Annotated in this window: 51 protein-coding genes, 2 pseudogenes and 1 riboswitch (2 of these 54 running past the window's edge); of the genes and pseudogenes, 22 read left to right on the forward strand and 31 right to left on the reverse strand. The window is 58.9% G+C overall.

What is annotated here, in order from left to right; translation table 11 throughout:
• On the forward strand, positions 1–1,160 hold the 3' portion of the coding sequence (locus tag ACZ1HJ_RS18100) for a hypothetical protein (RefSeq protein WP_472720027.1). The gene continues 199 nt to the left of window position 1, outside the view; the window shows 1,160 of its 1,359 coding nt (coding positions 200–1,359); its start codon lies off the left edge, out of view; its stop codon occupies positions 1,158–1,160.
• 257 nt (positions 1,161–1,417) lie between these two features.
• Positions 1,418–1,624: a cold-shock protein gene (locus ACZ1HJ_RS18105; protein WP_472720028.1), complete on the forward strand. Its 207-nt coding sequence runs from the start codon at positions 1,418–1,420 to the stop codon at positions 1,622–1,624.
• A gap of 90 nt (positions 1,625–1,714) precedes the next feature.
• On the opposite strand, the gene ACZ1HJ_RS18110 is transcribed toward ACZ1HJ_RS18105, so the two are convergent.
• The 3 genes from ACZ1HJ_RS18110 to ACZ1HJ_RS18120 form a co-directional block, all read right to left on the reverse strand.
• Positions 1,715–2,239, reverse strand: coding sequence for a hypothetical protein (locus tag ACZ1HJ_RS18110; protein WP_472720029.1), 525 nt, complete (start codon positions 2,237–2,239; stop codon positions 1,715–1,717).
• Between the two features lie 34 nt (positions 2,240–2,273).
• Positions 2,274–2,780: a thioredoxin family protein gene (locus ACZ1HJ_RS18115; RefSeq protein WP_472720030.1), complete on the reverse strand. Its 507-nt coding sequence runs from the start codon at positions 2,778–2,780 to the stop codon at positions 2,274–2,276.
• 127 nt (positions 2,781–2,907) lie between these two features.
• Positions 2,908–3,582, reverse strand: a complete 675-nt coding sequence (locus ACZ1HJ_RS18120; protein ID WP_472722235.1) for an arylesterase — start codon at positions 3,580–3,582, stop codon at positions 2,908–2,910.
• Here ACZ1HJ_RS18120 and ACZ1HJ_RS18125 point away from each other — a divergent pair.
• The 3 genes from ACZ1HJ_RS18125 (at position 3,581) to ACZ1HJ_RS18135 (ending at position 7,376) form a co-directional block, all read left to right on the forward strand.
• Positions 3,581–4,279 carry an ABC transporter ATP-binding protein gene (locus tag ACZ1HJ_RS18125; RefSeq protein ID WP_472720031.1) on the forward strand — a complete coding sequence of 233 codons (699 nt, stop codon included), beginning with the start codon at positions 3,581–3,583 and terminating at the stop codon, positions 4,277–4,279. The two genes, ACZ1HJ_RS18120 and ACZ1HJ_RS18125, sit on opposite strands and share 2 nt — an antisense overlap.
• Positions 4,276–6,795, forward strand: a complete 2,520-nt coding sequence (locus tag ACZ1HJ_RS18130) for an ABC transporter permease (RefSeq protein ID WP_472720032.1) — start codon at positions 4,276–4,278, stop codon at positions 6,793–6,795. The genes ACZ1HJ_RS18125 and ACZ1HJ_RS18130 overlap by 4 nt, the downstream gene beginning before the upstream one ends.
• Before the next feature lie 227 nt (positions 6,796–7,022).
• A complete protein-coding gene (locus ACZ1HJ_RS18135) occupies positions 7,023–7,376 on the forward strand; it encodes a CBU_0592 family membrane protein (protein ID WP_472722236.1) in 354 nt (117 codons plus the stop codon).
• A 93-nt stretch (positions 7,377–7,469) separates the two neighbouring features.
• Here ACZ1HJ_RS18135 and gcvP read toward each other — a convergent pair whose 3' ends face one another.
• The 4 genes and pseudogenes from gcvP to ACZ1HJ_RS18155 all read right to left on the reverse strand — a co-directional run bounded on the left by gcvP (position 7,470) and on the right by ACZ1HJ_RS18155 (position 13,051).
• Complete coding sequence (gene gcvP, locus ACZ1HJ_RS18140; protein ID WP_472720033.1) at positions 7,470–10,319, reverse strand: aminomethyl-transferring glycine dehydrogenase; 2,850 nt, start codon at positions 10,317–10,319, stop codon at positions 7,470–7,472.
• A gap of 101 nt (positions 10,320–10,420) precedes the next feature.
• Positions 10,421–10,780 carry a glycine cleavage system protein GcvH gene (gene gcvH / locus ACZ1HJ_RS18145; protein ID WP_472720034.1) on the reverse strand — a complete coding sequence of 120 codons (360 nt, stop codon included), beginning with the start codon at positions 10,778–10,780 and terminating at the stop codon, positions 10,421–10,423.
• Between the two features lie 20 nt (positions 10,781–10,800).
• A pseudogene (gene gcvT / locus ACZ1HJ_RS18150) lies at positions 10,801–11,924 on the reverse strand (glycine cleavage system aminomethyltransferase GcvT).
• A 156-nt stretch (positions 11,925–12,080) separates the two neighbouring features.
• A riboswitch (glycine riboswitch) is annotated at positions 12,081–12,168 on the reverse strand.
• A gap of 85 nt (positions 12,169–12,253) precedes the next feature.
• A complete protein-coding gene (locus ACZ1HJ_RS18155; protein ID WP_472720035.1) occupies positions 12,254–13,051 on the reverse strand; it encodes a helix-turn-helix domain-containing protein in 798 nt (265 codons plus the stop codon).
• 77 nt (positions 13,052–13,128) lie between these two features.
• Between ACZ1HJ_RS18155 and ACZ1HJ_RS18160 the strand changes: the two genes are divergently transcribed.
• Positions 13,129–13,503 (forward strand): hypothetical protein, encoded by a 375-nt coding sequence (locus ACZ1HJ_RS18160; protein ID WP_472720036.1) that lies wholly within the window; start codon positions 13,129–13,131, stop codon positions 13,501–13,503.
• A gap of 49 nt (positions 13,504–13,552) precedes the next feature.
• Here ACZ1HJ_RS18160 and ACZ1HJ_RS18165 read toward each other — a convergent pair whose 3' ends face one another.
• Together ACZ1HJ_RS18165 and ACZ1HJ_RS18170 are read right to left on the reverse strand one after the other, a co-directional pair.
• On the reverse strand, positions 13,553–14,254 hold the full coding sequence (locus tag ACZ1HJ_RS18165; protein WP_472720037.1) for a M50 family metallopeptidase: 702 nt from the start codon (positions 14,252–14,254) through the stop codon (positions 13,553–13,555).
• Between the two features lie 91 nt (positions 14,255–14,345).
• Positions 14,346–15,194, reverse strand: coding sequence for an MBL fold metallo-hydrolase (locus ACZ1HJ_RS18170; protein WP_472720038.1), 849 nt, complete (start codon positions 15,192–15,194; stop codon positions 14,346–14,348).
• Positions 15,195–15,365: 171 nt separating this feature from the next.
• Here ACZ1HJ_RS18170 and ACZ1HJ_RS18175 point away from each other — a divergent pair, with 171 nt between their 5' ends.
• Positions 15,366–15,950, forward strand: coding sequence for a gamma-glutamylcyclotransferase family protein (locus ACZ1HJ_RS18175; protein WP_472722237.1), 585 nt, complete (start codon positions 15,366–15,368; stop codon positions 15,948–15,950).
• Positions 15,951–15,988: 38 nt separating this feature from the next.
• On the opposite strand, the gene gltX is transcribed toward ACZ1HJ_RS18175, so the two are convergent.
• Positions 15,989–17,314 carry a glutamate--tRNA ligase gene (gene gltX / locus ACZ1HJ_RS18180; protein ID WP_472720039.1) on the reverse strand — a complete coding sequence of 442 codons (1,326 nt, stop codon included), beginning with the start codon at positions 17,312–17,314 and terminating at the stop codon, positions 15,989–15,991.
• A 149-nt stretch (positions 17,315–17,463) separates the two neighbouring features.
• Here gltX and ACZ1HJ_RS18185 point away from each other — a divergent pair, with 149 nt between their 5' ends.
• Positions 17,464–18,690, forward strand: a complete 1,227-nt coding sequence (locus ACZ1HJ_RS18185; protein WP_472720040.1) for a helix-turn-helix transcriptional regulator — start codon at positions 17,464–17,466, stop codon at positions 18,688–18,690.
• 35 nt (positions 18,691–18,725) lie between these two features.
• Here the strand turns inward: ACZ1HJ_RS18185 and ACZ1HJ_RS18190 are convergent, their stop codons facing one another.
• Complete coding sequence (locus ACZ1HJ_RS18190) at positions 18,726–19,202, reverse strand: hypothetical protein (RefSeq protein WP_472720041.1); 477 nt, start codon at positions 19,200–19,202, stop codon at positions 18,726–18,728.
• Between the two features lie 220 nt (positions 19,203–19,422).
• Entirely contained in the window at positions 19,423–19,851 is a 429-nt protein-coding gene (locus tag ACZ1HJ_RS18195; RefSeq protein WP_472720042.1) for a DUF1801 domain-containing protein, read from the reverse strand.
• Between the two features lie 100 nt (positions 19,852–19,951).
• On the opposite strand from ACZ1HJ_RS18195, the gene ACZ1HJ_RS18200 reads away from it, so the two are divergent.
• Both ACZ1HJ_RS18200 and ACZ1HJ_RS18205 read left to right on the forward strand, forming a co-directional pair.
• Complete coding sequence (locus tag ACZ1HJ_RS18200; RefSeq protein WP_472720043.1) at positions 19,952–20,872, forward strand: MBL fold metallo-hydrolase; 921 nt, start codon at positions 19,952–19,954, stop codon at positions 20,870–20,872.
• Positions 20,873–20,941: 69 nt separating this feature from the next.
• Positions 20,942–22,468 (forward strand): diguanylate cyclase, encoded by a 1,527-nt coding sequence (locus ACZ1HJ_RS18205; RefSeq protein WP_472720044.1) that lies wholly within the window; start codon positions 20,942–20,944, stop codon positions 22,466–22,468.
• Between the two features lie 42 nt (positions 22,469–22,510).
• On the opposite strand, the gene ACZ1HJ_RS18210 is transcribed toward ACZ1HJ_RS18205, so the two are convergent.
• Together ACZ1HJ_RS18210 and ACZ1HJ_RS18215 are read right to left on the reverse strand one after the other, a co-directional pair.
• Entirely contained in the window at positions 22,511–22,951 is a 441-nt protein-coding gene (locus ACZ1HJ_RS18210; protein WP_472720045.1) for a phage tail protein, read from the reverse strand.
• 2 nt (positions 22,952–22,953) lie between these two features.
• Positions 22,954–24,612, reverse strand: a complete 1,659-nt coding sequence (locus tag ACZ1HJ_RS18215; protein ID WP_472720046.1) for an NAD+ synthase — start codon at positions 24,610–24,612, stop codon at positions 22,954–22,956.
• A 198-nt stretch (positions 24,613–24,810) separates the two neighbouring features.
• Here ACZ1HJ_RS18215 and ACZ1HJ_RS18220 point away from each other — a divergent pair, with 198 nt between their 5' ends.
• Positions 24,811–26,175: a 2-isopropylmalate synthase gene (locus tag ACZ1HJ_RS18220; protein WP_472720047.1), complete on the forward strand. Its 1,365-nt coding sequence runs from the start codon at positions 24,811–24,813 to the stop codon at positions 26,173–26,175.
• A 20-nt stretch (positions 26,176–26,195) separates the two neighbouring features.
• Here the strand turns inward: ACZ1HJ_RS18220 and ACZ1HJ_RS18225 are convergent, their stop codons facing one another.
• Both ACZ1HJ_RS18225 and ACZ1HJ_RS18230 read right to left on the reverse strand, forming a co-directional pair.
• Complete coding sequence (locus tag ACZ1HJ_RS18225; RefSeq protein ID WP_472720048.1) at positions 26,196–27,725, reverse strand: cryptochrome/photolyase family protein; 1,530 nt, start codon at positions 27,723–27,725, stop codon at positions 26,196–26,198.
• The gene (locus ACZ1HJ_RS18230) at positions 27,719–28,384 is read right to left on the reverse strand and encodes an SDR family NAD(P)-dependent oxidoreductase (RefSeq protein ID WP_472720049.1); all 666 of its coding nucleotides are present in this window, start codon (positions 28,382–28,384) and stop codon (positions 27,719–27,721) included. Before ACZ1HJ_RS18230 ends, ACZ1HJ_RS18225 begins: the two co-directional genes overlap by 7 nt.
• A 250-nt stretch (positions 28,385–28,634) precedes the next feature.
• Between ACZ1HJ_RS18230 and ACZ1HJ_RS18235 the strand changes: the two genes are divergently transcribed.
• On the forward strand, positions 28,635–30,200 hold the full coding sequence (locus ACZ1HJ_RS18235; protein ID WP_472720050.1) for a 2-isopropylmalate synthase: 1,566 nt from the start codon (positions 28,635–28,637) through the stop codon (positions 30,198–30,200).
• 380 nt (positions 30,201–30,580) lie between these two features.
• Here ACZ1HJ_RS18235 and ACZ1HJ_RS18240 read toward each other — a convergent pair whose 3' ends face one another.
• From ACZ1HJ_RS18240 to ACZ1HJ_RS18250, 3 genes are all read right to left on the reverse strand, one after another.
• Complete coding sequence (locus ACZ1HJ_RS18240) at positions 30,581–30,937, reverse strand: cupin domain-containing protein (RefSeq protein ID WP_472720051.1); 357 nt, start codon at positions 30,935–30,937, stop codon at positions 30,581–30,583.
• A gap of 8 nt (positions 30,938–30,945) precedes the next feature.
• Entirely contained in the window at positions 30,946–32,829 is a 1,884-nt protein-coding gene (locus ACZ1HJ_RS18245) for an acyl-CoA synthetase (protein ID WP_472720052.1), read from the reverse strand.
• A 135-nt stretch (positions 32,830–32,964) separates the two neighbouring features.
• Positions 32,965–33,987 carry a zinc ABC transporter substrate-binding protein gene (locus ACZ1HJ_RS18250; RefSeq protein WP_472720053.1) on the reverse strand — a complete coding sequence of 341 codons (1,023 nt, stop codon included), beginning with the start codon at positions 33,985–33,987 and terminating at the stop codon, positions 32,965–32,967.
• Between the two features lie 93 nt (positions 33,988–34,080).
• On the opposite strand from ACZ1HJ_RS18250, the gene ACZ1HJ_RS18255 reads away from it, so the two are divergent.
• The 4 genes and pseudogenes from ACZ1HJ_RS18255 (at position 34,081) to ACZ1HJ_RS18270 (ending at position 37,230) form a co-directional block, all read left to right on the forward strand.
• The gene (locus ACZ1HJ_RS18255) at positions 34,081–34,560 is read left to right on the forward strand and encodes a Fur family transcriptional regulator (RefSeq protein ID WP_472720054.1); all 480 of its coding nucleotides are present in this window, start codon (positions 34,081–34,083) and stop codon (positions 34,558–34,560) included.
• A complete protein-coding gene (locus ACZ1HJ_RS18260) occupies positions 34,557–35,306 on the forward strand; it encodes an ATP-binding cassette domain-containing protein (protein ID WP_472720055.1) in 750 nt (249 codons plus the stop codon). Before ACZ1HJ_RS18255 ends, ACZ1HJ_RS18260 begins: the two co-directional genes overlap by 4 nt.
• Positions 35,306–36,102, forward strand: a pseudogene (locus ACZ1HJ_RS18265) (iron chelate uptake ABC transporter family permease subunit). The gene ACZ1HJ_RS18260 and the pseudogene ACZ1HJ_RS18265 overlap by 1 nt, the downstream one beginning before the upstream one ends.
• Positions 36,103–36,222: 120 nt before the next feature.
• Positions 36,223–37,230 carry an extracellular solute-binding protein gene (locus tag ACZ1HJ_RS18270; RefSeq protein WP_472720056.1) on the forward strand — a complete coding sequence of 336 codons (1,008 nt, stop codon included), beginning with the start codon at positions 36,223–36,225 and terminating at the stop codon, positions 37,228–37,230.
• Positions 37,231–37,299: 69 nt separating this feature from the next.
• On the opposite strand, the gene ACZ1HJ_RS18275 is transcribed toward ACZ1HJ_RS18270, so the two are convergent.
• Positions 37,300–38,079, reverse strand: a complete 780-nt coding sequence (locus ACZ1HJ_RS18275; protein ID WP_472720057.1) for a DeoR/GlpR family DNA-binding transcription regulator — start codon at positions 38,077–38,079, stop codon at positions 37,300–37,302.
• A 208-nt stretch (positions 38,080–38,287) separates the two neighbouring features.
• Between ACZ1HJ_RS18275 and ACZ1HJ_RS18280 the strand changes: the two genes are divergently transcribed.
• From ACZ1HJ_RS18280 to ACZ1HJ_RS18300, 5 genes are all read left to right on the forward strand, one after another.
• Positions 38,288–39,229: an ABC transporter substrate-binding protein gene (locus ACZ1HJ_RS18280; protein ID WP_472720058.1), complete on the forward strand. Its 942-nt coding sequence runs from the start codon at positions 38,288–38,290 to the stop codon at positions 39,227–39,229.
• A 99-nt stretch (positions 39,230–39,328) separates the two neighbouring features.
• The gene (locus ACZ1HJ_RS18285; protein WP_472720059.1) at positions 39,329–40,351 is read left to right on the forward strand and encodes a quaternary amine ABC transporter ATP-binding protein; all 1,023 of its coding nucleotides are present in this window, start codon (positions 39,329–39,331) and stop codon (positions 40,349–40,351) included.
• Entirely contained in the window at positions 40,348–42,345 is a 1,998-nt protein-coding gene (locus ACZ1HJ_RS18290) for an ABC transporter permease (protein ID WP_472720060.1), read from the forward strand. The genes ACZ1HJ_RS18285 and ACZ1HJ_RS18290 overlap by 4 nt, the downstream gene beginning before the upstream one ends.
• Positions 42,346–42,348: 3 nt before the next feature.
• The gene (locus tag ACZ1HJ_RS18295) at positions 42,349–43,218 is read left to right on the forward strand and encodes a phosphotransferase (protein ID WP_472720061.1); all 870 of its coding nucleotides are present in this window, start codon (positions 42,349–42,351) and stop codon (positions 43,216–43,218) included.
• Positions 43,187–45,664 carry a GcvT family protein gene (locus ACZ1HJ_RS18300; protein WP_472722238.1) on the forward strand — a complete coding sequence of 826 codons (2,478 nt, stop codon included), beginning with the start codon at positions 43,187–43,189 and terminating at the stop codon, positions 45,662–45,664. The genes ACZ1HJ_RS18295 and ACZ1HJ_RS18300 overlap by 32 nt, the downstream gene beginning before the upstream one ends.
• Positions 45,665–45,683: 19 nt before the next feature.
• Here the strand turns inward: ACZ1HJ_RS18300 and ACZ1HJ_RS18305 are convergent, their stop codons facing one another.
• The 5 genes from ACZ1HJ_RS18305 to ACZ1HJ_RS18325 all read right to left on the reverse strand — a co-directional run bounded on the left by ACZ1HJ_RS18305 (position 45,684) and on the right by ACZ1HJ_RS18325 (position 50,308).
• Positions 45,684–46,481 carry an ABC transporter substrate-binding protein gene (locus tag ACZ1HJ_RS18305; protein WP_472720062.1) on the reverse strand — a complete coding sequence of 266 codons (798 nt, stop codon included), beginning with the start codon at positions 46,479–46,481 and terminating at the stop codon, positions 45,684–45,686.
• 14 nt (positions 46,482–46,495) lie between these two features.
• Positions 46,496–47,209: an ATP-binding cassette domain-containing protein gene (locus ACZ1HJ_RS18310; RefSeq protein WP_472720063.1), complete on the reverse strand. Its 714-nt coding sequence runs from the start codon at positions 47,207–47,209 to the stop codon at positions 46,496–46,498.
• Positions 47,206–47,910 carry an ABC transporter permease gene (locus tag ACZ1HJ_RS18315; RefSeq protein ID WP_472720064.1) on the reverse strand — a complete coding sequence of 235 codons (705 nt, stop codon included), beginning with the start codon at positions 47,908–47,910 and terminating at the stop codon, positions 47,206–47,208. The genes ACZ1HJ_RS18310 and ACZ1HJ_RS18315 overlap by 4 nt, the downstream gene beginning before the upstream one ends.
• A gap of 90 nt (positions 47,911–48,000) precedes the next feature.
• The gene (locus ACZ1HJ_RS18320) at positions 48,001–49,425 is read right to left on the reverse strand and encodes an FAD-binding oxidoreductase (protein ID WP_472720065.1); all 1,425 of its coding nucleotides are present in this window, start codon (positions 49,423–49,425) and stop codon (positions 48,001–48,003) included.
• Between the two features lie 43 nt (positions 49,426–49,468).
• Positions 49,469–50,308 carry an MBL fold metallo-hydrolase gene (locus ACZ1HJ_RS18325; RefSeq protein ID WP_472720066.1) on the reverse strand — a complete coding sequence of 280 codons (840 nt, stop codon included), beginning with the start codon at positions 50,306–50,308 and terminating at the stop codon, positions 49,469–49,471.
• 151 nt (positions 50,309–50,459) lie between these two features.
• On the opposite strand from ACZ1HJ_RS18325, the gene ACZ1HJ_RS18330 reads away from it, so the two are divergent.
• The gene (locus ACZ1HJ_RS18330) at positions 50,460–50,873 is read left to right on the forward strand and encodes a hypothetical protein (protein WP_472720067.1); all 414 of its coding nucleotides are present in this window, start codon (positions 50,460–50,462) and stop codon (positions 50,871–50,873) included.
• Between the two features lie 88 nt (positions 50,874–50,961).
• On the opposite strand, the gene ACZ1HJ_RS18335 is transcribed toward ACZ1HJ_RS18330, so the two are convergent.
• The 6 genes from ACZ1HJ_RS18335 to ACZ1HJ_RS18360 all read right to left on the reverse strand — a co-directional run.
• A complete protein-coding gene (locus tag ACZ1HJ_RS18335) occupies positions 50,962–51,546 on the reverse strand; it encodes a GNAT family N-acetyltransferase (protein ID WP_472720068.1) in 585 nt (194 codons plus the stop codon).
• Positions 51,546–52,808: a M16 family metallopeptidase gene (locus ACZ1HJ_RS18340; RefSeq protein WP_472720069.1), complete on the reverse strand. Its 1,263-nt coding sequence runs from the start codon at positions 52,806–52,808 to the stop codon at positions 51,546–51,548. Before ACZ1HJ_RS18340 ends, ACZ1HJ_RS18335 begins: the two co-directional genes overlap by 1 nt.
• On the reverse strand, positions 52,805–54,193 hold the full coding sequence (gene thrC, locus ACZ1HJ_RS18345; protein WP_472720070.1) for a threonine synthase: 1,389 nt from the start codon (positions 54,191–54,193) through the stop codon (positions 52,805–52,807). Before thrC ends, ACZ1HJ_RS18340 begins: the two co-directional genes overlap by 4 nt.
• Positions 54,190–54,873 (reverse strand): SURF1 family protein, encoded by a 684-nt coding sequence (locus ACZ1HJ_RS18350; protein WP_472720071.1) that lies wholly within the window; start codon positions 54,871–54,873, stop codon positions 54,190–54,192. Before ACZ1HJ_RS18350 ends, thrC begins: the two co-directional genes overlap by 4 nt.
• 88 nt (positions 54,874–54,961) lie before the next feature.
• A complete protein-coding gene (locus tag ACZ1HJ_RS18355) occupies positions 54,962–55,774 on the reverse strand; it encodes a cytochrome c oxidase subunit 3 (RefSeq protein ID WP_472720072.1) in 813 nt (270 codons plus the stop codon).
• A gap of 23 nt (positions 55,775–55,797) precedes the next feature.
• Positions 55,798–56,183 carry the 3' portion of a cytochrome c oxidase assembly protein gene (locus tag ACZ1HJ_RS18360; RefSeq protein ID WP_472720073.1) on the reverse strand. The gene runs 196 nt beyond the window's last position, so the window shows 386 of its 582 coding nt (coding positions 197–582); the start codon falls outside the window, past its right edge; its stop codon occupies positions 55,798–55,800.

The raw sequence follows: 56,183 nt of genomic DNA on the forward strand, positions 1-56,183 counted from the left end.
CCCTTCTGCCCGGTGAACGCGTACGTCTCTACACGTCCAACCGCAACAACCGCTTTACCTATGATCAAGAGAACGAGGTCAGCTACCGGCACGAACAAACGTCCGAAGAAACCTTCTACATGAAGACGATGGACCGCTATATGTCGGACCTTACGGTAACGGACAGCGGATCAGCCCAATCGGAATCGCATTCGGATTTTGAGACGGATGTTGATGGCTCTTACGCGTCCATCGGATTTGCAGGTGGCGGCAGTGTCAACGTTGAAGGCGATTTCAACGCCAACAGTTCCGCCTCCTTCATGCGAGAGCTGTCGCGTCACGCGGAGGGCTCACATGATCGGTCGGTTCAGGCGACCCGCGCGGCCAATTCCACGCAAATCGGCGAGGTCGAAAGCCGCACCCATGCGGAAGGCGAAAGCGAAAGCGCGTATGAGGCGGCGACGCGAAGCATTCAAAACAAGAATGAATGCCATGCGGTCACCTATTTCGCGTACCAACTGGTCAAACGCCAGATTCTGCGCTTTCGCGTCAAGGCGGTGTTGCGCCGCGTTGTGGACACGGCCGCCGGTTCGGTTGTCGATGCGCGCCCCGTGCGCCCGGCCACCGGGATCAAGGTGCTTCCAAATGGTGTTTTGGCAACGCAGACCGCGCGCAACGACGTGCAAAGCACAGGTCGGGTGGCGGCCACGGCACAACGTGCCAATCTGACGCCAAGTCTGGGCAATGTCGGCATCGGCGGTGCTGCCAGCTTTGGCAGGGATTTACGCACAAATGCCATTCCAGCCCAGGTGGTGGCCAACACCAAGCCGCTGAGCCCTCAGGTCCATGACCGCGTGCTGAAACAGGTCGACGAAGATCTGGTCAAGCAAGGCGTATTGTCCGAGGTCGGTTCCAGTGCCGTGGGTGCAAAACTCGCCGCGGAGCTGGAATTTGAGCGGGTCTATTGCCTGCCGACGCAAGGCATCGTGGTCAAAGGGTGTCTGGACGCGTGCAACACATGCGAAGAGACCCGGCTGGAGGGTATTAAGCTGGATCTTGTCCGCAAGGATCTCGAAAATAAACTGCTGGCGCGGAAAATCGAAATTCTTGAGCAAAGTCAGGAGTATCGGTGCTGTCCTTCAGGTGAAACGGAAACCGAAGGCGGCGACATGACCGAATAAACCTTCGGTGAGGCGAAACACGCTCACAACGGCCCGGCGCATCGCTTTTGCCCGGGCCGTTTTTCCATATTCAAAAATCCGCCGATTCCACCCTAAATTGATCCCTGCCCTTGATTTATTCCAATGTTTTCATCATATCAGCCGTGCGACGTTACCACTATCGACCATCTGCTCCTCTACGGCTCAGTCACTCGATCTTGCACTGACTAGCCGGGCTGCCGCACCAACGCGGGCAGCAATAAGTAGGAGAAAACGGTATGGCTAATGGCACCGTTAAATGGTTCAACTCAACCAAAGGCTACGGCTTCATCGCACCTGAGGGTGGCGGCAAAGACGTGTTCGTTCACATCTCAGCTGTTGAGCGCGCCGGTCTGACCGGTCTGGCCGACGACCAGAAAGTGACATTCGACATCGAAGCCGGCCGCGACGGCCGCGAATCCGCGTCGAACATCGCGCTGGCTTAAATCAGCTGCGGGGCTTAAGCCCCTGATAGGAAATTTAAATCGGGCTCCTGCATCAGGGGCCCTTTTTTGTGCCTGAACGCCGAAACGATATCAAACCTGCGATGACGGTGGTGTGTCAGCACGCACAGAGGACAGCGCCCGCGGCCCTGTCTGGGGCGCGTCACCCAATACCCGGTCCAACGCAATCTTGTCACGCGGGCGGAATGCAATCAGCACCAGACAGGCGGCAAAGGTGATGATGGTGGGATAAAACACATGGGAATTGAAGACGATACGGTCCACACCTGAGACATACCACCGATACGGATCCACAATGGCCCACCAGACGCTGGCGGCCGTAAAGCCATGGATCAAGGCCTGCAACGGCAGGGCATAGCGCCGCCAAAGCCCGATCACACACAGAACGCCAATGATCAGTTGCGCGGCCCCGGAGGCATATCCCACCACGGCGCTCATTGTATCGCTCAGCTCGAAATTGCGACCGACGGCCAAAGGAACCTTTGCGGTCACCAATTTGTTCAGCCCGCCCCAAACCAGCAGAAAGCCCGTCGCCACGCGCAACACGAAGAGGCACAGCGTTTGCGCCAGATCTGAGGTCAAAAACCTGTCAAACATCCTGTTCCCTTTGTCGGGCGCCGCCCCTTTTGGTCTATCCGTGCGCTTCCAAATGCGCCCCGATGATGGTGCGCAGCGTATCCGTGTCGCTTGGGCCGCGCACCACCTGAACCATCTCTCCCTCGGGATCGAACAGCAACAGCGTCACATGCGGCACGCCGTACCGGGCCGCAAGCGCCCCGCCGTCCAGCGTATTGACGTTGGCCACCAGATACGTGATTGCGCCATCGTCAAATGATTTCAATGCCTTACGCGTCTGGCGCTGCAAGGTCTGACACAAGGTGCAATTGGGATCGTGGATTTGCACAACCGATGGCTTGCCTTGACCGATCTTTGTCAGATTTGCCTCACACATCGTGGCCTGAACCGATTTCACGGAAAGGAATGTGCCGCCGATCAAAACCGGCAGGGCAATAGCCCCGTTCCGGGCCAACCGCAGAAACTTGCGCCGGCTTTCGGTTTTCGCTTTCTCAGCAGCGACCGTAGGATCAGGCTGCGAGTGTGCCCGCTTAACCTGTTGTTTTTTTCGTTGTTTCTTCAATGTCCTTAACCTTTTAGCGGATGTCGCGTGAATAGGCGCAGTATCCGTCACGCGCGCGGAATGCCCCAATCACATTCTGTTGATGACCGCCAATTACAGACCACGGGCGCTCAGGGCGTTTCGAATATCAGTCCGCATCAATCACCGCCAACACATCCGGTCCCAACGCCTCGACCAGCCGCGCAACCCCATCCGCATTGGGGTGGATACCATCGGGTTGAAAGAAACTTGCCCAATCGGCGGGGTCTTCATTTTCAAGGCCCGCAAAAAAGCTCTCGGCAAATGCCACCTCGAATGACTGGGCCAGATCGGGGAAAATGGCGTCGAACTCTGCCTTGAAATCCGGGCCAAAATTCTCCGGTGCGCGCAATCCAACCAGCAAAACATCGATCTTCTGGTCGCGCGCCACCTGTAAAATCCGGGAGAGATTTTCGCGACTGACCGCCGGATCGATGCCCCGCAGCATGTCATTTGCCCCCAGGGCGACAATCATGGCATCAACCTCGGGTGTCAGGCTCCACGCCACCCGCGCGGCCCCGCCCGCAGTGGTATCGCCCGACACACCCGCGTTGATCACGGACACTTCCGCGCCCTGCCCGCGCAGCCGGTCTTGCAGTTGCGGCACGAACCCCTGTTCCACCGGCAGGCCGAACCCTTGGGTCAGGCTGTCACCCAGTGCCAGAACCGTGATCTCCTCCGCCGTGACAGGCGAGGCCAGCAAAAGAAAGACCGCTGCAACCTTGCCCCGTGCGCGGCGCACCCCATATGTCAGAAACTCCTTTGCAATCAGGCGCAAACCCATGAGCGATCCCATCCTGTCTCTATCCGGTGCCACATTGTCCCTGACGGGAAATGCCGGTCTGGTTGAGATACTTAAAGGGATCACGCTCGATGTCCACCGGGGCGAAAGCCTTGGATTGATCGGGCCCTCGGGGTCAGGCAAATCATCGCTGCTGATGCTGATGGGCGGGCTGGAGCGCGCCACCTCTGGGCGTGTCACTGCACTTGGGCATGATCTGTCGGCCATGTCCGAAGATCAATTGGCGCGTCTGCGGCGGCATCATTTCGGCGTGGTTTTCCAGTCTTTTCACCTGATCCCGACCATGACTGCAATTGAAAACGTGGCCACACCGTTGGAACTGGCCGGGGTTCGCGATGCCCATGCCCGTGCGGCGGATGAGCTGGAGGCCGTTGGCTTGTCCGACCGCCTGGGGCACTACCCGTCGCAGCTCTCTGGCGGCGAACAGCAGCGGGTCGCACTGGCCCGCGCGGCCGCACCGCGCCCGGATATCGTTCTGGCGGACGAACCCACGGGCAATCTCGACAGCGCCAATGGTACTGCGATCATCGACATGCTCTTCGGGCTTCAGGCGCGTCACGGAACTACGTTGGTTCTGGTGACCCATGCCGCCGAGCTGGCGCAACGGTGCGAACGGTTGATCACCCTGCACGATGGCCGCATCGCGCCACAGGACACGACCGAAAAGGCCCGCGCATGAGCCTCGCCAATGCCGCGCGCCTTGCCTCGCGTGAGTTGCGCGGCGGACTTCGGGGGTTCCGCATTTTCTTGGCATGTGTGATCCTCGGCGTGGCCGCCATCGCACTTGTGGGAACGATCCGCGAAAGCATTCAGGCCGGGCTCACCGCCGAGGGGGCAACCCTCTTGGGTGGCGACGCCGAGATGGAGTTCACCTATCGGTTTGCAACGCCGGAAGAGCGCGCTTGGATGGACAGAAACGCCGCGCAAACATCTGAAATCGTTGACTTTCGATCCATGGCCACTGAACCCGGCGGAACGCGCAGCCTGACACAGGTCAAAGCCGTGGATACCGCGTATCCGTTGGCCGGGCGCGTCACGCTTGATCCGGATATCACCCTGTCGACCGCGCTGGCTGGTACGGATGGCGCACCCGGGGCTGTCATGGACCCCCTGCTCTCGGACCGTCTGCGCCTCACAATTGGCGACACGTTCCGTCTTGGCACGCAGGAGTTTCGCTTGATGGCGCATCTGGTGACCGAGCCTGATGGTATCGCCAGCGGCTTTGCCCTGGGGCCGCGCACCATCGTGGCCACCCCGTCGCTTGAAAACTCAGGGCTGTTGGCGCCCGGAACGCTTTTCACAACGCGGTATCGCCTGATGTTGCCGCCCGGCGCGGATCTGACCGCTACGCAGGCAAATGCCACGAAACAGTTCGAAAACAGCGGCATGCGCTGGCGCGACGCGCGCAACGGCGCACCGGGTGTTGCCGAATTTGTAGCCCGCCTCAGCGCCTTTCTGGTGCTGGTCGGCCTCAGTGGATTGGCGGTCGGAGGTGTCGGCATTTCTGCAGCACTCAGGGCGTTTTTGGCAGGAAAGACCCACACAATTGCAACGCTGCGCACCCTTGGTGCAGATCAAACCACGATCTTCCAGACCTATTTTCTGCAGGTTGCGGCACTGGCGGTGGTCGGGCTCATCCTCGGTCTGTTGCTGGGCGTAGGATTGCCCGTCGTGCTCGCCCCGTTGATCACCGCGCAATTGCCGGTGCCTGCGATCTTTGCGGCATACCCGGCCCCGATGGGCGAAGCGGTTCTCTACAGCATACTGACAATCCTGATTTTCACCCTATGGCCGCTGGCGCGCACACAGCAAATCCGCGCCGCCACACTCTTTCGCGACGGGATGCCGCCCGCATCGGGCCTGCCACGCCCGCTTTTCATCATCATCACGATTGGCCTGATCATCACGCTCCTCACCACGGCCATATGGCTCTCGGGCAACCTGCGCCTGACCCTTTGGATGATGGGCGGGATCGCGGCCGCACTGGCCCTTCTGGCCCTTTCAGCCGGCATCATCAGATGGATCGCGCAGCGCATTCGCCCTCGGCTCCGCGGACGTCCTATGTTTTCCTGGGCATTGGGTGCCATTGGCGGGCCGGGTGCCACAACCGTGCCAGTCGTCCTGTCCCTGGGCCTGGGCCTGTCGGTGCTCGCCGCCATCGGGCAGATTGACAGCAACCTGCGCGGTGCCATCGCCCGCGATTTGCCCACCCGTGCACCCAGCTTTTTCTTTGTGGATCTGCAAAAGGATCAGATGCCCGGCTTTCTGGAGCGGCTGGAAAACGATCCTGCAGTATCCAAGATCGACCGTGCCCCGATGCTGCGCGGCATCATCACCGAGATCAATGGCAAACCCGCGCGGGACGTGGCCGGGGATCATTGGGTGCTCGAGGGCGATCGCGGCATCACCTATGCGGGGCCCATCCCGGCGCGGACAACGATCACTGCCGGCACATGGTGGGATGCGGATTATGACGGCCCTCCGCAGGTCAGTTTTTCTGCCGAAGAAGCGGCCGAGATGGGCCTCAAACTGGGTGATCTGATCACCGTCAATATCCTCGGGCGTGACATCACCGCGATGCTAAGCAGCCTGCGCGAGGTCGACTTTTCGACCGCTGGCATGGGCTTCATCATGGTCATGAACCCCGCAGCTCTCTCCGGCGCGCCACACACGTTCATTGCGACCACCTACGCCACACCAGAGGCAGAAAACGCAATCCTGAACGATGTGAGCCGCGCCTATCCCAACGTGACCGCAATCCGCGTGCGTGATGCGATTGATCAGGTCGCGGGCCTGCTGGCCGGGCTGGCGCGGGCATCGGCCTGGGGCGCATCGGCCACGCTTCTGACCGGGTTTCTGGTGCTCATCGGATCGGCAGCAGCGGACCAGCAAGCGCGCAGACAAGAAGCGGCGGTGCTAAAGACCCTTGGCGCCACGCGCGCTCAAATCCTGACCAGTCTGACCTTGCGGGCACTGCTGTTGGGCGTGGCGGCAGGCGCTGTGGCGCTTGGCGCGGGCGTTCTCGGCGGATGGGCCGTCAGCCGGTATGTTATGGAAACGGCGTTCCAGATCAGCTGGCCTTCGGCGTTTTTCATCATATCAGCCGGGATCGGTGTTTCACTCCTTGCGGGGTTGAGCTTTGCGATCGGTCCCCTTTCTGCGCGGCCATCGCGCATCCTGCGCGCCCCGGATTAATCCCTCAAAATTGAGCCATTTGTACCCGCGAGGTAAGGGAAACCTGACTAACCCTATTGCCGATTTCTGCCTAGGCTACCCCCATTCTCACCGGCACAATCCGGCAAAAAGTCAATTTTCAATGACCTGTTTGAGACCAGTATTTTAAGGGGTGTTTTATGCAGAGTGCTATCGAATTACTCCGGGCCTATCCGGATGTTGCCCAGTGTGTCGGTGTGATTGGTTTTATGATTTATATCAGTAGCTTTTTCTCGGTTCAGTGCGGCCATTTGTGCGGTAACGGTATGCTTTTTCCAGTATTGCAGGTAACGGCCGCCACCTGCGTTCTGGTCAGCCTGGCCAGCGCCTATAATCTGGCGTCATTCATGATCCAGACCAGCTACATTGCCATTGGTCTTTTTGGCATTGCCCTGCGGTTTCGGCGCAAGCGCGCAGGCACTGCCGGGGTTCAACACACGGCCCAAGCGCCCCAAAACGACCCGCCTGCGCAAAAAGAAGAAGACTGTCATGAACCTGCCACGTTGTTCCGACATTCTCCTCCCCAGAGCGAATCCCCAAAGTCCCAAGCGCTCTGCCCTTGAATTGCAAAAAGACATTTTAGCAGCAAAGACACCGGGCGGTCCGTTTCGACGGCCGCCCGATTTCATGGTGCATAGGCCAACTTTGCGCCGGATTTATTCAGCCGCTTCAGCGTAGTCTGTCATTGGCGGACAGGTGCAGACCAGATTGCGATCCCCAAAGACGTTATCGACGCGGTTGACCGGCGGCCAGTATTTGTCGACCCGGAAGGCACCGGGCGGAAAGCACCCTTGTTCGCGGCTATAAGGCCGGTCCCAATCACCCACCAGATCATTCACCGTATGGGGCGCGTGTTTCAGCGGGTTGTTTTCGCCGTCGATCTTGCCGTCCTCAATGGCGCGGATCTCTTCGCGGATGGCCAGCATGGCATCGCAGAACCGGTCCAGTTCGGCCTTGGTCTCGGATTCCGTTGGCTCCACCATCAGCGTACCCGCCACGGGCCAGCTCATCGTAGGCGCATGAAACCCGCAATCGATCAGGCGTTTGGCAATGTCATCCACGCTCACATGGGCGCTTTCGGCAAAGGGGCGCGTGTCGATGATGCATTCATGCGCCACTCGGCCCTGACCACCACGATAGAGAACATCAAAGGCGCCCTCCAGCCGTTTGGCGATGTAGTTGGCATTCAGGATCGCAACGCGTGTCGCTTGCGTCAGACCCTCGCCGCCCATCATCAGGATATAGGCCCAAGAGATCGGCAGGATCGATGGCGAGCCAAACGGAGCCGCTGACACCGGTCCCTGTTCGCCACCGGTTTCCGGATGGCCCGGCAAATGCGGGATCAGGTGCGCCTTGACGCCGATCGGTCCCATGCCGGGACCTCCACCGCCATGCGGAATGCAGAAGGTCTTGTGCAGGTTCAGGTGGCTCACATCCCCGCCCAGATCGCCCGGACGGCTGAGGCCGACCATCGCGTTCATATTGGCACCGTCGATATAGACCTGCCCGCCGTGATCATGGACCAGCTTGCAGACATCCTTGACGCTCTCCTCGAACACACCATGCGTGCTGGGATAGGTGATCATGCAGCCCGCAAGATTTTCGGAATGCTCTTCGGCCTTGGCCTTGAAATCCTCAAGGTCGATATCGCCGTTTTCCTTGGACTGGATCGGCACAACCTTCCAACCGACCATCATGGCGCTGGCAGGGTTGGTGCCGTGCGCCGACATCGGGATCAGGCAGATGTTGCGATGCCCCTGCCCGTTGGCCCGGTGATAGGCCGCGATGGTCAGAAGACCGGCATATTCACCCTGCGCGCCGGAATTGGGCTGCATCGAGAGGCCATCATAGCCGGTGATCGTGCAGAGCTTTGCACTCAGATCATCGATCAGTTCCTTGTAGCCTTCCGCCTGATTGGCCGGCACAAACGGATGCATCCGCGAAAATTCCCGCCAGCTGACCGGCATCATTTCAGCGGCTGAATTGAGCTTCATGGTGCAGCTTCCAAGCGGGATCATCGCACGATCCAGCGCCAAGTCCCGATCCGCCAGACGGCGCATATAGCGCATCATTTCCGTCTCGGCCCGGTTCATGTGGAAAATCGGGTGCGTCAGGTAGTCCGACTTGCGGTGCATCTGCGGTGGCACACGGTACTTCGGCTCGAAATCATCATCGGCTTGCGTGATCCCGAAGGCCCGCCACACTGCTGTGATATTTTCGGGCCGGGTGCATTCATCCAGCGTAATCCCCACCCGGGTTTCGCCCACTTTGCGCAGGTTGATCCGCTCATCCACCGCCGATTTCATGACCGCCGCCTGCAGCGGGCCAACATCCACGGTGATCGTGTCAAAAAACACCTTGGGGTCCACTTTGAAGCCCGCCTTTTCAAGCCCTTCGGCCAGACGCACGGTTTTGCGGTGAATGCGTTGTGCGATGGCCTTGAGGCCTTTTGGCCCATGGAAAACCGCGTACATCGACGCCATCACCGCCAGCAACGCCTGCGCGGTACAGACGTTCGACATCGCTTTTTCGCGGCGAATATGCTGTTCACGGGTCTGCAGTGACAGGCGGTACGCGCGGTTGCCATTCGCATCGATGCTGACACCGATAATCCGGCCGGGCATGGAGCGTTTATAGGCGTCGGTGCAGGCCATATAGGCCGCGTGCGGCCCGCCGTAGCCCAGAGGCACACCAAAGCGTTGCGTGCTGCCCACCGCAATGTCCGCGCCCATGGCGCCCGGCTCTTTCAAAAGGGTTAACGCCAAGGGGTCTGCCACGACAATGCCGATGGCCTTGTGTTCATGCAATTTGCTGATGTGATCGGTATAATCCCGCACATGGCCATAGGTGCCGGGATATTGGAAAATCGCACCGAACACTGTTTCAGGGTCCATTTTATCCGGATTGCCAACGATCACGTCGATGCCCAGAGGTGCCGCGCGGGTCTGGATCACCGCGATGTTCTGCGGATGGCAATCCCGGTCGACAAAGAATGCCATCTGTTTCGATTTCGACACCCGCTGCGCCATGGTCATCGCCTCGGCGCAGGCGGTGGATTCGTCCAGCAGCGAGGCATTGGCAACTTCGAGCCCGGTCAGATCGCTGATCATCGTCTGATAGTTCAGAAGCGCCTCAAGACGGCCCTGGCTGATTTCAGGCTGATAGGGGGTATAGGCCGTGTACCACGCCGGGTTTTCCAGAATATTGCGCTGGATGGCGGGCGGGGTGACGGTCCCATGATATCCCTGCCCAATCAGCGATGTCAGAACCCGGTTCTTGCCCGCGACCAATCGCATGTGGTGCAACACTTCCCGCTCGGACATCGGGCGGCCGAAATCCAGCGGTTCGGCCTGACGGATCGCCTCCGGCACAGTCTGGTCAATCAACGCATCCAGACTGTCCACGCCAAGCGTGTTCAACATCTCGTCCATCTCTTCCGGAGAGGGTCCGATATGCCGCCTGTTGGCAAAATCATAGGGCAGGTAGTTTGTCGGTTCAAAAGCCATTCCACACTCCATCACGTCTGCTGCGGGGTCCTCTTCACCCAGGCCCACAAGTCATTGATACATTTCATTTTCAGGGCTTTCCGCCCCTCGTGGTTTTCAGGTCAGCTGACAAATTTCTTGTAAGCGGCCTCGTCCATGAACTCATCCATCTGGCTCGGGTCACTGGCCTTGAGCTTGAAGAACCATGCCTCGCCCTCCGGGTCGTCATTGACCTTGCCCGGCTCGTCGGCCAGCGTCTCGTTGACCTCAACAATCTCCCCGTCGATGGGGGCCAGAATGTCGCTCGCGGCCTTGACGCTTTCGATCACGACAACATCGTCATCCTTGGCCACCTCGACGCCGACTTCCGGCAATTCGATAAAGACCACATCGCCCAATTGCTCACTGGCATGGCCGGTGATGCCCACCACAACCACATCATCCTCGACGCGCAGCCATTCATGTTCTTCGGTGTATTTCATCTGGGGTCTCCCTTGATTGATCAGCGTTTAAAATTGGCGGGGGTGAAGGGCATGTCGGCAACCGTGACTGGTTGTCGCTTGCCGCGTACCTCCCCGAAAAGTGTTGTGCCGGTGACGGCCATCTCGCGCGGCACGTATCCCATCGACATCGGCCCTTCGATGGTCGGCCCGTATGCGCCGGAGGTGACATGGCCAATCTGGTCTGCATCCTCCACCCCGGCAAAAAGCGGCGTGCCTTCGCGCATCGGCGCGCGAGTGTCCGGGCGCAGGCCCACACGGACGCGCGCCGTGCCGGTTTCAAGATCTTTCAGTATCCGGTCGGCCCCCGGAAACCCGCCTGCACGCGCGCCGCCGGTCCGCCGCACTTTTGGATCGCCCAGGTAAGGGCCGCTTCCACCGGTGTGGTGCCGGTATCGATGTCATTTCCATAGAGACAGAGCCCGCCTTCAAGCCGCAAACTGTCCCGCGCCCCAAGTCCGATCGGGGCAACATCGGGATGTGACAGCAAGGCCCGTGCCAACGCTTCGGCCTGGTCGTTTTGAACCGAGATTTCATACCCGTCTTCGCCGGAGTACCCCGACCGCGAGATCCAGAGAACTCCGAAATCAGTGCTGAAAACACCGACATCCATAAATCGCATCTGCGCCACGTCCGGCACGATTTCCGAAAGCACCGCCTCTGACGCAGGCCCCTGCAGGGCCAGCAATCCGCGATCTTCTATTTCCGTTACTTCACAATCGGTTAAGCCAGACTTCAAATGCGAAATATCTGCTTCCTTACAGGCCGCATTGACCACCAGAAACAAGTGATCGCTACGATTGGCGATCATCAGATCGTCCAGAATGCCGCCCTGATCATTGGTGAAAAACCCATAGCGCTGCCTGTTCTCGGCCAGACCTGCCAGATCCACCGGCACCAGCGCTTCCAATGCCAAAGCCGCGGCCGCATACCCCTCGGTTGCGCGGACGATCACCTGCCCCATATGGCTGACATCAAACAGCCCGGCGCAGGCCCGCGTATGCAGGTGCTCCTTCATCATACCCGACGGGTATTGAACCGGCATGTCATACCCGGCAAATGGCACCATTTTGGCGCTCAGGCTGATATGCAGATCGTGTAACGGAGTCGTTTTCAAATCGCTCATCACATCTCTCCCTTCAGGTGCCGGGGAAAAATCTGGTGATCCATCCGGCATCGTCAAAGCACGCCAAAATGGCCTGCCACGATGCCCCCTCTGTCCTTTTGCCTGAGATCGCTATCCCTTCGGCGGATGCCATTTGGCATCACTCTCCAGAGTGTTTGCATCTGGTCGGTCCTGAGGGCCTGAGAGTTTCCGGGGCGGTTGCTCCTTCGGCACCGGCATAGGCCGGTTCTCCCGATCAGATATCTGTGTGCATTAGTATACAAAGTGAGTCGCGGCAAGTCACATTTTTGCGCGGACTGTCCCGCGCGCATCCGGAGCCAAAATATGTCTCAGGTCGCATTCATGGATTTCAGGAATTCTGCGGTTTGCGTATCGGCGGGAAAGAAAAGCTCGATTTTCAGATCATCGAGCAGCAGATCTTCGGGCGTGCCGAATTGCGCAATCGTCGCAAAAAGCGCAAGGCGCATAGGTCCAGACCGATAGATCGTAGGCAGCACAGGGCCCAAGGCGCGCGCCTTGGGGGCCGGCACGCGCGACAAGTGATCCGCCGCCGCGTCCAGTTCGGGGATACCGCCCGATGCGGCACTTTCCGTACGCATCCGTTGTGCGGCATGATGGGCCACCTCGGGCCAGTTCTCTACCACCTCCGGCAAATCATCTGACATCATGACGTCCAACAGGCTATCGCCCTCGCCTACTCCCATCATCGCAAACAGATGCCGCGCGGGTGCATTCATCCGCATGACCGTCCAAAGCCGGTCAAGCGCGATGGCGGGATAGGGCACGTGGCCCTGCAGCATATGATCAACAGCCGCGCGGATCGGGGCCATATCGGCGGCATCCCAGGCACGTTTGGGGTAGCGCGCGGCATATCCGGCCTGCATCAGCATCTGGTTGCGCGCATCCAGCGGCATCGACAGCGCATCGCCCAGACGGGCCACCATATCCCGGCTGGGATGGGCCCGCCCGGTTTCCAGAAACGAGATATGACGCGCCGAAACGTCCGCCTCCAGCGCCAGGTCAAGCTGACTGAAACGGCGGGCTTTGCGCCAGGTGCGCAGGGCATTCGGGAATTCGGTCATGACCCTTGGATACCCGAAAATCAGACGCGCGTCAGTTACCTCCAAGGTAATTGTCTGGCCGCAGGATCACGATGTAGGCCAGTTGCGAAACACCGTTTCCATCGACCAGAAAGGACATGCCGATGACCTATCTCCGCATTTTCATTGCCCTGTTGCTTGCCGTGATCGTCGAACATACGATCTATACCGGTTTCACCCATGGATGGGATTTCCTGACACCGTTTCAGGACGGGCTGTTCAGCCTGACATGGCAGGGGCAATTTTATCTCGATTTCCTGTGCTACCTCATGCTTTCAGGGCTCTGGGTGGCCTGGCGTGGTGGTTTCACGGCCGCCTCCATCGCCCTTGGCGTCTGCGCGGGAATTATGGGGTATGTCGTGTTTGGGGCCCTCTTGCTCTTCTACACGGTGCAATCGCGTGGCAATCTGACCGCTGTGTTGCTGGGCGTGCATTATGACCCACAGCCGGGCCTCGATAAAGCCGTCACAAGTCATTGATGTCAGTAACTTAAGAGATTACCTTCATGTCGAACGCGCCGGGTCGGGTTCAGGCCTGATCCAGCGGGTTCGGCGGGGTTTTACCGAATTTGATATTGCTGTTCTCACCAATCCCGTACTTCAGACACAGCCGGATCACCACGACCGAAATGAACAGCCACAGCCCGCCCCAGAACATCGTCGGCCCGCCGTAACGTTCCGCCAGGATATAGGCATCCGATCGCAGGCCAGAGCGCGCAATCGTGTCGTCAAAAATGTCATAAGGCACATACAGCAGACTGGTCAGGCCAATGACCCGCAGCACCATATCATTGACCGCATGGCCCAGATACCGCGCGATCAACAGCATCACAACGCCCGTCGCCACACAAAAGGACAGGGCGAAATCATCCCGGATGTAAAGCGCCGTGACCAGCAGCATGACCCCGCCGCAAATCGCCAGCACAATGCGGTCGGCATCCGTGCGCAAGGCCACCAGCAATAGCCCGGCCCCGATCAGGAGCGACCCCAGATACCCCGCGGAGGCGATGGCAAAGAAATTGCCGCCCCGGATCGTGGCCAACCCACCCTGGTAGGGTGAAATCGTGATGCTTTGGATCGATCCGCCGGTCAGCACGCCGGCCAGCCCGTGCGAAAGCTCATGCATAAAAACCACGAGGATTTTCAACGGCACCACGGCGGATGTCTTCCAGCACAAAAACACCAGTGCTGTGATTGCGATAAGCTGCCAATGGCCTTTGATAAAATTCATGCGGTGCTTACGCCCTAACTTGCCGTCATTTTCAAGAAGTATAACGGCGTTTCAAACAAATATTCCAATAGCTTAAAGATCAAAAGTTATCTTAATCCTCATCCCATCGAAAGGCATCCCCCTCCGCCCGGACACGCCCGATGGACGGCAGGGCAAAATGGCTGCCCAGAACGGTGCAATTGGCCTCGGATACGTCCTCCAGCAACTTACGGCGCGAGGCCGCAGCACGATTAGCATCGGCGTCAAACACAAAGTGCCAATCGGGATGCCAGCACTGGGCCGTGGAATGGATGGCGTCACCGGTGATCACCGCCTGCGCGCCATTGCTCTTGAGTTCCACGGAAACATGACCCGCCGTGTGCCCATCCGTCGGAATCAGCGTGACGTGATCACCCAATTTGTGCCCGGCCTCCACCAGTTCGGCCTGCCCTGCGGCAATCACCGGCAACACGCTTTCGGCATAATGCTGGGCTTCTGCATCGCGGTAGACCGCTTCATCGGCCGAAGGCAGCAAGTAACGCGCGTTGGGAAAGGTGGGCACCCACCGGCCGTCCTCCAGCCGGGTGTTCCAACCGACATGATCCACATGCAGATGCGTGCAGAGCACGTAATCCACATCCTCAGGTGTCACCCCCGCCGCCGTAAGTGCCGCCATGAAACGCCCGTCATCGCGCTCGTTCCAATCGGGCAGGCGCGGAACCGATTTGTGATTGCCGACACAGCTGTCGACCAGAATGAGGTGCTGCGGCGTTTTCAGCAAAAACCCCTGCACCGGAAGGATCAATTTGCCCGTGTGCGGACACAGGCCGCCGGGGACATGCGCCTCGATAATGGCGCTGACATCCGGGCCTGCATTAGGAAACAGGTCTTCGGGTGTCTTGAACGGCGCGTGGATTTCCAGGATGCGCCACACTTCTATGTCGCCGATTTTGCACAGCATTTGGCGTCTCCTTGCGGGATTGAGGCTGTTGGCGAAAGACTAGCAAGACCAGTCCTTTTGTACAGAACACAAATACCAATGGGGTCACCTTTGCGGGTCTGGGCTTGAAAACGGGTCAAGCAGCCTGCACAAACCCATGAACACAAACCCGACAGATCAAGAGGTGATCAGATCACACAACCGCCGCACTCCTATTTCTTTGGCTACGGCAGTCTGGTCAATCGCGACACACACGCCTTTGCCGGCGCGCACACTGCCACCCTCAAGGGCTGGCGGCGTATCTGGCGCTACACCACGCAGCGGCAAGTGGCCTATCTGACCGTCGTGCGCGATGCCGACAGCCAGATTGACGGGCTGATCGCCCCGGTGCCGGATCAGGATTGGGCGGCCCTTGATCACCGCGAGCGGGCGTATGAGCGTGTTCCGGCGGCGCATCAGGTCATCCACGCGCTGCCCCATCAGCCTGACATTGCGGTCTATGCCGTTCCGGGCGGGCCGCCTGAGATACCCGACAGCACGCATACGCTCCTGCTCAGTTACATTGATGTAGTGATCCAGGGATATCTGCGCGAATTTGGCCCCGATGGCGTGGCCCGGTTTTTTGCGACCACCAGCGGTTGGGATACGCCCGTGATAGATGACCGTCACGCACCGCGATATCCCCGGCATTGCAGATTGTCAGCAGATGAAACCGCATTGGTGGATGATCATTTGCGGCGGCTTCGGGTGAGCATTCATGCGCCAGAAGCGCCGTAAAGCGCAGCCCCCACACACCCGGTGACAGGCGGGCAACGTCACCCTTTGGCTTTGATGTTCTGCAAAAGCGGTAGAACCTGTGACATGTCCGGCCCGTGCGCCTGACCGGTCAGGGCCTTCCTGAGCGGCATGAAGAGACCCCTGCCCTTGCGGCCCGTCGCCTCCTTCACCGCATTGGTCCAACGGCTCCAGCTGTCGGCGTCATAGGGCCCCTCGGGCAGCAACGCCATGGCCTGGGCCACAAACGCGCGGTCCTCATCGTCGATCACGGGCTCGGCACCCTCGTGGAACGTGGTCCACCAGCCCTCCAGATCATGAAGCGTGGTGATATTTTCGCGGGTGATGCCCCAAAACGCCTCGGCCTGATCGGCGGGGACACCAAGGGACGTGATCTTGTCTGCAACAGCCTCCAACGGCAGGGTTTGCAGATGTTTGGCGGTTAGCGGGAAAAGATCATCAACGTCGAATTTCGTGGGGGCCGCGCCAAAGTGACCGATGTCAAACCCGTCGATCAGTTCGGCCATCTGCGTACGCAATTCCACCGGGTCGCTTGAGCCAAGCCGCGCCGTCAGCGACAACAGCGCCATCGGTTCCACGCCCTGTTCGCGCAGATCACGCAGGGCCAGTGTGCCCAGACGTTTGGAGAGGCTTTCACCCTGCGGTCCGGTCAGCAGCGAGTGATGCGCAAAATCGGGCACCTGTCCGCCAAGCGCTTGAATTATCTGGATTTGTGTCGCGGTGTTGGTCACGTGATCCGAGCCGCGCACCACATGGGTCACGCCCATTTCCGTGTCATCGACAACCGACGCGATGGTATAGAGCACCTGCCCGTCGGCTTTGATCAGCACCGGATCACTGACGCTTGCCGCATCAATCGAGATATCGCCCAGAATGCCGTCATTCCATTCGATCCGCTCACGGTCCAGTTTGAACCGCCAGACGCCATTGCCGCGCTCAGCGCGCAGCGCCTCTTTCTCGGCCTCCGAAAGATCAAGCGCCGCGCGGTCATAGACCGGCGGGTTGCCCATATTGAGCTGTTTCTTGCGCTTGAGGTCCAATTCCGTCGGCGTCTCAAACGCCTCATAGAACCGGCCCATCTCGCGCAGGCGATCCGCCGCATCGGCGTAGCGGTCAAGCCGTTCGGACTGACGCTCGACCTTGTCCCAATGCAGGCCCAGCCACTCCAGATCACGCTTGATCCCGTCTACATATTCCTCTTTCGAGCGTTCGGGATCGGTGTCATCAATCCGCAGGATAAATGTGCCCCCCGCCTTGGCCGCAATCAGATAGTTCATCAGCGCGGTGCGCAGGTTGCCCACATGGATATATCCGGTGGGCGACGGGGCAAAACGGGTGGTGGTCATGGGCTCTCTCTCGGCTCGGGCGCGGGCTCAATCGGCAGATGTCACAGCCACGCGGATTTGTCCAGATTTGCCAGCATTCTTGCCAGATGCGGCACGCGTCGTGTAATCCTTCTTGCTTATTGGACATAAGGTCTTGGGGAAAAATTAATATGAATGATCCGCAGGTCGCCCTGCGGGACCTCAGCGATTTGATCGGTGTGGTCTACGACTCGGCGCTTGAACCGCGTCAGTGGCAAATGCTGCTGGCCAATCTGAACCAGCGATTTCCCGGTTTCATGGGCGCTGTTTACACCCAAGAGGGCGAAAAATTCATCGGCATGTACAGCCCTGATGGCTTCAACACCGCTTCCCGCGAAGTGTATGAAAAACATACGAAAGACGGCAAGGTACACGGTATTTCGGACGACCAGAACGACCACCGTCGCGAGTTGCTGCGCCGGATCGACCCAAAAATCGGCGATGTCTATTATTCGCGTGAGATTTTCACCGATGAGGAGTTTCGCAGCTCCACCGCCTACAAAACCGTGCTGGAGCCTGCCGGTATCGGCCATTGGGTCTCGCTCAAATTTGCCCAGAGCGGCCCACGCGAGGCGGTATTCATCTTTTTTGAGAATGAGCGCAGCCCCGACACGCCGGACCCCGAGGCGCTCAAGGACGTGTTCAACCTGATTTCGCCCCATGTGGTGCGCGCCACGCGCATTGCCCGGGCGTTGCGCATGGCCAAGGATGCCGCCGAGACGTTTCAGGGCTTCCTCGATGCCATCGCCCTTCCGATGCTGGTCACCGACCGCGACGGACGCCTGGTATTTTCCAATGCGGCGGGCAAACGGTTGCTCGAGCGTCAGGTTTTGTTTCAGGTCGACAGTGACGACCGGATGCACATGATCCAGCCCGAATATACCCGCGAAATTCGCGCCCGCATTGACGGGATTGAGCGCGATCAGGTGCCTGCGGGCCTAAGGGTCGAGCATGAGGCTGGGCCCATATCGCTGTGTATCGCGCCGTTTCACCCGTCAATGGCCGATGCCGCGGAGGCTGATCAGGATCTGTTCGATGCGCGGCGCATGTTTGCAATCTTTGTGGGCAGTCAGGGCGATGATACGATCAATCCGGGCCTCTTGCGCGATGTGTTTGAACTGACCCCGCGCGAGGCAGAGATATGCAGTTTTGCCATGATGGGTCAAAGCCCGGCAGAGATTTCACAAAAGACCGGTCGTGCGGAAAAAACCATCCGCAATCAAATCCAGTCGATTTATGAGAAAGTGGGCGTCAGCTCCTCTCAGGAATTGCTGGACGCCCTGTCGGTCTTCAAGACCGTCGGCGCCATCTTCAACGTCGCCGACAAGCATATGTTCGAGGTGCAGCACCGGCCCTAGTGAGAAGAGGTCGGGCGGGCACTGCACCTCCCACGTCAGGGAAGCGTCACCGCCCCCGTCAATGTGGCCCTCGTTGCGCCGTTGCTGCGGTCTGTTTTGCTGGTGTAGTTTCCACCGCCGGTCATGCCGGCCATACCGCCCGTGCCCCCAATCATCACCCATGTACCTGCCACCGCACCTTCAGCGGTCATGGCATTGGCATTCCACCGGACAAAGGCCTTGTCGCCCGCGGCATTGGAATAGGCGCATACGCCCTCGCCCGTGGCTACAGGACCCCGAACTTCAACCCCGCCCGTACAGGTGCCGCTCAGATCCGCAAACGGGTGTCCGGCGGCTTGCATTTCAAAGCTGTCCTGAGTGCCGGTCAATTCCATCACCAGATGCCCTTCGGCCACCGGATGAAGTTTGGCCGATGATTGCCCCAGGATCACCCCTGTGCTGTCATACGTCCCCCCCGCATGGGCAATGCCCGCTGTTGCCAAAAGTAATGCTGCTGCTGTCATAGTCTTCATGATCACGTGTCCCTTCCTTTTTTGTCCCCGTTTTTCGATTTTTATGAGTGGTGGCAATCAGCCAAGCATTCAGGTCTGTCTGAATGTCGGGTCTCTCGCCTCTCCTCAAGCAACCGTCGTGGATTTTCATCCCCGAAGCTGACCCTAGGTCACCCAAACCCGTGACGCATGGGCAAGATTGCCCAAGAACCAAAAGTTTTTCGCAAAAAAGGTGGAGGCGCTAAGCCGGATGGACCGTCCACAGGCGATCCAGATCGCGCAGGCCCGTTCGGATCAATTCACCCAGAACGTCCATATCCACATCCGCCAACTTGTTGATGTAAAGGCATGATTTTCCAAGCTTGTGCTTGCCCAACCGCGTCAGGATCGGCCCGTAATCCTGATAGCCCGGCATGATGTAAAGGCTCAGGCTGGCCTTGCGCGGACTAAATCCCGTGGCCAGAAAATCGCCCTCACGCCCCGACGAATAGGTATAGTGATAGCGCCCGTACCCGATGATCGACGGCCCCCACATTTTGGGCTCAAACCCCGTCACATCCTTGAAAAAGCGCAACAGCATTTCTCCGTCTTGTCGGCGCCGCTCCGGTTCGACCCCGGCGATAAAGGCAACCGGATCCTGATCCGTCGCGGTGGTTTTGTTGTCGCTCATGGCAGCCGCTTTCCTACAAGTGGCGTCACTTTAACGTGAGGCGTTGACCCCTCGTCACAAAGGCAGGGTATCATAAATGCGAACCCCAAAGGAGGCTCCGATGACAAACCCCATTCTGACCCGCCGTTCCCTGATGGCATCCGCAGCAGCCCTGCCCCTTGTGCCACTGGCAGAAACCGCCCAAGCCGGTGCCCCGATGCTAGGCGCCTCGACCACCCGGTACAACCGCATCAAGCTGGGGGAGTTCGAAGTAACAACCATGCTCTCGAACAGCGTGATCGCGGAAAACCCGCAATCGATCTTCGGCATGAATGTCAGCGCCGATGAGTTTGCCAAGGTCTCGGCCGAGGCCAATTTACCCATCGACAAAACGCAGTTCTTTTTTACCCCGACTGTGGTGAATACAGGCGCGGAACTGGTGCTCTTTGATACTGGCCAAAGCAGTAGCGACATCACCGCCGCGCTGGCCGCGGCCGGTTACACGCCCGACCAGATTGATGTTGTTGTCATCACCCATATGCACGGGGATCACATTGGCGGTCTGTTAAATGGCGGTGCACCGACATTTGCCAATGCGCGATACGTCACCGGCGCGGTTGAATTTGATGCCTGGAACGGCGCGGGCAACAGCGGATTTGACAGCAATATGTCGCCTCTCGCTGACAAAACCACGATGCTGGAACCTGGCGGCGCTGTTGCCTCGGGGATCACGGCGGTCAATGCCTTTGGCCACACGCCCGGTCACATGACCTATATGATTGAAAGCAATGGGAAACAGCTGCTGATCGCGGCGGATTTTGCCAACCATTATGTCTGGTCGCTGGAGCATCCGGATTGGGAGGTGAAATTTGACATGGATAAGGCCGCCGCGGCGGCGACGCGCGTGCGGCTTCTGGACCAGATGGCGGCGGATAAAACGCCCTTTGTCGGCTACCACATGCCTTGGCCCGGTATCGGCTATGTCGAAAAGCGCGGCAGCGGGTATAAATACGTGCCCGAAACCTATCAGCTTTCGCTTTAGGCATATTCACGACTTGGCAATCAAATTGCTCTAGACCAACGCCCGGTGAAACCAAATGGGACCCGGGCGTTGTCCAACGAAAACCCTCTACAGAAGCTCCAGTCCACGCCGCCCCTGCCCGCGGCGGATACGGAACTGACGATGAACATCATCAACACCATGGAACAGGGTGTGTTGGTGTGGTCGCATGATGCCGTGTGCGTGATGCACAACAACCGCGTTTTTGTGGTCATGGAACTGGCCCGCGATGATCTGTACCCCGGCCGCACACGCAACGATTTCCTCAAATCCGCGGTCGCACGCGGGGAATTGACCCAAGAGCGCGTGGATGAGGTCGAACATAATTTTCAATCAGGTATCCCGTTCTCATTTGATCGCACCCTGCCATCAGGCCGGGTCGTGTCGACCAATGCGCGCCCGCTGCCGGATGGGGGCCATGTGGTTACGTTCACGGATGTGTCGCAGGCCCGGCGCGCCGCCCAGGATCTGGCCGAGGCCAAGAAGCGCGCAGAAGAGGCTGAGTTAAAGGCGCTGGACGCGCTGCAAAACGTGACTTCACGCCAGCAGGAGGCGCAGTTTCTAGCGGAACTGGATGAATGGCTGCAATGCTGTAAGTCCCTCGAAGAACTCTTTGATATCGTTGTTAATTTCATTTCAAAATTGCTCCCGGATTCGACCGGCGAGCTATATCTTTACTCCAATTCACGCGATGTGCTTGATGGGTCATGCAATTGGGGTGTGTCCGACATGCATGAACATATCGCACCCGATAGCTGTTGGGCGCTGCGCCGCGGACGTCACTATTGCTATGATGTCTCGCAGGTCTCGTTCCTCTGTCAGCATGTCAAAGACCAACCAGATGGTACCTCGCTGGAGGATTACCTGTGCATTCCGATCATTGCCCATGGCGACACAGTCGGCCTGCTCCATATCCGTTTCAACATGCGCGGTGACACCGCAGCGCTGGAAGAGGCGCGCAGTTTTGCCGTGCAATGCGGCGAACATATCAGCCTTGCCATCGCCAATGTGAAACTACGCGACGAATTGCATGATCAGTCGACCCGTGATCCCCTGACGGGGCTCTATAATCGGCGCTATTTCCTCGAGGCCATGCGCGCCGAGCTGACAATGGCGCAGCGCAAGAACACGCCCTTTGGGTTGCTGTCTTTTGATGCCGATAAGTTCAAGGCCTTCAACGACAATCACGGCCACGATGCGGGTGATATGGTGCTGCGTGCCATTGCTGAATGCATGCATGAACAGTATCGCGACGGTCAAGTTCCCTGCCGTTTCGGTGGCGAAGAGTTTACCGTGCTCCTACCGGGTGCGACGCTGGCTGAGGCACATCAATCGGCCGAAACGCTCCGTGCCGCCATCGAAGACCTGCAGGTGCGCTACGGTGCAGAGATTTTGCCACGGGTGACGATTTCAGTGGGCGTATCCGCTTTTCCAGAGCACGGATCGTTACCGCAGAACCTGCTGAGCGCCGCCGACGAAGCGCTCTATCGCTCGAAACATGCAGGTCGCAATTGCGTGCACTCAGCTCTTTTGGGTCATGAAACACAACCGCTTCGCGACAATGCGGAAGGGGACTAAGCGCGCTTAACTTTTTATACCACAGCGTTTTATCGCATGACGTCATGCGTTTCGGCGTATCCCTTGATGGGCAAATGCAATTTCTTCGACCGCCAGACCTTCCTCTTGCGCGTCCAGTGAAACAGCTTTCCATTTTGTTGGATACGCGCGGTCAATTTCCCAAGACACAGCGATGTCACCTGCCTCTGAAAAGAGAGAAATCAGAATTGAATGCACCTGTATCGGCTGCGAAAAATCGCCTTCCAGCGTGGCTCGACACCACTCCAAAAGCGCGGAATCGCGTGGCAGAACCCCACGTTTGAGCGTTAAGAAAGAGGGCTGTTTCGCCGTCGGAATTCTCCGCACCGCTCCCTGGTCACGCATGTCCGGCACCTCGATTTCTGCCGTCAGGCCGGACACTTCTGTGAAGCTGCCCAGCACCTTGTCTCCGTCCAAGAACGTCACTTGGAAATTGAAGACCGGAGGGCGCTCAAAGATGTCCAAAACTATCCCCCATCACGCCAGCGGTTAACAATCGGATAGCGCCGATCAAGCCAAAAGGCCTTTTTGCTGAGCCGGGTGCCCGGCGCGGATTGGAAGCGTTTGTATTCACTGAGCAGCAGCAGATGTTCTACCTTTTTGGCGTCCTCCCGGCTGTAGCCCGCGGCGATGCAATCACTGATCGCACCATCCTGATCCACCAAAATTTCCAGAATGCCGTCTAAAACCGGGTAATCGGGCAATGAATCACTGTCTTTTTGATCTTCGCGCAATTCAGCGGATGGCGGCTTGTCGATCACGTTCTGCGGGATCATTTCCCCGCGCGGTGCCATCATCCAATCGCGGTGATGGGTGTTGCGCCAACGGCAAATCTCGAACACGCGCGTCTTGTACATGTCTTTGATCGGGTTATAGCCGCCGGCCATATCGCCATAAATCGTCGCGTATCCAACAGCGACTTCGGATTTATTGCCCGTGGTCAAAAGCATCTCGCCGAATTTGTTGCTCATCGCCATCAACAAAAGCCCGCGCAGACGGGATTGGATGTTTTCTTCGGTTAACCCCGGTTCGGTGCCTTCGAAAAGCGGGGCCAGCGTGTTGGTGACCGCCCCTCTCGCCTCGGAAATTGGCACAAAATCATACCGGCATCCCAAATTGTCAGCGACCTGCTTTGCATCCTCCAAAGACGCCTGACTGGTATATTCCGATGGCAGCATGACACAACGCACATTCTCCGGCCCCAAGGCATCGGCAGCGATTGTCGCGACAATGGCCGAGTCGATTCCGCCGGAAAGCCCCAGCAAAACTTGTTTGAACCCGGTTTTGCGCATGTAGTCACGCAACGACAGCACCATTGCATTATAGTCCTGTTCGTATGTATCCGGCAGCGGTGCCAGATCACCCTGCTCCGCGCGCCAACCGCTTCCGTCGCGCACCAGATCAAGATGTGCGATTGCCTCTTCGAACACTGGCATTTGCAGCGCCAACTGGCCGCCAGGGTTCAACACAAACGTGCCGCCATCGAACACCTGATCATCCTGCCCACCAACAAGATTGAGATAGATCAGAGGCAATCCGGTCTCAATCACACGCGCGACCATGAGGTTTTGGCGCACCTCCATCTTGCCGCGGTAATAGGGCGACCCATTGGGCACGACCAAAAATTCCGCGCCCGTTTCTGCCAGCGTTTCCGGCACATCCTCATGCCAGCTGTCTTCGCAAATCGGGCTGCCTACGCGCACATCATCGACCACATAGGGCCCGCCAACCTCTGCCGCATCGTAAAGGCGCACCTCGTCGAAAACGGTTTCATTGGGCAAATGATGTTTCAGCACCCGCGCGGATGTGCGGCCATTTTTGAGCACGTAATAAGCGTTATAAAGCCCCGCCCCCTCCAGCGCAGGCCCGCCGATGGCCAATGCGGGCCCATCCGCGCAGTCGCGCGCCAATTCTTCCAGCTTTGCAATGGCAGCCTGATGAAAGGCCGGTTTCATGACCAGATCCTGGGTGTTGTACCCGGTGATGAACATCTCGGGCAGCGCCACCATGTTGGCCCCCGCGTCTCGTCCCGCTTCCCACGCCTTGCGGGCCAGAGCGGCATTGCCATCCAGATCGCCCACGGTGGAGTTCAATTGTGCCAGTGTCAGGCGAAACCTGTCGGACATTTGCGGCGCCTCATCTAAATCGTCCCTGTCTGATGTAGCAGATCAGTTAGCAAGGGAAAGCCGATTTGAGCAAAACCCGTTGTCAGCTTGCCACCGGTCCACTAGATTTCCCTCACCCGGACAACAAACCGGGATGGGGTATTCGGGGCAAAAATGAGAATTTCACTGACTAAATCCTTCGTTTTCGGCGCTGTATTGATGAGCGCCTCCGCACTGCATGCGCAAGATGGCGACGTCCGCACCAAGCAATATGACGATGGTGGCGTCTATGAGGGCACGTTCAAAAACGGCAAGATGCATGGCTCCGGCACCTACACGCTGCCCAACGGGTATGAATATACCGGCGAATTCATCGAAGGTGAGATCAAGGGAAACGGCGTCGCGCGATTTGCCAATGGATCGGTGTATGAGGGCGAATTCGCCAAGGGCAAGCCACAGGGCATCGGGGTCATCGTTTTCAGCGATGGCGGCACCTATGAGGGCCAGTGGGATGACGGTAAAATCACCGGTCAGGGTGTGGCGCTTTACGCCAATGGCGTCCGCTTCGAAGGCGGGTTTCGCAACGCGATGCATCACGGCCGCGGCGTGATGACCAGCCCAAGTGGCTATATTTACGATGGCGATTGGGTCAATTCGGTCAAGGAAGGCAAAGCCAAGATCACCTATCCGGACGGGTCCAACTACGAGGGTGATGTGGCACGCGGTGCGCGCGAAGGCGAAGGAACGCTCACAACGCCAGATGGGCTAACCTATTCAGGTCTATGGAAAAATGGCCAGATCAATGGAGTTGGCACGCTGACCCAAGCCAATGGCGACGTCTATGAAGGCATGCTTGTGGCCGGGCGTCGCGAGGGTCAGGGGCGGCTTACCTCTGCGGATGGATCCGTCTATGAAGGCCAGTTTCTGGACGATCTGCGCGATGGGACCGGAACATTTACCGGCCCGGACGGATACAAATATGTCGGCACATGGGTGGCCGGGCAAATCGCGGGCAAGGGACAGGTCACCTACCCGGACGGGTCGCAATATGAAGGCGAGTTTCGCGACGGCGAGTCCAATGGCCTCGGCAAAATGACCTACCCGGATGGCTCAACCTATGACGGCACATGGGTCAACGGCGTTATCGACGGCAAAGGCACCGCAACTTTCCCGGACGGGTTGGTATATGAGGGCGAATTCAAGAACGCCAAATACCATGGGACCGGTGTGATGACCCACGCCGAAGGGTATCGTTACGAGGGCGAATGGGCCGAGGGCCAGCGCCAGGGGCAAGGCACCGCCACATATGCCGATGGCACCACCTATACCGGCCAGTTCGACAAGGGCCAGCGCCATGGTCAGGGTAAAATGGTCATGAATGACGGCTTCCAATACGACGGAGAGTGGCAGGAAGGGCAAATGACCGGTCTGGGCACCGCCGTGTATCTCAATGGCGATGTCTATGAGGGCAACTTCCGGCGCGGCAAACGTCAGGGACAGGGCACATTGCGCTATGCCAGCGGAGAAGAAGCCCGCGGAGAATGGGAAGATGGCGCCCTGTCCGGTCAATCAGCCGATCAGTAACCTGCACAACCCGGCCAAGGTCAAACCGCTTCTCCCGCGTCCAGCCGTTTCAGAACGGCATCGGCATCCCGCAACACTTGCGTACGGCGCGCCTCGTCCATCCTGTCCCATGTGCGATACATGTTGCCCATCCGCGGATTTCGCGTGAACCGCTCCCGGTGGCGATCTAGGAAATGCCAGTATAACACGTTGAAAGGGCAAGCATTTTCGCCTGTCTTGTCCTTAACGGAATAGGCGCACCCGCTGCAATAATCTGACATCTTGGTGATGTAATTGCCCGAACTGACATAGGGCTTTGAGGCAATGATGCCGCCATCGGCAAACTGGCTCATCCCCACAGTATTAGGCGCCTCAACCCATTCGAACGCATCCGCATAGACCGCCAGATACCATTCATGCACCTGCGCCGGGTCAATGCCCGCAAGCAGCGCGAAATTGCCCGTGACCATCAGGCGTTGAATGTGGTGGGCATAAGCCTCATCGCGGGTCTGGGCCACAGCATGCGACATGCAATTCATGCCCGTTTCGCCCCCCCAATACATCCATGGCAGATCGCGGGAATGGCCCAGAACATTGCGCCCGGTATAGTCCGGCCCCTCGTGAAAATAGAGCCCGCGCACATATTCGCGCCAACCAATGACCTGACGGATGAACCCTTCGGCGGCGTTGATTGGCACCTTTCCGGCCTGCCATTCGGCCTCCACCCGCTGACAGATTTCCAAAGGTCGCAACAGGCCAATATTCAGGTAAGGTGACAAAACGGAATGGTGCAGGAACCGGTCATTTTGCAGCATGGCATCCTGCGCATCCCCAAACCCGGCCAACAATTGCGTGGCGAAATGGTCCAGCGCCCGCAGCGCGTCAGCACGCGTCACCGCAAACCAGAATGGGCGTAAGACACCGAAATTACTGCCAAATCTGTCCTCGACCAGATCGAGCACGTCTGACGTGATATCATCTGGATCAAACTGTAGCGGCGGTGGTCGCAACAGGTCTTCGCTGGCGCGTTTACGGTTGTCATGGTCGTAATTCCACTTGTCGCCCGCAGGTTTGTCACCCTCCATCATCAGGCCGGTTTTGCGCCGCATGTCGCGGTAGAAATACTCCATCCGCAATTCTTTGCGCCCGCTGGCCCAGCTGTCGAATTCCTCCAGTGTCGCGATGAACCTGTCATCCGGCAACAGGTTGACCTGCAGCGGTGCCTCCTCCAGCGCGTGGATCAGCCGCCACTCCCCCGGGCGGGTAGCCAGAACTTCGGTGGCGCCATGATCCGCGGCCCGGCGGATCAACTCACCCACGATGGAGGGCGCCGCATCGGGATCATCCATCCGCGTGTAGGCCACCTGCCATCCACCTTGTTCCAACTCTTTTGCGAAATGACGCATCGCCGACAGGACCAGCGCAATTTTCTTGGGATGGTGGGGGACATATCCCGCCTCATCCGCCACCTCGGCCATAACAACCAGATCGGTGGCGGGATCCGCCGCGCGCAGCGCAGAAAGATCGGCGCTCAACTGATCGCCCAGAACCAAAATCAGTCGTTTCACCATGCGACCCGCGTACCTGCCCAATCAAAGAACTGGCCAGTATCTGCCACGCTCAGACCTTCGATCACCGCCAGAAGGTTCTGGGCCGCCTCCGCCGGGGGGACGGTTTTGTGGCGGCCCGCATATTTGGCGGTGAAATCAGTGGCGACAGTGCCGGGATGCAAGCTCACACAGATCGCGTCCTTATGACTGCGCGACAGCTCAATCGCGGCGGAATGGATCATCTGGTTCAACCCAGCCTTGGCCGTCCGGTACGAATACCAACCGCCCAAACGGTTATCCCCGATCGACCCTACGCGCGCAGACAAGGCCGCAAAAACCGACCTGCCCTGCCGCGGCAACAAGCGCCCGGCATGTTTCAACATCAGCGCGGGGCCGATGCAATTGACCGCAAACTGGTCCATCATCGCTTGTGCCGTGATGGATTTGACCGTTCGTTCAGGGGCGGCGCCATTGATCTCCAGCGCGCCTGTGGCCACAAAAATCAAATCATATGGGCCTGCCAGCGGCTCGAGTGCTGCTTGCACTGACCCCTCATCGGTGATGTCCAGGCCATTTACCCGCCGCGACAGCGATGTCACAGAGACATTGCGAGCCTCGAGCGCGGCCACAAGGGCGGATCCAATGCCGCCGGAAGCGCCGATGATCAATGCGTTTTTCATATCACTGGACCTAGAAGCACAATTGCCGGGATCAACATAAAACCCCCTTTTATTTCCCTTCAAGCCCGCCTATCATGCGCCCCATGATGACCAATGGGCATATCACTGACGCGACACGCCGTATTTCCGGCGCGCCTCGTGCTGCCCTGCTACTCCTAAGCCGCCTCTGAGCGTGCCCTTCGGCGCGACCGCTCAGAGGATGTGCTCACTCGCGTCAATTTGCTTAGGATAGACACAAAAGAGACCCGACATGACGAATGAACCAACAGACCGCGTGGTTATTTTTGACACCACCTTGCGCGACGGCGAACAATCCCCCGGCGCAACCATGACCCATGAAGAAAAGCTCGAGATTGCAGGGCTGCTCGACGAAATGGGCGTCGACATCATCGAGGCCGGTTTCCCGATTGCCTCGGAAGGTGATTTCAACGCCGTGACCGAAATTGCCAAGCGCGCAAAAAATGCTGTGATTTGCGGCCTGTCGCGGGCGAACTTCAAGGATATTGACCGCTGTTGGGAGGCTGTTCAACACGCCGCCCGCCCGCGCATTCATACCTTCATCGGTACCTCGCCCCTGCACCGCGCGATCCCCAACCTGACCCAGGATGAAATGGCAGAGCGCATTCATGATACCGTCACTCATGCGCGGAACTATTGCGACAACGTGCAGTGGTCGCCGATGGATGCCACCCGCACGGAATGGGATTACCTTTGCCGCGTGGTTGAAATTGCCATCAAGGCGGGCGCCAGCACAATCAACATCCCCGACACGGTCGGATACACGGCGCCGGTGGAATCGGCCGATCTGATCCGTCGCCTGATTGCGGATGTACCGGGCGCGGACAGCGTTGTCTTTGCCACCCATTGCCACAACGATCTGGGCATGGCGACGGCCAACTCGCTGGCCGCGGTGGCCGGTGGCGCGCGCCAGATTGAATGCACCATCAACGGTCTGGGCGAACGCGCCGGCAACACCGCGCTGGAAGAGGTCGTGATGGCCATGAAAGTGCGCGGCGACATCATGCCCTACCACACGGAAATCGACACGACCAAAATCATGAACGTGTCGCGCCGTGTGGCATCGGTTTCGGGCTTCAACGTGCAATTCAACAAGGCGATTGTGGGCAAAAACGCCTTCGCGCATGAAAGCGGCATCCATCAGGATGGCATGCTGAAAAACGCTGAAACCTTCGAAATCATGCGCCCCGAGGATGTGGGCCTGACAGAGACCAATATCGTGATGGGCAAGCATTCTGGGCGCGCCGCATTGCGCTCGAAACTGGCGGATCTGGGGTTTGATTTGGCCGATAACCAGTTGAACGATGTGTTTGTGCGCTTCAAGGAACTGGCCGACCGCAAGAAGGAAATCTATGACGATGACCTGATCGCGCTGGTGAATGCCGGGGAAGATGCCGAAAATGACCGGCTGGTTATCAAATCGCTGCGCGTTGCCTGTGGCACCGGCGGACCGGCCGATGCGGAATTGGTCATGGCCATCGACGGGATCGAAAAAACCGCCCAGCAAAGCGGCGACGGTCCAGTGGATGCCACCTTCCGGGCGGTGCGCGAATTGCACCCGAACACGGCGCGGCTGTCGCTTTATCAGGTACACGCCGTGACCGAAGGCACCGATGCGCAGGCCACGGTATCCGTCCGGCTGGAGGAAGACGGCAACATCGCCACCGGCCAATCCGCAGATACCGACACGGTGGTCGCCTCGGCCAAGGCCTATGTGAACGCACTGAACCGTCTGCTGGTGCGCCGCAGCAAAGTCGGCCAGGACAAGCGCGAGATCAGCTACAAAGACGTGTCCTGATCCAACCGGCACACATCAAAGCAGCCCCATGTCGGCAGTACGGCAGGGGGCTGCTTTGAGCCCTTACCTCTTACAAACCTATAAGCTCTACGCAGTTTAACTCGTGGAACAAGTATGCCCAATAAACAGCAAGGAGGAGGCCGAGGCCGCCAAACGCAATCGCAAATGCAGTTTTGCCGTATCTTTTAAAGATGACAGAGATTGCCAATGCCACAACGAAGGTGAGCCAGCTCTCCCAGTCGAGAAAAGTCGAGCGTAGGCATTCGTCATAAGTCACTATGCGTCGGCTCCGTTTGCACCCATCTTTGCGAGCCTAAGCCAGCGACCGAAAGACACGAATATCAACTGTGTCCGCAAAGCGGAAATCGTTCATACGGCGCTTATTCCGCAATCATATAGAATTTGCGAAGTTTTTCCGTGATCTCCCACGTGCAGGGGGACCCTTTGGAGATGAAAAACGTATCGCCCGAGGTAAAGGTCTCGGCCCGCCCGTCGGGATGCGTGAGCGTGACCGAACCCGAAATCACCGTCATCATCTCATGCACCGGATAGGCGTCGATCTCCTCCCGGCAAGGCGCGCATTCCCACACGCCCGCCAGAATGGACTCGTCTTCAGTCGCAAAACTCGTCAGGTTGATTTCGCTGTGATCCGCTGTGGTAAATGCCTCGACCGGTGTCATGGTCGACGCTTCCATCGCGCCTGGGTCAGGCACCATTCTGAAAGTTTGCTGCGCCATCTCGCCTCCTATTCCGCCCATTCCCATGGTCGTGTGTAATTGCCCAAAACTTCTTTGAGTTTGGCATCATCCACATCACCGGATTTCTGGACCTGTGCCACCAGACCACGTTTCTTGTCATCAATCACTGAACTGACGCGCGCCGCGATATCGGCCTTTTCAAGGTCTGCGTTATAGATGCGGGTGATCGCGCTTTTGCGCAGATCAGGCTTAAAGACTTTGCCCACCGCCGTTTTGGGCAGCTCATCCAGCACTTCGATATATTTCGGGATGGCGGCGCGTTCATGCACATGCACCTTGCAATGCTCTCGCAGTTCATCGCCGGTCACGCTGGCCCCTTCGACCAGTTCGACATAGGCGCACGGGATTTCGCCGGCATGGGCGTCCGGCTGGCCAATCGCGCCCGCCATGGCAACCGCCTTGTGCGCCATCAACGCCTCTTCGATATCCGCCGGATCGATATTATGCCCGCCGCGGATGATCAGATCCTTGGCGCGGCCCGTAATCCAAAGGTACCCATCTTCGTCAATACGGCCCAGATCACCGGTCCGCAGGAACTTTTCCTTGTGGTAAAGATCCCGGTTCTTGGCGGCTTCGGTATAGGTGTTACCGGCGTAAACCCCTGGATTATCAATGCAAATTTCACCAACCTCATCGGCGGCGCATTCAACCGGACCATCCGGTGTGTTGTTGAAAATCTTGACGTTTGTGTAGGGCAGCGGCACGCCGACCGAGCCGACTTTCTTCTCACCGGTGGGCGGGTTACAGGACACAAGGCACGTGGCCTCGGTCAGGCCGTAGCCTTCGATCACGGTCATGCCGGTGGCACTTTCAAACCGCTTGAAAAGTTCCATCGGCATCGGGGCGGAGCCCGAGAATGCGTTTTTCACGCTTGAGATATCGGCATCCACCTTGCGCTGCATCAGCGCCGCCGTGGCCGTCGGAACGGTGATGACAAAGCTGATTTTCCAGCGCTCGCAGAGCTTCCAGAAATTGTCGAAAACGCCATCGCCCCGGAACCCCTGTGGCGTCGGGAAGACCACATGCGCCCCTGATTTGATCATGGCCATCAGGATGACGTGGCAGGCAAAAACGTGGAACAGTGGCAGTGGGCACATGATCACATCGTTTTCATCAAAGAGCAGCTTGTGCCCCAGCCAGCCGTTATAAACCATGCCGGAATAGCGGTGCTGCGCGACCTTGGGCATGCCCGTGGTACCGCCCGTATGGAAATAGGCCCCCACGCGGTCCGCAACCGGATCATCGAAATCCAGTGTTGTGTTATGCCGCGCCACTTCCTTCTGGAAGTTCAGCACATCCGCATGGTGACCCTTGGGGTTCTTAGGCCGCACCAGCGGCACAATCCAGCTCTTGGGCGGCGTGAGGTAGGTGTTCAGATCGATCTCAAGCACCGTATGCACGTTCGGCGCGTGGCGTACCGCCTCGGCCGTTTTCTGTGGCACATCAGTCTTGGGGAAGGCCTTGAGCGTCACCACAACCTTGGCATTGGTTTCGCGCAGGATGGCCCCGATCTGTTCGGGCTCCAGCAGCGGATTGATCGGGTTGACGATCCCCGCCACCATGCCGCCGATCGTGGCGACAGCCGTTTCAAGACAATTGGGCAGCACCAGCGCAACGACATCGTTTTCGTTGATCCGCAGGCTGCGATACATGTTTGCCGCCTGACAGACCTGATCGTGAAACTGCTTCCAGCTCAGGGTCTGGGCCTTGTCATCAGGGCCTGAGAACAGCTGATAGGAAATCGCCGGACGGTCCGGAAAGGTTTTCGCCGTCTGGTTGAGCATCTGGTACAGGGTTTCAGGCCGCTCGCGCGCCTCCCACGGCATTTCCTGCTCGATAGCCGTTACATCTGCCTTGGTGGCAAAAGTCATGTGCAATCCTCCCAAACTGCCCTTTTGAAGCCGCCCCGTTCTGCGGTCGGCTGTCTCCCGTTCGGGCCAGCATGGGTATGTTTTGCCCGTCGCGCAAGTTTTACGCAGCGTATCTCACTCAGTAACGAAACGAAATCAGCGCGCGCAGGCGGCAAATCCTTCGGCCAAACTGCGCATCATCGCCGGATATTGCTGTGGTCCCGGCGCGATGCTGCTGCCCAAAAGATCAATCTCACTTTTGGCGTAGCCCTCCGTCACGATCGCCGTGGCCAGCTTGGGGTCGAATTGTGGTTCGGTCAGCACACAATTGATGCCTCGCTCCGCCACCAAATCACGCAGCGCAGCCAGCCGCGCAGGCCCCGGTGTGGTCGCATCACCCAAAGAGATTGCGGCCACATTGTTCAAGCCAAATGTCACTTCGAAATATTGATATGCGTCATGAAACACCAGGAACGGCGTCTCCTGCAAAGGCGACAGGATCTCAGAAATCTCACGCGACGCTGCTTCGATTTCTTTGGCACCCTGCTCTGCGTTCTCAGTGTAAGTGTCGGCATTTGACGGGTCGCGCAAAGACATTTCGCGTGCAATCACATCCAACCACACCTGGGCATTTGCCGGGTTCAACCAGGCATGGGTGTCGGTATCGCCATGTTCATGATCATGATGATCGTCATGCCCTTCTTCCGCGTGATCTTCGTCGTGCCCATGCTCATTATGCCCATCTTCGGCGTGATCCTCATCATGACCGTCTTCGGCGTGATCCTCTTCATGTCCGTCCGCCGCGTGATCCTCCTCCGCATGGCCCTCAAACGCGACGCCTTCGCGAAACGGCAACAACGCCGTCTCTTCCAGTTCCAAAACGGCGATGTGCTTGGCCTCGCCCGCCAGATTATCCATCGCACCTTCCAGCCACGGCGTCAGGTCCGGTCCGATCCAGAACACCAGATCGGCCTGCTCCAACGCCCGCGCCTCTGACGGACGCATGGAATAGTGATGCGGGGACGCCCCGGGCTGCATAATCAGGTCGGGCGTGCCAACCCCGTCCATGACCCGTGCCACCAAAGAATGAAGTGGCGCGATGTCCACTGCCACACGCGGCGGTTCGGCCTGAGCCATTGACCCCATTAAAACCAGCGGCAAAAACCCCAATCGTCGCATTCCAATACGTCCCCCCGAAAATCTGATCCGAGGCTTGATAATTGTTACTTTATAACATATCAACCCCTGCACAGAGTTTTTTGAGGACCCGTTGTGGACGCCATCGGATTCGAAACCCATGATCATGACACCTGCATCAAGGACGGGCTTGAGGCGGTGGCTGCCTTTTGTGCCGCCAACAAGTTGCAATTCACGCAGGTCCGGCGCCGCGTGCTGGAAATCCTGCTGCAACATCACCGGGCAATGGGGGCCTATGAAATTCTCGACACCCTGCGCGATGAAGGCTTGGGATCACAGCCTCCGGTCGCGTATCGCGCCCTGGATTTTCTGGTCAGCCACGGATTTGCCCACAAAATCGAACGTCTTAACGCATTCATCGCCTGCGCCCATCCGGGCCGCGACCATACGCCCGCCTTTCTGATCTGCCGCAGCTGCGATGCGGTGGCCGAAGCCCATGCCGAACCCACCCGGGGCATGTTGGGAAGCGCCGTACAGGAAAGCGGGTTTGTGATCGAACAGGCCGTCGTCGAAGCCGTGGGGCAATGCCCCAAATGTGTGCCGGAGCCGAAATGAAGCTGATCGAAACCCGAGATGTCGACATCCGACACGGCAAAAACCTGGTGCTGCAGGGCGTAAACCTGACACTCACGCGCGGCGAAATTGTCACCATTGTGGGACCAAACGGATCGGGGAAGTCCACGCTCCTCCGGGCGCTGATCGGCGCTATCCGCCCCACCCGCGGCACAGTCACTCAGACCCCGGGCCTGCGCATTGGATATGTGCCGCAAAAGCTGCAGATCGACCCGACGCTGCCCATGACAGTCCCACGGTTCATGTCCTTGACCCGTCGTCACGCGGGTGCCGATCTGGACCGCGCGTTGGAACAGGCCGGTTTACCCGATCTGCATGATCGCCAGATGGCGGACCTGTCTGGCGGGCAATTTCAGCGCGTATTGCTCGCGCGCGCCTTGCTGGACAAGCCTGATCTGCTCATTTTGGACGAGGCAACCCAGGGCCTTGATCAACCCGGCTCCGCGGCGTTTTACCGCCGTATCGAAGATGTGCGCCGCGACATGGGCTGCGCGATCCTGATGGTCAGTCACGAATTGCACGTGGTGATGAGCGCGTCGGACCGTGTCATCTGCCTCAACGGCCATATCTGCTGCGAAGGCAAGCCCGAGGTTGTGGCCTCTGCCCCAGAATACCGCGCAATTTTCGGCAGTGGCACCGGCGGCGCGCTGGCGCTGTACCGGCACGACCACGACCACCACCACGATCACGCCTGCGATCATGACCACGACCACGAGGCGGCCGAGTAATGCTGGATGACTTCCTGATCCGGGCCGCATTGGCCGGACTTGGCGTGGCATTGGCCGCCGCCCCCTGGGATGTTTCGTTGTCTGGCGGCGCATGGCCTATTTCGGGGATGCCACGGCACATGCCGCCATTTTGGGTGTGGCTCTTGCGCTTGGGTTTTCCATGTCGGTCTTTGCCGGCGCCTTGGTGGTGGCATTGGTGATGGCAACAACCGTGTCGGCCCTGTCAGGGCGCGGCTATGCCATGGACACCTTGTTGGGTGTGATGGCGCATTCAGCATTGGCCTTCGGACTGGTGGCAGTGTCGTTCCTACAAGGCGTTCGAATTGACCTGATGGCCTATCTCTTCGGTGACATTCTGGCCGTCAGCAAAACAGATCTGCTGGTGATCTGGGGCGGCGCGGCACTTGTTCTGGGGCTGCTGACATGGCGATGGAAGCCGCTTCTGACTGCCACTCTGGGTCCCGATCTGGCCTTCGCCCATGGCATTGACCCAAAACGCGAACAGCTTGTCCTGACATTGGCACTGGCCGTGGTTGTGGCGGTCGCCATCAAGGTGGTTGGCGTGTTACTGATCGCGGCCATGCTTATCATTCCCGCAGCTGCCGCACGACCATTGGCCAAGACCCCGGAACATATGGCCGTGATTGCTGCCGTCATTGGCGCCATTTCGGCGATCGGTGGCCTGCAAACGTCCTTCGCGTTTGACACACCCACGGGCCCGACCATTGTCTGCGTCGCGGCGGTGATTTTTGCCAGCGCCAGTATCTTTGGCCAAACCCGCCGCAGCAGATCATAAAATCCCTCGCTAAATCAATTTGTTGCCGACGGTTGTTCTCGGTTAATATTTTGACTTGACTATTTTTGTCAGAAATCAGAAACATATTTCAAAGTATTTTACTCAGAAAAGGAATCCCCCATGCGGACCCTGACACTCGCCACCCTGTCTCTCGCCATGGCCGTCCCTGCCCTCGCACAGGAGGTCAACGTCTATTCGTCGCGTCACTACGACACCGACGATGCGCTTTATGCCAAATTCACCGAAGAAACCGGCATCACCGTCAACCGGGTCGAGGCGAAGGCCGACGAGCTGATCGCACGGCTTGAGGCGGAAGGCGATAACAGCCCGGCCGATGTGCTGATCACCGTTGATGTGGGCCGCATGGATCGCGCCGAAAGCGCCGGATTGCTGCAGGCCTTCAATTCGGACGTGATCGAGGCGCGTATCCCCGAGCATTTCCAGCACCCAGATAACCTGTGGTTTGGCATCTCCCAACGTGCACGCATCATCTACTACGCCAAAGATCGCGTCGACAGCCCGCCACAAACCTATGAAGAGCTGGCCGATGAAAAATGGAAAGGCACGATCTGCATCCGTTCCTCATCGAACATCTACAACCAATCCCTAATGGCATCTGTCATTGAGGTTCACGGTGAAGAAACCGCCAAAAACTGGGCGTCCGGTGTGTTGGCCAACATGGCGCGCGCACCGCAGGGTGGTGACACCGATCAGCTGCGTGGCGTGGTTTCGGGCGAATGTGACGTGGCCGTGGGCAACCATTACTACTTCCTGCGCGGGTTCTCCAAAGATGTGGATGGTCTGACCAGCGGCATCGACAATATCGGCTGGGTCTGGCCCAATCAGGATGATCGCGGCACCCATGTGAACCTGTCGACCGCCGCCATTCTGGCAAATGCACCGAATGCCGATAATGCGGCAAAACTGGTCGAGTATCTGACCAGCGATTACGCGCAACAGCATCTGGCCGTGCAGAACCATGAATACCCCGCCGTGACCGATGCACCGGGGACCGAGACAACGATCCGTCTGGGTGAATTCAAAGGCGATGCATCTACGCCAACGGCTGCGTTCAGCCGCAATGCCTCAAAGGCTCAGGCGATTTTCAACCAGGTCGGTTGGGACTGATCCACCACTTACAGGCTACGAAAGCGGCGCGCTCCCCACGCGCCGTTTTTTTGTGCGATAACGCCCGGGTCAATCGACAACGACCAGATCGATGTCTTTTTCGTCCAGCATGGCGCAAATGGCCGCAGGCGGCGGGCTGTCGGTATAGAAGACGTCAAACCGCGGCGCCTCCCCCAGGGCCACCGGGGCGCGTTTGTTGAACTTGTCTTCATCCGCCACAACGATGTTGACCTGCGCGTTGCGCGATGCCACCCGGGCGATGTTCGCCTCTTCGAGGTCATGCAACATAAACCCCTGATCCGCATTCACGGCCCCCACGGAAAAGACCGCGAATTGCACGTTGAGACGCGCAATCAGGTCCAGTGCTTCGGCGCCAAAGGCTCCACCATCATGTTCCCGCAATTCGCCGCCCGCCAGAAAGACGCGGTTGCCATTGCGGGTGGCCAGGGTGCTGGCAACAAAGGCAGAATTGGTAACAACGAATAGATTGCTGCGCTCCTTCAGCGCCATCGCCACATAGGCCGTGGTTGACCCGATATCCAGAAACACCGACGCACCGTCGGTGATGGTCTTTGCCACCGCCTCGCCCAACCGCGCCTTGGCATCGGCATGGGTGGAAATCCGGCTTGAAAACGGCGCTTCGCTGATCTCTTCAACCAGATGCACGCCACCATGCACTTTGCGCACGATGTTGGCCTGCTCCAGCGTGCGGATGTTGCGGCGGATGGTTTCATTGGTCACGTTCAGCTGCTTGGCCAGAAAACTGACCCGACAGGATCCGCCCACCTTTTGCAGTTCCAGCAGGATTTCCTCCTCGCGCTGATTGGTTGTCTTGCGTTGAATATTCATCCTGTCTCCGCTTAATTCCTGCGCAAGAAAGCCACAAAAAGCAACACAAGCCAAGTGCGTATTCGGGTTTTTCACAGGGTATCAGGCGCTTTGGAGGGTAAGTATGTGGTTAAATGTGGTTATCGTTGACTAAAACCAAAATATGCCGCAGGATTTTGAGACAATTAGCCAAAAAAACAACAAAAACACACAAACCGGGAGTTATAACATGCTGAATTTAAAGAGCTTTGGGGCCTTTGCCCTGGCTGCAGCCACAGCGTCGGCGGGATGGGCCGCAGATTCGTCTGATCCGATCAAACTGACCCTGCATGACTGGTCCGGGCAATTGATCAACACCAAGATCATGGGCAGCATTCTGGAAGAGGCCGGATACAGCGTGGAATATGTGCAAGCGGACTATATCGCGCAATTTGCAGGCCTCAAAACCGGTGATCTGCATCTGGCGATGGAAATCTGGGAAACGACCGGCCGCGAGGCGCTGGACGAAGCCGTGGCCACCGGAAACGTGGTCAATGTGGGTGAAACCGGCCTGATGGCGATCGAGGAATGGTGGTATCCGTCCTACATGAAGGAGCGCTGCCCGGGCCTGCCCAATTGGGAAGCGCTGAAGGACTGCGCCGAGGAATTTGCCACCGCAGAGACGGCCCCAAATGGCCGTTACGTGGGCGGGCCGGTGACCTGGGGCGGGTTCGACGATGAACGCGTCGAGGCGCTGGAGCTCGATTTCGAAGTGGTGCACGCGGGCACCGATGCGGCGCTTTTTGCCGAATTGGAATCCGCCTATCAGCGTCAGGATCCGGTGATCCTCTGGGTCTATGTACCCCATTGGGCGCCTGCCAAATATGACGGAGAATTCATTGAATTTCCGACCTTTACGCCGGAATGCTATTCCGACCCGTCCTGGGGCATCAACCCTGATATGGCCTATGATTGCGGCAAACCACGCGGTCCGATTTGGAAAGCCGCGTGGTCCGGATTGCGGGAAAACTGGCCCGGCGCGTATAGCATCGTTGAGGCCTACTCACTCAGCAATGAAGAGATGAGCGCAATGGTCGGCAAGGCCGATCTTGACGGTGTCGAAGTCGATGCCGTCGTGGCCGACTGGATGACCGAGAACAAAGATCGCTGGTCCGGCTGGATCGCCCAGTAATCTCCCTGGGCCGGGGCATGTGATGGTGGGCAGCCCCGGCCATTTTCCTTCTGATTTGCTATCATTCTGCCGGTCACACGGTCAGAATCGGGGACGCTGATGAATTCGACGATCAAGCTTTCGTGCCGCAATATCTGGAAGCTTTATGGCGCCGATGCGGATGGGTTTCTGGCGCGCACTCCTGCCCCCACTGACGCGGATATCCAACGGGCCGGCATCATCGGTGCCGTGCGCAATGCCAGCCTCGACATTCAGGAAGGCGAGATTTTCGTGATCATGGGCCTTAGTGGTTCAGGCAAATCCACGCTGGTGCGCTGCCTGTCGCGGTTGATCGAACCCACAGGTGGTGAGGTTCTGTTCGACGGCGCGGATCTCTTGCGCGCGACCGACGCCGAGATGATCGAAATCCGGCGCCACAAGCTCAGCATGGTGTTCCAGCATTTCGCGCTTTTGCCGCATCTAAGCGTCCTGCAAAACGTGATGTTCCCGCTGACGGTTCAGGCCGTGCCAAAACCCAAAGCTGAAGCCAAGGCGCGTGAGGTGGTGGAGCTCGTTGGTCTCAAAGGGCGCGAAGACTATTTCCCGCGCGAACTTTCCGGCGGTCAGCAACAGCGTGTCGGCATTGCCCGGTCGCTGGTGACCGAACCCGACCTGTGGTTTCTGGATGAGCCTTTTTCGGCATTGGACCCGCTCATCCGGCGTGAAATGCAGGATGAATTCCTTGGGCTACAGGCCAGATTACACAAGACAATTGTCTTTATCACCCATGACTTCGATGAGGCCGTGCGCCTTGCTGACCGGATTGCCATCATGAAGGATGGCGAGATCATTCAGGTGGCCACGCCCGAAGAACTGGTGGTCAACCCGGCCTCTGATTACGTCGAAGAATTCACCCGCCATATCCCGCGTGACAAGGTGTTGACCGCAGGCGGGCTGATGACGCGCGGGGCCACGGCAGAGGGCACGCCCATCCCCGCACGCGCACGCATTTCCGACGTGGCCGAACGGATCATCCTGTCCGACGGCCCCCTGCCCGTGGCCGATGCCGAGGGCAAGACCATCGGCACCATCGACCGCGCGGCCATTGCCCATGTCCTTTTCGGTGCGGGAGGGTCCGGATGACCAATCACCGCAACCCCGCCCTGATCGTGACCCTTGTGCTGATCGTCGCCACGATCCTTCTGGGCACCTATGGGCGTGATCTGTCCAAGGCGCTCGATATGCGCTGGCTGGTGAAATTCCCGGCGGCCTGGGTCATCCCGTTCAAGACATACATTACCGGCGCGATGAAATGGCTTGTAGAAGAGGCCGCCATCGGCCCGCTGTCCTTTACCGACGTGACCCGTGGCATCGCCTGGCTGATCGAGCAGCCGTATCAGTTCGTGCTCTCGCTTCTGGGCGACGGCTTCACCACCGGCCCCGGCAAAGACGCACGCACCCTGCTGCCCCCGGTCAGCTGGATCACCGTGACTGCCGCCGTCATGGCCCTCGGGCACTACTGCCGCGACTGGCTTCTGGCCGGGCTGGTGGGCGTCTGTTTTGCCTACCTCGCGGTCTTTGGCCAATGGGACAGCGCCATGGTCACCCTCGCCTCGGTCCTGATCGCGGTGCCCATCGGCGCGGGCGGCGGGCTACTGGTTGGCATCTGGGCCTATCGCCACCCGCGCGGTGAGCGTCTGTTGATGCCCGTGCTGGACCTGATGCAGACCATCCCGATTTTCGCCTACCTCGTGCCCATCCTTTTCATGTTTGGCTTTGGCCCGGTCTCGGCCCTCGTGGCCACGATCATCTACGCCACCCCGCCGATGGTGCGCGTGACCATTCTGGCGCTGAAATCGGTGGACCCGGAACTGGTTGATTTTGGCCGCATGGCGGGCACCACGCCGCGGCAACTGATGTGGCGCGTTCTGGTCCCCTCGGCCTCTCACAGCCTGATGGTGGGTGTCAATCAGGTGATCATGCTCACGCTCAACATGGTGATCATCGCCTCGATGATCGGCGCAGGCGGCCTTGGGTTTGACGTGCTGGCGGCCCTGCGGCGTCTGGATATCGGCGCGGGTTTTGAGGCGGGCATTGCCATTGTCGTACTGGCTGTGGCCGTCGACCGGCTGAGCCAGGCCTTCGCCGAACGCATGGGGCAGGTCCACCCCACCCCGCGGGATCAGGGTTGGATTGCCCGCCACAAACGCACGACAATCGTGCTGGTGCTGCTCCTGCTCACATGGGGACTGGGCCGGTTCGCCCCCATCCTGCTGGAATATCCCGAAGCCCGAACCGTCACCACCGGTGCCTTCTGGGATGACATGGTCGCGTATCTGAACGTCAACTTTTTTGATACGTTCGAGGCGATCAAGGTCTTCTTCCTGACCTATTTCCTTCTGCCCATCAAACGCACGCTTCTCGGCATCCCCTGGCCCTGGACCATCGCGATGCTAACGCTTCTGGGCTGGCGCGCGGGCGGCTGGCGGCTGGCTTTCCTCTGCGGCGGCCTGTCGGGCTTGATCGCCGTCACGGGCCTCTGGTCCAAAGCCATGGTCACGGTCTATCTCTGCGGCGCGTCCGTCATCATTGCCACGCTCATTGGCGTGCCTCTGGGCATTCTCGCCGCGCTCAACAAACGCGCGGGCGTGGCCATCAACCTGTTGATCGACACGCTGCAAACCCTGCCCAGCTTTGTCTACCTGATCCCGGTGGTGATGCTCTTCCGCGTGGGGGATTTCACCGCGATGATTGCCATTGTGCTCTATGCCCTGGCCCCCGCCGTACGCTATGCCGCCCATGGGGTGCGCAATGTCAGTGCTGAGCTGATTGAGGCGGGCATCGTTTCGGGCTGCACCCCGCGACAGCTTTTGCGCCTCGTGCGTCTGCCTCTGGCCCTGCCCGAGATACTCCTAGGCATCAACCAGACCATCATGCTGGCGCTGTCGATGCTCGTTATCACCGCGCTCGTCGGCACGCGCGACCTGGGCCAAGAGGTCTATGTCGCTCTGACCAAGGCCGATATCGGGCGCGGCATCGTGGCCGGGTTAGCCATCGCCTTTATCGCCATCATCGCCGACCGGCTGGTCAATGCCGGGGCCCGCGGCGCACGCATTCGTTTTGGATTGGAGAGCTAGATCATGAGCCCACCTGATTTCCGCACCCTCCCCCTCTGGCAGGGCGAGATCACAGCAACACCGCTTGATGGCGGCATCACCAACGTCAATTACCTTGTTGAGGACGGGGACAAAAAATACGTGGTCCGCGTGGGCGATGACATCCCGCTGCATCAGGTCATGCGGTTCAATGAACTGGCCGCGAGCCGCGCCGCCCATGCCGCGGGCCTTTCGCCCGCTGTGGTCCATGCGGAGCCGCGTCTCACCGTGTTGGACTACATCGAAAGCCGCACCCTGACCGAAGAAGACGTTCGCGCGCCCGAGATGCTGCCGCGCGCGCTGGATCTTGTGAAACGTTGCCACGTGGAAATCCCGAAACACCTGCGTGGGCCGTCTCTGGTGTTCTGGGTGTTCCACGTGATCCGCGACTACGGCGCGACCCTTTTGGACCGCGGCAGCAGCCATTCGGCCATGATCCCTGAACTGGTCAGCATCGCCTCGCAACTGGAAGAGGCCGCCGGGCCCTATGACATTGTCTTTGGGCATAATGACCTGCTTTGCGGCAATTTCCTCGATGATGGTGACCGGCTCTGGCTGATTGATTTCGACTATGCCGGGTTCAACTCGCCGCTATTCGATCTGGGCGGGCTGGCGTCAAATAACGGGCTGAGCGAGAGCCAAGAGACCTGGATGCTTGAGACCTATTTCGAGGCCCCCGTGACCGATGATCTGCGCCACCGCTACGGGGCGATGAAATGCGCCTCGCTCCTGCGCGAAACCATGTGGAGCATGGTGTCGGAAATCACCTCGGAAATTGACTTTGACTACGGCGCCTATACCGCTGAAAACCTTGCACGATTCCGTGCAGGCCTTGACATGTTTAACCAAAGCTGAGGCACCGATATGGCTGATCTTCCTTCTACCGCCAAGGCCGTCATCATCGGGGGGTATCATTGGATGTTCCACCGCCTATCACCTGGCCAAACTGGGCTGGACAGATACCGTCCTTTTGGAACGCAAAAAGCTGACGTCGGGCACCACGTTTCATGCCGCTGGTCTGGTAGGTCAGCTGCGATCGAACGCCAATATCACGCAGCTTCTGGGCTATTCGGTGGACCTTTACACCAAGCTGGAAGCGGAAACCGGACTTGGCACAGGATGGAAGATGAATGGCGGGTTGCGGCTTGCCTGTAACGAGGAGCGCTGGACTGAGGTCAAGCGGCAGGCCACCACCGCCCACAGTTTCGGGCTGGAGATGGAATTGCTGACACCAGCAGAGGCCTTGGACCTTTGGCCGCTCATGGACATCTCTGACCTTGTCGGCGCCGCCTTCATGCCCACGGACGGACAAGCCAACCCCTCGGATATCACCCAGGCGCTGGCAAAGGGCGCGCGCATGGCAGGAGCCACGATCTTTGAGGACACGAAAGTGACCGATCTGGAGATTGAAAGCGGAAAAATCCGCGCCGTCATCACCGATCAGGGCCGGATCGAATGCGAAAAGGTGATCGTGTGCGCCGGGCAATGGACGCGCAATTTTGCGGCCAAATTCGGTGTGAATGTGCCGCTGGTGTCGATGGAACACCAATATATGCTGACCGAACCGATGGGCGTGCCCTCTGATTTGCCTACCCTGCGCGACCCGGATCGGCTTTGTTATTACAAGGAAGAGGTGGGCGGGCTGGTCATGGGAGGATACGAGCCCAACCCGATCCCCTGGGCCGTGGATGGCATCCCCGAAGGCTTCCATTACACGCTGCTCGACAGCAATTTTGACCATTTCGAACAGATTATGGAGAAATCTCTGGGCCGTGTCCCCGCGCTGGAGACGGCAGGGATCAAGACGCTCACCAATGGTCCCGAAAGCTTCACACCGGATGGCAATTTCATCATTGGCGAAGCACCGGAACTCAGGAATTTCTTCGTGGGCGCGGGGTTCAACGCCTTTGGCATCGCCTCGGGCGGCGGTGCGGGCATGGCGCTGGCGGAATGGGCACATAAGGGCGAGCCGCCCTTTGATCTCTGGTCGGCCGACATTCGCCGCTTTGGCCGGCCGCATTTCGACACCGATTGGGTGCGCACCCGCACGGTTGAAGCTTACGGCAAGCACTACACCATGGCCTGGCCGCATGAGGAACATGACAGCGGCCGCCCCTGCCGCAAGTCGCCGCTCTACGACACCCTGCACGATCAAGGCGCGTGTTTTGGCGAAAAACTGGGCTGGGAACGCCCCAACTGGTTTGCCGCCCGCGGCGAAAAGGCAAAAGACATCTACAGCTTTGGCCGCCAGAATTGGTTTGCTGCCAATGCCTGCGAACATAAAGCGGCGCGCGAGACGGCAGTTTTGATCGACCAGACATCCTTTGCCAAATTCATGCTCAAGGGACCTGATGCCTTGCCCGCCCTGAACTGGATCTGCTCGGGCAATATCGACAAACCCGTGGGCGCGCTGACCTACACGCAAATGCTCAACGACAAGGGCGGGATTGAATGCGATCTGACCGTCGCCCGCGTGGCCGACGACGCGTTTTACATCGTCACCGGAACCGGTTTTGCCACCCATGACTTCGACTGGATCAGCCGTAATATCCCCACCGGCATGAACTGCCAACTCTTTGATATCACGTCCTCAAACGCGGTTCTGTCGCTCATGGGGCCCCGGGCCCGCGACATCTTGCAAAAGGTGACCCGGGCTGATGTTTCCAACGATGCGTTCCGATTTGGCACGGTGCAAACCATTGGCATCGCGGGCTGCCCCGTTATGGCGCTCCGCGTGACCTATGTGGGCGAATTGGGCTGGGAATTGCACCTGCCTGTCGAATACGCGCAAACCGTTTATGCGGCGCTGACAGCGGCAGGGGCGGACCATGGCCTGACCAACGCCGGCTACCGCACAATTGAAACGCTCCGTCTGGAGAAAGCCTACCGCGCCTGGGGCTCGGACATTGGCCCCGACCACACCCCGTTCGAGGCCGGTCTGGGCTGGGCCACGAAGCTATCAAAGAACATCGATTTCAAAGGGCGCGCGGCGACCGAGGCGCAAAAATCTGGCGGGGTCAAGAAACTGCTGGCCAGCTTTACCGTGGCCCCCGAGGTGGTGCTTCTGGGCCGCGAGACGATCTACCGCGATGGCGCGCGCGTCGGCTGGCTGACCTCCGGTGGATTTGGGCACACGATCGGAAAATCCATCGGTATGGGCTATGTGCGCAATCCGGATGGGGTGGACGCAGCGTTTGTCACTTCAGGTAAATACGAGTTGGAGGTCGCGACGGAGCGTGTTCCGGCCGAGGTGCATATGATGCCGCTCTATGATCCGGATATGCGACGCGTAAAATCATAACAAATTCTGTGAGTTACGCCTATTTCTTCGCGTTAAATGTAAAGAGCTGTTCGTCCTCCAACCGGTAGCCATCGATCAAGTCACGGGCGCGATCCGAGACCAGCCACGCCTCGAGTTTTGCAGCCAACTCAGCCTTCACATGTCCATGTTTTTCCGGGTTCACCGGCAGATAGGCATATTGGTTGAAGAGCACCGGATCACCGGCAAACAAAAGCGCCAGATCGCCCTTGTTGCCGAAATTGAGCCAACTGGCGCGATCTGACACGATATAGGCATTTAGGCCCGACGCGGTATTGAGCGCCGCCCCCATGCCCGCCCCGACGGCGTTGTACCAGGCACCTTCAGGCGTCACGCCAGCCGCCTCCCAAAGGTTTAGTTCTTTCTTATGCGTGCCACTGTCATCGCCGCGGCTCACGAAAGGCGCTTTGGCCTGTGCGATCTTTGTCAACGCGGTCGCGGAATCACCCGCTGCCTTGATCCCGGCACCATCATCGGATGGTCCGATAATCACAAAATCATTATACATGATTTCCGTCCGGTGCGTGGCATGGCCCGCAGCCACAAACGCCTCTTCGGCGGATTTGGCATGCACCAGAATGGCATCCACATCCCCCGCCTCACCGAGCCGGAGCGCTTGCCCCGTGCCCACGACCAGCAACTGCACCTCGATCCCGGTATCCGACTTTATTTCGGGCAGGAGAACCTCCGCCAACCCGGAATTGTGGAATGACGTTGTCACCGCCATCCTCATCTCTTCCGCCCAGGCGGCGGTATGTAGGGTTAGGACCGCAACACATGCAGCGAGAAATCGGGGCATCAAGCCTTTCTCCTTCATTCGACGATATCTCCGTTCAGAAAGGCGCGGGCTTGCGGCGTTGTAGGTGCCTCAAAAAACGTCTCGGCGGGGCCGAATTCATGCGCCTTGCCATGCAGGATAAAGAGTACCTCATCCGCGAGGCGCCGTGCTTGACCCATGTCATGTGTCGACATGATAATCCGCGTCCCCCCCGCCACGGCATCCTGCAAAATCGCCTCAATCTCGCGCATGGCGCGCCCGTCGAGCGACGCACAGGGTTCATCCAGAAACAAGAGATCCGGCTTGCGGATCAACGCCCGTGCCATCGCCAGTTTTTGCCGCTCGCCACCCGACAGAACTGTGGCCTGACGGTCTCCTGCCTCCGCCAGACCGATCCGTTTGGCCCAATCCTCGGCCTGCGCGCGCGCGTCCCCTTTGGGCACGTTCAAAAGGCGCAGAGGGTAGATCAGGTTCTCCAACACCGTACGACGCAGCATCACCGGGGTCTGGAACACAAATGCCTGACGCCGCTGCGCCTCATCCGTGCCACACGCCCATTCGATGCGGCCCCGATTCAGGCGAAGAATACCGTGCAACATCTTGAGAAGACTAGTTTTACCCGATCCATTGGGCCCGATCACGATGGTCACGCCACCAGCCTCAACCGTCAGATCAATCGGCCCGACCAAGGCTTTACCGCGCCGCCGCACCTGGGCTTCAGACACGGTCAAAGGGAAAAGATCACTCACCAGCGCCCCTCCCTTTCCGTATGGCTGAGCCAGTGGATTGTGAGGTTCACGGCGATGGCCAGCGCAATCAGAATGAAGCCCAGACCAAGAGCGAGCGCAAAATTACCCTTGCCGGTCTCCAGCGCAATGGCCGTGGTCAGAACCCGCGTCGCCTGATCAATATTGCCCCCGACAATCATGATCGCGCCCACTTCGCCAATGCCCCGGCCAAACCCTGCAAGGGCCGCCGTCAGAAGCGCGCGCCGGCTGTCCCAGAGCAGGGTCTTGATCCGCTGGCCTTGGGTCGTGTTCATCGAAATCAGCAGGTCATGATATTCCGCCCAGAGATCCCGCAGCGATTGATGGGCAATCGATGCGATCAGCGGCACAATGATCACGACCTGTGCAATGATCATGGCCGTTGGCGTAAAAAGCAGGCCCAGCACACCAAATGGCCCGGCGCGCGACAGCAAAATATAGACAATCAGCCCCACCACGACCGGCGGCAGACCCATCAACGCATTCAAGACGGCAATTGTGATACGTCGGAACGGAAACCGCCGAACCGACAGGATTGCCGCCAGAGGCAGCGCGATCAGACAGGCAATCACAAGCGCGCTCAGCGTCACCTGAAGCGAACGCAGCGTGATATTCACCAGATCAGCGTCCAGCGTGACAATCAGCCAAAAGGCCTGTGTGATCCCGTCCCAAAGTTCGGACATTCCGGGCTGTTTTCCCCTTTGGCCCCGGTCCATTCGGGGCATCCGACGCGCAGTTAACCGCGCAGACCTTCGGGAAACAACAGCAAATCGCTATTCCGGGGGCTGACGCAGAACCGCCCCGGGGTTCATGATCCTTTTGGGGTCAAGCGCGTCTTTTATCGCGTGCATCGCGGACATTTTGACCGGATCGCCGTAGCGTTCAAGGTCGTCGACCTTCAACCGCCCTACCCCGTGCTCAGCACTGACCGAGCCATCCATGGCGTGCACCAAATCATGCACGGTGCGCTTGATCGCATCGCGTTGATCCAAATGGTCATCCCGGCTCCGCCCCGGCAGCGGAAAGACGTTGTAATGCAGGTTGCCGTCGCCCAGATGCCCAAAGCAGTTGATCCGGAAATCACCCAGACCCGCAATCGCCTCACCACCTCGACGGATGAATTCAGGAATCGCCCCCATCGGCACAGAGATATCGTGCGAACTCACCGAACCCACACGCCGGTTTCCCTCGGGGATGTTTTCGCGAATGTTCCAGAAATCCTGCCGTTGCGTCTCGGATTGGGCGATCATGCCGTCGCTGACCAATCCGCCTTCCAGAGCCTCGGCAAAGAGCGCCTCCAACGCTGCGGACGGGTCCAATCCGCAGGCCAGCCCGACATCGATCAGAACAAACCATTCCGGTTTGGCATCAAAGGGTTGGCGCAGATCGGGCATGGTTTCACTCAGGAAATCCAGCCCCATCCGGTGCATCAGTTCAAACGCACTTACCGCCTCACCCAAATGATCGCGCGCCATGGCCAGAAGGCGCAGCGCCGCCTCGGGGCTGTCGACCACCATCAGCGCTGTCCCCTCACCCGCCGGGCGCGGGTAAAGCTTCAAAGCGGCGGCGGTGATGATACCCAATGTACCCTCGGAGCCGATAAGAAGGTTTTTCAGATCATAGCCGGTGTTGTCTTTGCGCAGGCGTTTGAGGCCATGCCAAATCTCACCATTGGGCATCACCGCCTCGAGCCCGAGGCAGAGATCGCGCGCATTGCCATAACGCAGCACGTTCACGCCGCCCGCATTTGTGGCCAATGTTCCCCCGATCCGCGCGGATCCTTTGGCCGCAATTGTCAGCGGGAAAAGCCGGCCCACAGCCTCTGCCGCGTCATGCACATCCGACAGGATCGCACCGGCCTCGACAACCATCGCGTTTTCTTCGGGATGCGTGCTGCGAATGGCTGTCATCCGTTCAAGGCTGATCAAAATGGGCGCGGGTCCATCGGCCTGCACCTGCCCGCCGACCAGCCCCGTGCCACCGCCATAGGGCACCACGCCCACACGGTGCGCCGTGGCCAATTGCACGGTGGCGGAGACCTCCTCCACCGTCGCGGGTGCCACAATCACACCGGCCTGACCGGTCCAACGGCCCCTTGGTTCCTGCAAATATGCAGGTGACGCATCGCGGAACGCAGCAGCGGGCAAGGACTCGCGCAGCAGGGTCAGAAAGGCGGGATCGACCGGGTTGAGGCTCATGCCCTATCCCTATCATCTTGGGTGCCCGGGTCCAGACCCGTTATCACTCGTCTTTGCGCAGATAAGAAGGCCAAAGCACCATGACCGTCGGGTTTCTGGGCAGCCTGTCCAACGACATCACCAGGTCATTGCCCCCAGTATCGACAACGTCGAATGCGCCCTCCATCCCGGCCAGAAAACGCCCGAGCGATCCGTCCTCGAACCAATGCATTGGGATCACGACACGCGCGCGGAACCGGTCCATCACCTTCAGCATCGTGGGCAGATCAAGCGTTGTCCCGCCATCCACGGCCGCCATCACGATATCCAACCGGCCAATAGCAGCGTATTGTTCGGCCGTGGGTTCGTGATGCAGATGCCCCAGATGCCCGATACACATGCCCGCCACTTCAAACACAAAAATCGAATTCCCGCGCGGTTCAATCCCGCCATTCAGCCCCAGACGGATATCGGTCGAGACGTTGCGAACCAGCATCTCGCCCAGTTCAAGCTCGTGCTTGATCCCCTCGCCAAACGGGCCCCAACCGGGCAAAATATGCGGGATCGCCGGATCGGGGAAGTTTGTGTAATGCGATGAATGCGCATGGTTCATGGTGACGATATCGGGCAGAAAATCGACATTCCCGACAAAACCGGTGAAGTCCGTTACCGCCGACAAACCGCCATGTGTTTGCAGCAGGAAACTGGAATGGTTCAGATACCTCAAGCGAACGGTCTCCGCCTCAACGGCATCCCGATAGGACGCGTGATGAAGATCCGCCAAACCCGGCGCAGTATTGGCGAAGGCCAGACAATGGCTGGGTTCCCGCTCCTGCGCAAAGGCCGGACCGGCCAGGATCAGCAGGACCAGAATGCACAACGATCTGACACGCGAGATACTCATCTCGTAGAGGGTAGCACAAAACTTATTGTTTTCGAGGCCGGCGTGTTCGTTAAGGCGCGAAAATGTCTGCTTTGCGGGACCTAGTTGACGTTCGCTGCATATGTCCGAATGTCAGCTATTTTTGATTCTTGGTTTGTGGTACCGGACAAGTATGTTGATCCAATTCTTTCAGAAGCTGGAAAAGTCGAAGTGGTTGCCATGGGTAGGCACAGCACCGTTCATTCTCATTCCTATCGCAAAAATGTTTGGCGGTGAGGTATCGAGAGGGGCGGGCATTCTCGCATTTTACGCCAGTATGTGGTTGGGGATCATCCTAGGCGGAAAGCTTGCTCACATCGTTTCCGCTCGCCTCTTCAAGACTTCCGAAGACATAATCAAACGAATGACTGCAGGCGGCTGTGCCTTCGGTTTCCTGTTCCTCCCTGTGCTCGTAGGTTCGTTTGCAAATGCCAATCTAGGAACCAGCATCGAAATGCACTCGCTCGGCGCTCATTTTCTATGGGCTTGTGTTGGTGCTGGAATCTTTTTCTGTTTGAGTCCCGAAAAGCCTGCAGACGGCAGCTAAACGGGACGTTGGTTCGATGCGCAGTATCGGTCTTTTCGGGCTCTTAGTAGACACCTGATCAGCAAAACCTGACGGCGTAGCCGTCCCCCTAACCCGCGTCGGTTTTGCCGCGACGGTCGAGGCGTAATGCCGCGTAGAGGACGTGAGTGCGCCAGCGGCCGTTGATCTGCAGATAGCTCTGCGCGACGCCTTCGTATTTGAACGCGCATTTTTCCAAAAGCGCGCGTGATGCCTTGTTTTCAGGCAGGCACGCGGCCTCGATCCGGCTCAGATCAAGCCGCTCATAGGCGTAATGCACAACGCTGTGGATAGCCTCCTGCATATAACCCTGCCGCGCATAAGGTGCGCCGATCCAATAGCCCAAGGTACCCGCCTGTGCCGGGCCGCGGCGAATATTGTCCAGCGTGATGGCGCCCAACAGGTTTTGATCCTCGCGGCGGACCAGAAAGAGCGGCATGGCCGACCCGTTGGCGATCGACCGCTGCGCCCAATAGACCCGGTTGGTAAACCCTTTGCGCGACAGATGATCACTGGCCCAGACAGGCTCCCACGGGGTCAAGAATTCGGACGACTGATCCCGAAGCGTGCTCCACGCGCGAAAATCATTCAGGACCGGTTGGCGCAGCGTCATGCGCTCAGTCTCGATCCGAAGTTTTCGGCGCGGCATGAACATTAGGCCGCGCGCCTCTGTTGCAGGGCATCGAGGCTCGGGGCCTGTTCTACAGGTCCATAAAGCGCCATCGCCGCGGGCGCGCTGCGGGCCAGATGGGCCGCATGGGCGCGGACATCGACCAGAGTGACCGCATCGATATGGGCGACAACCTCGTCCAACCCGGGCACCCGCCCCCAGATTTGCAGCATCCGCGACAGACGTTCCGCACGGGCCGAGGGGCTTTCCAGCCCCATCAGCATCCCGGCCTTCATCTGGGTGCGTGCCCGGTCCACCTCGCCCGCGCTGATATCTTCGGCCGCGCGTTTCATTTCATCCACGGTGATCTGCGCCAACCCCTGCACCTGATCGGCGGAGGTACCGGCATAGATCGTGGTCATGCCCGTATCGGAATAGGCCCCGGCCTGCGCGTAGATCGTGTAGCACAATCCGCGTTTCTCACGGACCTCCTGGAAGAGCCGCGAGGACATGCTGCCGCCAAGCGCGCTTGCGTAGATCTTGGCCGTGTAGATCGCCGGGTCGGTCCGGTGCGGGCTCTCGAACGCCAGTGCGAAATGCGCCTGTTCCAACGCCTTGACCTGACGGCTTTCGCCCCCCTGAAACTGCGCCGAACTGGCCATGATAATCGGGGCCTCCGGCATATCACCAAAGAGCGCCTCTGCCGCCTTGACCAACGCGTCGTGATCCACGGCTCCCGCCGCCGACAGGATCATCTGACCCGGACGGTAATGCTGGGCAACAAAGCCTTGCAGATCGCCGCGCGAAAACGCCCTGACCCGTTCGTCAGGACCCAGAATGGGACGTCCCAAAGGATGATCGGGATAGGCCTTTTCCTGCAGCCAATCGAAGATAATATCATCCGGCGTATCAAGCGCCTGACCGATTTCCTGCAGGATCACACCCCGTTCAACCTCAATCTCACCCTCGTCGAAGACCGGGTTGCGCAGGATATCCGCCACCACATCCAGCGCCAAAGGCACGTCATCCTGCAGCACCCGCGCGTAATAGGCCGTGACCTCGCGGCTGGTATAGGCATTGATATAGCCGCCCACATCCTCGATTGCCTCAGCGATCTGGAGCGCGGAGCGGCGTTTGGTGCCCTTGAAGGCCATGTGTTCCAGAAAATGCGCGATGCCGTTTTGCTGCGCCTCTTCGTGCCGCGCGCCCGCCATGACCCAGACGCCAATCGAGGCCGATTGCAGCCCCGGCATATGTTCTGTGACGATGCGAAATCCGTTAGGCAGTGTCGTAAGGTTTACCGTCAATTCCCGGTCCGTTCCCTGATGAGGTTTTCAATGGCCCCAAGGTCATTATCGACCCGGGTGATCCGTTCCGACCGCTCATACAGGTCCGACATGCGTTCAGGCAAGGGGGGACGTATGCCGCTGGCCTCTTCCACAGCGTCAGGGAACTTGGCCGGATGGGCCGTGGCAAGCGTGATCATCGGCGTTTGCGCGTCGCGCTGTTCGTCGGCCACCTTCACCCCTACCGCCGTGTGTGGGCAAAGGAGTTCGGTGGTGTTCAGATGCGCGTCGCGGATGGTCGCGCGGGTTTCATCCTCGGTGCAGCGGCCACTGTCAAAGCTTTCGCGCAGGGCCTGCAATGCGCCTTGAGATACGGTAAAGGCCCCGGCCGTGAGTTCATCCATCAACTGGTTGACCGCCGCACCGTCACGCCCGTACGCCTCGAACAGGGCACGCTCAAAATTCGAGCTGACCTGAATGTCCATGGACGGGCTGATCGACGGGATTACGCCATCGGGTTTATATTCCGACGTGCTGAGGCAGCGGTGCAGAATGTCATTCTGGTTCGTGGCCACCACCAACCGGTCGATGGGCAATCCCATACGCTTGGCGATGTAGCCCGCAAAGATATCCCCGAAATTGCCCGTGGGCACGGTGAAGCTCACCTTGCGATCCGGCGCGCCCAAGCTGACCGCGGAGGTGAAGAAATAGACCACCTGCGCCAGTACCCGCGCCCAGTTGATCGAGTTTACGCCCGCAAGACCCACCCCGTCCCGGAATTCGAAGTCATTGAACATGTCCTTGACCCGCGCCTGACAGTCATCGAAATGTCCATCGATGGCGATGGCATGCACATTGGCCTCGGCAGGTGTCGACATCTGGCGGCGCTGCACCTCCGACACACGGCCATGGGGATAGAGGATGAAGACATCCACTGCCTCCAGCCCCCGGAACGCTTCAATGGCCGCAGAGCCCGTATCCCCGCTGGTGGCACCCACGATGCAGACCCGCTTGCCAGAGCGTTTGAGCGACGCCTCAAAAAGCTGGCCAATGAGCTGCATGGCAAAATCTTTGAACGCCAGCGTGGGGCCGTGGAACAGCTCCACTAAGAAATGCCCGCTGTCCAGCTGTACCAGCGGCGCCCGGGCCGCATGACCAAACCCGTCATAGGCGCGCGCAATGATGGCGCGGAATTCGTCATCGGTGAACGTGTCGCCGATATAGGGCTTCATGATCCGAAACGCGGCTTCTTCATAGCTGACCCCGCGCAGGGCTGCAATTTCGTCGTGGCTCAGTGTCGGGATGGTTTCCGGCAGGTACAGCCCGCCATCACGCGCAAGCCCCGTCAACATTGCCTCTTCGAAGCTCAATACCGGGGCCTGCCCGCGGGTCGAGATATATCTCATGTCACGTCGTCTTTCGGTTTGCGGATCATGCGCCGCAGAAAATATCCGGTCATCACCAGCCAGATCACGGCCAGAGAAAACCAAGTGATTGCGTAGTTCAAGTGATCGTTCGGAATGCCGGTCGTATTCACCGGCAAGGGCGTCACAGAAGCGTCAGATTGCGACGCATCGCGCACGATCAGCAGCACCGGTTCGGTTTTCAGGGTCTGGGCCATGCGGCTGACATCACGGGCAAACCAGATATTGTTCGCGATGTCCGGCTCGGGCGTGTAGCCATCCACCTCATCGGGCCAGTGCAGGTTGCCGGTCAAAGTGGTGTGTATCTGAGCCCGGCCTGCGTCCTTGTCCTCGGTTTTGGCGAAGCCGCGATCCACCATGATCCGCCGGTCGCCAATTTCAAAAGGCTGTATAATACGGTACCCGGCGCCGACCTTTTTCACACTGACCAAGACATGCAGCTCGGGCCCGGCCAACACCCCATCCACTTCGACCGGCAGATATCGGTCCCGCTCAGGATCCGGCTGGTCCGGCAAAGCCACAGGCTCGGCCGCAATGCGCGCCTCGATATCGGCCAGGATGCCCTCTTTCCAGGCCAGCCGCTGCACCTGCCAGACCCCGAGAGAGATCAGGATCGCGGCGCCCACCAGCCCGAAGATCAAAGGTACGAGAATGCGGCTCACGACGCAGGCTCCGGTCTAAAAGGAAAAGCGCGCGAGATGCCCGCGCGCTTTGTAGGTCGGTTCAGACGGGTTTATCCCAAACCCGTGCTCAGCCACCCCAGATGTAGATGGCGGCAAAGAGGAAGAGCCAGACCACATCCACGAAGTGCCAGTACCAGGCTGCTGCCTCGAAGCCGACATGCTTTTCCGGGGTGAAGTGACCGCGGTAGACACGCATCAGGCAGACAAAGAGGAAGATCGTGCCGATCAGAACATGTGCCCCGTGAAAGCCTGTGGCCATGAAGAATGTCGCGCCGTAGATGTTGCCCGAGAAGCCAAAGGCCGCGTGGCTATATTCATAGGCCTGGAAGACCGTGAAGAGCGCACCGAGAGCGATCGCAATGATCAGGCCCCATTTCATGTCTTCGCGGTTATCCTCATGCACCAGCGCGTGGTGCGCCCACGTGGCGGCACAGCCCGAGCAGAGCAGGATAAGCGTGTTGATCAGCGGCAGGTGCCAGGGATCAAACGTTTCGATGCCCACCGGCGGCCAGACCGCGTCTTGCAGCGGAGACATCTCGCCCATCGGATACATTGCGTGTTTGAAGAAGGTCCAGAACCAAGCCGAAAAGAACATGACTTCGGACATGATGAACATGATGAAGCCATAGCGCAGGCCGATCCGCACAACCGGTGTGTGATCGCCGACCTTGCTTTCGGTCACCACGTCGGCCCACCAGCCATACATGACATAAAGCACGCCAACGAGGCCCATCAGGAACACCCATGGCTGGTTGCTTTCAATCCGCGGCGACATCCAGAGGACGGCACCGAAAAGCATGACAAACCCAAAAAATGCGCCAAGGAATGGCCAGAGTGAGGGGTTCAGAATGTGATAATCGTGGTTTTTTTCATGTGCCATCGTCGGTTCCCTCGTAGGCGGTCTTAGTTCTTGTTTTTATCGGTTTCGCTGTCCTGCGCAAGGGCTGCATGCTCCTGCGGCAGGTCAATTTCGTAGAATGTGTACGACAAGGTGATCGTATGGGTGTATTTCGCATCCCGGTCGGTGACGATCTCGGGATCGACATAGAAGGTCACGGGCATTTCCACACGTTCGCCGGGCTGGAGCACCTGCTCCTGAAAGCAGAAGCAATCGATCTTGATGAAGAAGCCACCGGCCTCATAGGGCGTGACGTTGTAGCTCGATTGTCCGGCAACAGGTTTGTCGGTCGGGTTATAGGCCTCATAGAACGCCAGACCCGTTTCGCCGATCTTCAGCTCCATCTCGCGTTCCATGGGTTTGAATTCCCATGGCATGTCGCGTTCTTTGC

Source organism: Roseovarius sp. JB2-10, assembly GCF_055693585.1.

What these genes read in the sequence shown, in the direction of transcription:
- ACZ1HJ_RS18105 (WP_472720028.1), top strand. Translation starts at nt 1,418, where the DNA reads ATGGCTAATGGCACCGTTAAATGGTTCAACTCAACCAAAGGCTACGGC.
- ACZ1HJ_RS18110 (WP_472720029.1), bottom strand. Translation starts at nt 2,239, where the DNA reads ATGTTTGACAGGTTTTTGACCTCAGATCTGGCGCAAACGCTGTGCCTC.
- ACZ1HJ_RS18125 (WP_472720031.1), top strand. Translation starts at nt 3,581, where the DNA reads ATGAGCGATCCCATCCTGTCTCTATCCGGTGCCACATTGTCCCTGACG.
- ACZ1HJ_RS18120 (WP_472722235.1), bottom strand. Translation starts at nt 3,582, where the DNA reads ATGGGTTTGCGCCTGATTGCAAAGGAGTTTCTGACATATGGGGTGCGC.
- ACZ1HJ_RS18130 (WP_472720032.1), top strand. Translation starts at nt 4,276, where the DNA reads ATGAGCCTCGCCAATGCCGCGCGCCTTGCCTCGCGTGAGTTGCGCGGC.
- ACZ1HJ_RS18135 (WP_472722236.1), top strand. Translation starts at nt 7,023, where the DNA reads ATGATTTATATCAGTAGCTTTTTCTCGGTTCAGTGCGGCCATTTGTGC.
- gcvP (WP_472720033.1), bottom strand. Translation starts at nt 10,319, where the DNA reads ATGGCTTTTGAACCGACAAACTACCTGCCCTATGATTTTGCCAACAGG.
- gcvH (WP_472720034.1), bottom strand. Translation starts at nt 10,780, where the DNA reads ATGAAATACACCGAAGAACATGAATGGCTGCGCGTCGAGGATGATGTG.
- ACZ1HJ_RS18160 (WP_472720036.1), top strand. Translation starts at nt 13,129, where the DNA reads ATGACCTATCTCCGCATTTTCATTGCCCTGTTGCTTGCCGTGATCGTC.
- ACZ1HJ_RS18165 (WP_472720037.1), bottom strand. Translation starts at nt 14,254, where the DNA reads ATGAATTTTATCAAAGGCCATTGGCAGCTTATCGCAATCACAGCACTG.
- ACZ1HJ_RS18170 (WP_472720038.1), bottom strand. Translation starts at nt 15,194, where the DNA reads ATGCTGTGCAAAATCGGCGACATAGAAGTGTGGCGCATCCTGGAAATC.
- gltX (WP_472720039.1), bottom strand. Translation starts at nt 17,314, where the DNA reads ATGACCACCACCCGTTTTGCCCCGTCGCCCACCGGATATATCCATGTG.
- ACZ1HJ_RS18185 (WP_472720040.1), top strand. Translation starts at nt 17,464, where the DNA reads ATGAATGATCCGCAGGTCGCCCTGCGGGACCTCAGCGATTTGATCGGT.
- ACZ1HJ_RS18190 (WP_472720041.1), bottom strand. Translation starts at nt 19,202, where the DNA reads ATGAAGACTATGACAGCAGCAGCATTACTTTTGGCAACAGCGGGCATT.
- ACZ1HJ_RS18195 (WP_472720042.1), bottom strand. Translation starts at nt 19,851, where the DNA reads ATGAGCGACAACAAAACCACCGCGACGGATCAGGATCCGGTTGCCTTT.
- ACZ1HJ_RS18200 (WP_472720043.1), top strand. Translation starts at nt 19,952, where the DNA reads ATGACAAACCCCATTCTGACCCGCCGTTCCCTGATGGCATCCGCAGCA.
- ACZ1HJ_RS18215 (WP_472720046.1), bottom strand. Translation starts at nt 24,612, where the DNA reads ATGTCCGACAGGTTTCGCCTGACACTGGCACAATTGAACTCCACCGTG.
- ACZ1HJ_RS18220 (WP_472720047.1), top strand. Translation starts at nt 24,811, where the DNA reads ATGAGCGCCTCCGCACTGCATGCGCAAGATGGCGACGTCCGCACCAAG.
- ACZ1HJ_RS18225 (WP_472720048.1), bottom strand. Translation starts at nt 27,725, where the DNA reads ATGGTGAAACGACTGATTTTGGTTCTGGGCGATCAGTTGAGCGCCGAT.
- ACZ1HJ_RS18230 (WP_472720049.1), bottom strand. Translation starts at nt 28,384, where the DNA reads ATGAAAAACGCATTGATCATCGGCGCTTCCGGCGGCATTGGATCCGCC.
- ACZ1HJ_RS18235 (WP_472720050.1), top strand. Translation starts at nt 28,635, where the DNA reads ATGACGAATGAACCAACAGACCGCGTGGTTATTTTTGACACCACCTTG.
- ACZ1HJ_RS18240 (WP_472720051.1), bottom strand. Translation starts at nt 30,937, where the DNA reads ATGGCGCAGCAAACTTTCAGAATGGTGCCTGACCCAGGCGCGATGGAA.
- ACZ1HJ_RS18245 (WP_472720052.1), bottom strand. Translation starts at nt 32,829, where the DNA reads ATGACTTTTGCCACCAAGGCAGATGTAACGGCTATCGAGCAGGAAATG.
- ACZ1HJ_RS18250 (WP_472720053.1), bottom strand. Translation starts at nt 33,987, where the DNA reads ATGCGACGATTGGGGTTTTTGCCGCTGGTTTTAATGGGGTCAATGGCT.
- ACZ1HJ_RS18260 (WP_472720055.1), top strand. Translation starts at nt 34,557, where the DNA reads ATGAAGCTGATCGAAACCCGAGATGTCGACATCCGACACGGCAAAAAC.
- ACZ1HJ_RS18270 (WP_472720056.1), top strand. Translation starts at nt 36,223, where the DNA reads ATGCGGACCCTGACACTCGCCACCCTGTCTCTCGCCATGGCCGTCCCT.
- ACZ1HJ_RS18275 (WP_472720057.1), bottom strand. Translation starts at nt 38,079, where the DNA reads ATGAATATTCAACGCAAGACAACCAATCAGCGCGAGGAGGAAATCCTG.
- ACZ1HJ_RS18280 (WP_472720058.1), top strand. Translation starts at nt 38,288, where the DNA reads ATGCTGAATTTAAAGAGCTTTGGGGCCTTTGCCCTGGCTGCAGCCACA.
- ACZ1HJ_RS18285 (WP_472720059.1), top strand. Translation starts at nt 39,329, where the DNA reads ATGAATTCGACGATCAAGCTTTCGTGCCGCAATATCTGGAAGCTTTAT.
- ACZ1HJ_RS18290 (WP_472720060.1), top strand. Translation starts at nt 40,348, where the DNA reads ATGACCAATCACCGCAACCCCGCCCTGATCGTGACCCTTGTGCTGATC.
- ACZ1HJ_RS18295 (WP_472720061.1), top strand. Translation starts at nt 42,349, where the DNA reads ATGAGCCCACCTGATTTCCGCACCCTCCCCCTCTGGCAGGGCGAGATC.
- ACZ1HJ_RS18305 (WP_472720062.1), bottom strand. Translation starts at nt 46,481, where the DNA reads ATGCCCCGATTTCTCGCTGCATGTGTTGCGGTCCTAACCCTACATACC.
- ACZ1HJ_RS18315 (WP_472720064.1), bottom strand. Translation starts at nt 47,910, where the DNA reads ATGTCCGAACTTTGGGACGGGATCACACAGGCCTTTTGGCTGATTGTC.
- ACZ1HJ_RS18320 (WP_472720065.1), bottom strand. Translation starts at nt 49,425, where the DNA reads ATGAGCCTCAACCCGGTCGATCCCGCCTTTCTGACCCTGCTGCGCGAG.
- ACZ1HJ_RS18325 (WP_472720066.1), bottom strand. Translation starts at nt 50,308, where the DNA reads ATGAGTATCTCGCGTGTCAGATCGTTGTGCATTCTGGTCCTGCTGATC.
- ACZ1HJ_RS18330 (WP_472720067.1), top strand. Translation starts at nt 50,460, where the DNA reads ATGTTGATCCAATTCTTTCAGAAGCTGGAAAAGTCGAAGTGGTTGCCA.
- ACZ1HJ_RS18335 (WP_472720068.1), bottom strand. Translation starts at nt 51,546, where the DNA reads ATGTTCATGCCGCGCCGAAAACTTCGGATCGAGACTGAGCGCATGACG.
- thrC (WP_472720070.1), bottom strand. Translation starts at nt 54,193, where the DNA reads ATGAGATATATCTCGACCCGCGGGCAGGCCCCGGTATTGAGCTTCGAA.
- ACZ1HJ_RS18355 (WP_472720072.1), bottom strand. Translation starts at nt 55,774, where the DNA reads ATGGCACATGAAAAAAACCACGATTATCACATTCTGAACCCCTCACTC.